The following is a 57,671-nucleotide window of genomic DNA, read 5'->3' as shown; positions in this document are numbered from 1 at the left end:
TCGCAGCACTCGGAGTAACAATCACTGAAACAGCTAAACCAACCAACAAGAAAATAAGAATAGGGGTTAATACTTTACCAACGCTATCAAGCAATTTACCTGGGTATAGCGACAACACCATCGCCAAAGCAAAAAAGCCAATAGTGTAAAACAACTGTGCTTGATTCAGCGCCAGTGCCCCGATTTGAATCACAGCTTCAGCGTTATCTAAAAATGGGCGAGCGCCGATTTCAAACGCCACTAACCCTGTACGAGGTGCGGCGAATGCTGGGCCAATAATGATATAAATAGAAACCGCTAATGCAGTGGCAGCAAATGCTGGGAGCATTGCCATAACCTTACCGTTTGCCTTAGCAACCGCGATAAGACCAGCAAGAGGTAAACCCACTGCAGTAACAAGGAAACCTAACATTGCCAGCGTCATATTCTCGCCAGCTAACATACCTGCAAAAGGCGGGAAAATAAGGTTACCTGCACCTAAGAAAAATGCGAAAGTCATAAAGCCTAAGCCTAATGTATCGCCAATACTCATATTACTGTTTTGCACACAATGCCCCATCTTGTTGTTTTGTTTTTTAACAAACTTAAGTGATTCAGTGCTAATTAGCTACTGCTAATCAAAACCCACCTGTAAGAATGTAAACTTAAAATTACACTTTATTTTATTAAAAACTACTCACAAATGGTTATTAAAAAGCCATTTTCTCGTTTTTAGAACACTCATTTGTGAGTCGTATTTCTTTTTCTACCATTTAACTGCGTTTAGCGCCTTTAAACGGGTAGGAACTAATATCAAATAGCGTATAGATAAACAAGCGCAAACCCAGCACAAAGTAAAATTAAACCTCATCTGAAAACAAGCTTAAAACCCATAAAACATTCTCGCTACAGTGCAACCACATAGCACAATCTCAGCAACATCAATGTAACGCTATTTAGGTGGGGTTATAAACTAAAAGCAGGTACCATAAACCTCTGTGTACGACACAGACTAAAGACCAAGTTGCACTTAACCCTGAAACAGAATTAGACCCAATGCCATTTACCTTTAAGCAATTTCACATTGATGATAGCCACTGCGGAATGCCCGTCAGTACTGACGGTGTCATATTAGGCGCATGGGCAAAGCTATCAACGGATAACACCAAAGGTCCATATCGAGTGTTAGATGTTGGAGCAGGAAGTGGCTTACTGTCTTTAATGCTCGCCCAGCGGTTACGTAATCCAAGTGCTGAAATAATTGCAGTAGAACTCGATGAAGGTGCGGCGCAAGATTGCCAAAGCAACTTTAATCAGAGCCCATGGGCTTCACAGTTAACCGTTCAACACACGAGTATTCAGCGATATAGTCAAGAATTGCTCAAAGCAAATCTTCCTCTTTTTGAAACCATTATTTGTAACCCGCCCTATTTTGAAAATGGCCCACAGTCCGATGCCAAACAACGCGCAACGGCAAGGCATACAGATACACTGAACTTTGAAACCTTGCTCACACAGGTTCAATTGCTGCTTGCAGAACATGGGACAGCAAGCTTTATCATTCCAGTGCAAAGTGAAACAGGTTTTTTAGCTGCACTCGCCTGTTCTCAACTTGAAATATCAGACAAAACTCATATCAGCACTGTTGAAACTAAAGCGCCGAGTCGATTGCTATTGGCAATTAAGCATCAAGCCTGCTTAATTGAATCAACAGCCTCATCAGAAACAAAAGAACTATCTCAGGATCTATCTCAATCTCAATCTCAACCTCGGGCTCAACCTCGGGCTCAACCTCAATCTCAACATCAGGCACAAACTCAGGCTCGGCCTCAATATGAGCCAATTACATCAAACTTAGTCATTGCTGACGGTAAAGGTCAATATACTCAGGCAATGATCCAACTTTGCCGTGACTTTTATTTGAAACTTTAAGGTTTAATCTGCTTTTGGTTGATTAGTCTCTCGCTGAGATTAACAACTTAGGTTATAATGTCTGGCTATCAATCAGTGAGACCCAAAGCGCATGCTATTTGAAGATTTTGACCTAGATCCACGCCTATTAGACTCTCTAAAGGCTATGGGACATTTAAGCCCGACGACCGTTCAACAACAAACATTGCCAATGGCGATGGAACAACGGGATATTTTAGCTAAAGCGCCTACAGGTACAGGTAAAACTGCAAGTTTCTTATTGCCAGCTTTACAACACTTGATTGACTTCCCGCGCCGCTTTAACGGTCAAGCCAGAATATTGATTCTGACGCCGACCCGCGAACTTGCCAGCCAAATCCACCGTTACGCTTGCCATTTAGCCACCGATCTCGAATTAGATGTTGGTATTATTACTGGTGGCGTTCCTTACGGACCGCAGGAAGAACAACTTGAAGAAAACATCGACCTTTTAATCGCCACTCCAGGGCGTTTAATGGAATACCTCGATAAAGGTCAATTTGAAGCGACTGAAGTTGAAATATTGATTATTGATGAAGCAGATCGCATGTTAGACATGGGATTCTCGTCAGTGGTAGAAACCATTGCCATCGAAGCTCAAGGTCGTAAACAAAACATGCTGTTTTCTGCCACTTTAGAAGGCAGCGGTGTTGCTCGTTTTGCTCACGTATTATTAGAAGACCCTGTCACCATTGACGTTGAGTCTCCTCGTAGCGAGAAAGCCAAAATCCACCAATGGGCGCATTTAGCCGATAACAATGTGCATAAATTTGCCTTGTTATGTAACTTGCTTCAGCAAGAAGAAGTTAAGCGCACTATTGTTTTCGTTAAAACACGTGAAGTCGTCGCCAGCCTCGAAGGCTTGCTTTTAAAAGCAGGTATTCCTTGCGCATTCTTACGTGGTGATATGGAGCAAAAGAAACGCTTCCAAGCATTAAGTAAGTTCAGTAAAGGTGAAGTCAACATTTTACTTGCCACTGACGTTGCTGCACGTGGTATTGATATTGATGGGATCACTCACGTTATCAACTACGATATGCCTCGTTCTGCTGATGCCTATGTTCACCGTATTGGCCGAACAGCTCGTGCCGGTGCCAAAGGTACTGCTATCTCATTAGTTGAAGCTCATGATATGCGTATCGTTAGCAAAATTGAACGCTATATTGAGCAGCCATTGAAGCGTCGTTACATCGATGGGTTAAGACCAACGCACAAAGAAGCAAAAGTCCCAGGTAAGAAGAAAGACAAGAATAAGATTGCAGCGAAAAAATCGAAGAAGAACAAAAAGAAAAAATAAACCTGCGATGCAAAGCTGAAATAAGCTAATTTTTATCAAAGCCCTGAATTGTTTACTCAATTCAGGGCTTTTTTGTGGTCATAAATCAATTTGGTAGCGTATTGCTCTGTTTAATCGTGAAATAAATTTTCTGAAACATTTAATTCACAACTAACGCTTTTGCTTCAATTCGTTGTCTGTTAATTTAGAGTCTATATTGCTCTAAGCCTTTAATATTTTAATAAGAAAACTAAGTTTTTAGCAGAGTAGTCCTTTAGAGCCAACAATGTCGTTTTAGTATGGATACGTTTATCAATGAAAAGAATATTAAGAATCCTCTCTCCGCTGTTTATTCTAGTGGTATTTATTGGCCTCGCAGCCGTTTTGCTGAGTACTCAACAAGCGCCAGAACAAAAAGAAGAACAAGTTAAAACACCTATCATTGATATCTTGACCGTTGAACAGCAAACAGTATCGTTAAATTTGCCATCATATGGTGTTGTCAGTCCTAAATATAAAACTCAATTAGTCACTGAAGTACAAGGACGACTGGTGAGTTTAGACCCAAGCTTTGTTGCTGGCGGAATTGTTCAGCAAGGGCAAGCTCTCGCTCAAATAGAACCTTCTGACTATCAAGCTGATTTCATTCAAGCAGAAGCGACGTTGGCGCAAGCTAACGCAGCACTAAATGAAGAGATTGCCCGCGGTGAAGTGGCAAAAATTGAATTCAAAGACTTTGATAATGGCTTACCGCCTGAGTTAGGTTTACGTATCCCGCAGTTAAAGAAAGAACAAGCCAACGTTAAATATGCCAAAGCCGCTTTAGCGAGAGCGCAGCGCAACTTAGAGCGCACCGTTATTCGCGCCCCTTTTGATGGCATCATCAAAGCTCGCAATGTTGATTTAGGTCAGTACGTTTCATTAGGTACCAATTTAGGTGAGCTTTACGATATTAGTATTGCTGAAGTGCGCCTACCGTTAACCAACAACGACCTAGCTTATTTAGAGTCTGTCGATAACCCTGATACTTCGGTGATATTAAGTGCTTCACTCGCAGGTAAATCATTTACATGGAATGGCAACATTGTCCGCAGTGAAAATGTTATAGATGAACAAAACCGCATGGTCTACTTGGTTGCTGAAGTGAAAGATCCATACCTACGTAATCAACGCAGTGAAGATGAGCTGCCACTTAAATATGGCAGTTTTGTCACTGCAATCATTAAAGGTCGCACGGTCGACGGTATTGTTAAATTACCACGCTACGTGGTTCGTCAAGACCAAGTCGCCATTGTCAAAGACGATAACACCATTGAAATCCGTAAAGTGAATATTGTTCGTACAGACATTGAGAATGTGTTTATCAAAGACAGCTTAGCAACGGGCGAGCGCGTTTCGATTACTGACATTAGTAACTTGGTTTCAGGTCAAAAAGTGAAGTTACTCGGTGAAGAGTCTGAAGAAGTGGAAATAGAGTCGGCAGATCCCGAAGCAATATCATTGGCAGGTGAGCAATAATGGATACCAATAAAGGAATTATTACTTGGTTTGCTCGCAACAATGTTGCCGCAAATCTGCTGATGTTTGCCTTGTTAATTGGTGGACTATTTAGCTCATTGCTGATTAACAAAGAAGTGTTCCCAACATTTGAACTCAACTTGCTCAATATTTCAGTCGCCTACCCTGGCGCTGCACCGCAAGAGATTGAGGAAGGGATTAACATAAAAATCGAAGAAGCCATTCAAGATATCAACGGCATTAAGAAGGTCACTTCTGTCGCCAGTGATAGTGTCGGCTCTGTGACGATTGAAGTTGAAGACGGCTATGAAGTGCAGCAAGTTTTGGATGAAGCTAAACTACGAATAGATGCTATTTCAACTTTCCCTGATAACATTGAAAAGCCCAATATTTATCAAATAAAACCTGAGAATAATGTTATTTGGGTGTCGGTGTATGGCGATATTAGCCTGCACGAAATGAAGGAAATGGCTAAAACCATTCGTGATGACATTACAGATTTACCTGCAGTAACACGCGCACAAGTTACTGGAGTGCGCGATTATGAAATCGGTATCGAGCTATCGGAAGATAAACTGCGAGAATACGATCTCACCTTCTCTCAAGTCGCTCAAGCGGTGCAAAACTCATCTATAGATTTACCTGGTGGCTCAATTCGAGCTCAAGATGGTGATATTTTACTGCGCACCAAAGGCCAAGCATATACAGGTGAAGACTTCTCTAAAATCGTAGTCACAACACGCCCTGATGGTAGCCGAATAATGCTACCTGAAGTCGCGACGATTAAAGATGACTTTGAAGAACGTTTAGAATACACCCGCTTTAATGGCAAACCCGCAGCCATTATCGAAATTACCAGTATTGACGATCAAAATGCATTAGCAATATCTGAGCAAGTTAAAAGCTATATAGCAGAAAGAAAGACAACCTTACCGGCCAATATTGAACTCGATACTTGGGGGGATTTAACCCACTACCTTGAAGGTCGTTTAAACATGATGTTGTCGAACATGTTTTACGGTGCTTTATTGGTGTTTATTATTCTGGCGCTGTTTTTAGATCTTAAGTTAGCATTTTGGGTCATGGTCGGCTTACCAGTGTGTTTTCTTGGCACCATCTTATTGATGCCATTAGAGCCGTTTAATCTATCAATTAATATGCTGACCTTATTTGCCTTTATTCTGGTGTTGGGGATCGTCGTCGATGATGCCATTGTCATCGGCGAAAGTGCCTACAGTGAAATTGAAAAACACGGTCAATCTCTCGATAACGTCGTCAAAGGCGTGCAAAAGGTTGCTATGCCCGCCACTTTCGGGGTACTCACAACCATTGCGGCATTCATTCCAATGATCATGGTATCTGGGCCGATGGGAGTGATTTGGAAATCAATTGGCATGGTGGTGATTTTAGCTTTGGCCTTTTCGCTTATCGAATCAAAGCTTATTTTACCTGCGCATTTAGCGCACATGAAAGTGAAGAAAAAGCGCCCGCCAACCAACGTATTTTCAAAGTTCAAAGTAAAACTGAACGAAAAACTACAGTACTTTATTCACAATAATTACCGCCAATTTTTAGGTAAGTGTATTACCCATCGTTACAATGTCGTCGCAGCCTTTGTTGGAGTATTGATCTTATCTTTGGCATTGGTAGGAAGCGGTAAAGTGCGTTGGGTGTTTTTCCCAGATATTCCGTCAGACTTTATTCAAGTACAACTTGAAATGGAAGAAGGTAGCTCTGAACTTAACACCCTTGATGTTGTGCAAAAAGTAGAAGAAGCCTTATATGCAATGAACGATAAATTTGCCCAAGAGTCAGGCTCAGATGTGGTTAAACACAGTTTTATTAATATGAGTTCGAGAAGCTCAGCATTTATCTTTGCTGAATTATCAAAAGGCGAAGACCGTGAGATTGATGGCGTGACAATCGCTGCTGAATGGCGTGCACAATTACCTGAGTTGCTATCGGTTAAAAAACTCAATATTGCTGCCAGTACAAATGATGCCGGAGGCGATATTTCCTTCAGATTAACTTCAAGCAATTTAGCGCAGTTGTCTGAGGCGTCAAAAGAATTAAAAGGTAAATTAGCCACCTATGAAGGTGTCTATGATATCTCTGATAACTTTTCATCTGGCAGCCAAGAAATTCGTCTAAATATTCGTCCTGAAGCTGAAGCCCAGGGGCTCACTCTGTCTGATTTAGCTCGCCAAGTTCGTTATGGGTTTTATGGCTATGAAGCCCAGCGTATTTTGCGTAACAAAGAAGAAGTGAAAGTCATGGTGCGCTATCCGCTTGAGCAGCGTCGCACCATTGGTCACCTTGAGAATATGCTTATTCGTACGCCCCAGGGCGTTGCAGTACCTTTCTCAACTGTGGCAGATATTGAACTAGGTGAGTCGTTCGCGTCTATTACCCGTGTTGATGGTCGCAGGGCGATTACGATTACCGCTAACGTCAATAAAAATGCGGTTGAGCCGTCAAAAGTTGTCAGTGAAATTCAAGAGGATTTCTTACCTGAACTCACCAGTCAATATACAGAAGTCAATGCTTCTCTTGATGGCGGTAGTCAAGATGAGCAAGACGCCATGTTAGGTTTAGTGCAAGGTTTCTTCTTTGCGATGTTCACCATTTATGCGCTAATGGCAATTCCACTAAAATCATACACTCAGCCGATGATTATCATGTCGGTTATCCCATTTGGGATGATTGGCGCATTGTTTGGCCATTATCTGCTTGGGATATCCATGAGTGTATTGAGCTTGTGTGGCATCGTGGCATTAGCTGGGGTTGTGGTTAATGACTCATTAATTTTAGTCGACTTTGTTAACCGAGCCCGCAAAGAAGGTTACTCAGTTTTAGACTCTGCCATTGACTCTGGTTGCTATCGTTTTAGGGCCATTATCTTAACCTCAATGACCACGTTTGTCGGCTTAGTGCCCATCTTGCTCGAGAAAAGTTTACAAGCAAAAATTGTCATCCCGATGGCCACATCACTGGCATTTGGTATTTTATTCTCAACCGTAGTGACGTTGATTTTAGTACCTGTGTTGTACATCATTTTAGAAGATGTCAAAAGCGTACTACGCCGATTATTCATTTGGTGGTGGCAACCTAAAAAGGACGATGATGAAGCCTACAATTAACCTAATGCTTGAAACTATTTCTAGGCTTTAAATACTAGTTTTAGGCTTTAAATACTAGTTTTAGGCTTTGAACACTAGCTCTAGGCTTAAACACAATAAAGTAATTCATTAAAAGGGAGCGAAAGCTCCCTTTTAATTCCTTAAAGCTCCCCTCTTTAATTTCTCCAACGACATGAGTTGTCTCACCTTAGCGAATTGAAAGGCTATTATAGTTAAGCTTTATTTATGCGAGCCGCAAAACAGTAATCAAGTTGAGTTAAGGCTAAAATGAGCGTTTTACAGTCAGGCTTAACATGGCAAAATTATGACAGAAACACTCAACTCCGAAATAATCAACGCCAAAAATCACAAACAAGAATTAATAGAATCTACTGAGCCCTATAATTCAAGTGAACCCCATGATTCAACCTTGGTTTACGATATTCGTCAAAGCCGCTACCTGAATATTACCGGCCGCTGTACCTTAAGGTGTCAATTCTGTCCTAAACACAATGGTTCCAAGCAGGTTCACCAATATGAACTGTCTTTAGACAAACAAGTAAAGCCAGCTGATATTATCCCGCTTTTAGGTAAGGTAACTGACTTTGATGAATATGTGTTTTGTGGATATGGCGAGCCAACGCTTAATTTAGAAACCCTGATAACGGTTGCCACATACATCAAGTCTGAAGGCGGTAAAACTCGTCTAAATTCTGATGGACTGGGCAATCTATTTCATCGAAGAAACATCCTTCCAGAACTCTCAGCTTGTATTGATAGTTTATCTATTTCACTTAATGCGGACACTGAAGCGCTTTATATCCAACACTGTAAACCTAAACTCAAAGGCGCTTATGACGCACTGCTAGCCTTCATTGAGCTTGCACCACAATATATTCCTCAAGTTCAAGTCTCAGCCATTAATGGGCTCGATCAGGTCGATATTGCGCGATGCCGAGAAATAGTCGAACAAAGAGGCTGTGAGTTTAAGCAAAGAGAACTGGATATTGTGGGTTAATCTAGCGCTTTTTTAGTAATAAAATCGTTAAAAAAGCTTTACTGAGGTCAACCTAGTAAAGCTTTCGTGATAACATCAGCCTATCGGGACAGTTAATATAAGTAAGTGAATGTTTAAAAGACAAACCAATAAAAACGTCTCAAAATTTCTGCTCATTTCAGCGCAAGATATCCATTGGAGTCGTCAACAGGTCTTGGCCTTAGCAAGTCAATTGTCTGTGATGATCATCAGCGTCATTATTTTTACCACCCTATTACTCAGCTTGGGCGAACGTCGCTTACAAGAGGATTGGGCCGATAAACGTTACAGTGAATTGCAAACTGTAGGTACACTGGCGTCAGATAAAGTTAACTTCCTTAAGTTTCGTACCCAAGCCTTTGCTAATGGCGAGTTGATGAACCAGTATTTAACAACGCCAGCTGAACTTCAAAAAGAACGCTTACTCGAAAATTGGTCTGGGTTACTGACTCATATTCCAGAACTCTTGGGACTCACCTTATTTGATCCTCAGGGTAATATCCGTATTGCCACCACCCCAGCCTTTGATAACATCTCGCTTCCTGAAGTCGTGTTAAGTAAAGATAAAATCATGGGCGGTAATGATATTTATTCTTCTCAGATTCAATTTGTGCCTATCAATGGCAAACTGGTTCCTTTTGTTTTTCAGTTAGCTTGGATTGAAAACCCCGATCAAAGTATTCGTGGATATTTAGTCACTTACAATTCCATTACCGAAGTACTGCAATCGATTAAACCCGCGTTCTTCAATCACGATACACCGCTATTGTTACTCGGCGAAGACGGTAAATTATACGCAGGTGATGAACAAAACAGTCCACTCAAGAAAATGCCCAATGCCTTAGGTGGCAGTTTGCAACAAAGTTATCCGTCTATTTGGCAACAAATGGCCAATACCAATTTTGGTCAGTATCACAATGATGTCGGTACATTTGTGTTTCTTAAAATTGAGCTTGCTGCCCATCACCCTATCATTAGGGAATATTATTTATTGTCATATATTCGCCACGAAGATATTGCAGCAAGGTTTGAGCGGTGGCGTTATATCCTAATGAGTTTCGGCGTCATTATTGCGGCATTAGCCAGTGCATTACTGTTTACTCGTCACCGTTTTCAACTTGAGAAAAACGCCAACACGAACAGCATTACCCTGTCCAGCAGTCTGTTCAATAGCCATCAAAGCTGTTTATTGGTGAATAACAGCGGAAGAGTCATTAAAGCCAATAAACAAGCCGCTGAAACCTTGTCTTTAGACATCGACGAGCTACTAGAAAGAAGATTACAGCGAATACTGCAACTAGAAGACCACACTTATCAAGCATTAGTACAAGCAATGAATGGCAATAAACCTTGGTCTGAAGTCATCAGCTTTAACGATCAAAATTGCACCATTTACGTTTATGCTCAACCAGGTACAACTCACTTAAAAAGTGAACACTATTGGGTGATTACCTTTGAGAATGTCACCGAATTAAGCACAGTAAAACAGCAAGCCTATAGCTATCAGTTATTGTCAGAAAGTGATGTCGCGACAGCATTGACCGATGCAAATGGTGAGCTTATTAAGTTTAACCATAAATTCAAAAAACTGTTAGATGTCGAAGAAGCGAGTAAAGCTAATATTGTTGATTTATTAGGCGAAGAAATAACTCAACAATGGACCGACATTACCAGCCGCTTAAGTTTACAAGGAAAGTGGAAAGGCCAAATCATAGCCAACACAGGCACACGATTTGCTAATAGTTTAAAAGCCAGTATTCAAGCAGAACATTCACTTGATGGTGATATAGAGTACTTAGTGATTACCTTACAGGTATTAAAACAGCAGACATTATCTAAGCAACTCCCATCACAGCAATCGCCATTAAGTTCGATGATATTGCCATTAGCCGAATTAGAAATACATTTTAGTACGTTAACAGAGCCTAATCGCGAGCAAACCTGTTTAATGATTATGGATATTAACCCTGAAGGATTAATTAGCCATATCAGCGATATTGATCATCTTGAAAAACGTCAAAAAGACATTGAGATTCAGTTGCTGATTGATTTGCCTACTGGTTATCAAGTTGCCCGTTGGCGTTTAGGTTCATTAGTGATTTTATTGCCGTTGAGTGATTCAATTCAAGCGCACAAATATGCAATGAGTACGATGGATAGATTAGAACAAAGCGACTTAAATGAAGGGATTAATATCGGCATTGCTGGTTACCCTGAACAGCAAAGTTTTGAAGACTATTTAGCCAACGCTGAAGTTGCATTGAAACGCGCTAAGCAAACGGGTGATCAAAACATCTGCCAAGCTTTTACTCGCAAGGCTTAAATTTATTCGCAACACATAAAGTACAGAGCGGATATTTTGCTTATCAATCTGCCAGAACCTGAACTATATATTAGGAAGGAACTGTGTATTAGGGCTGAACGAAAATTGCAGCCCTTGTGTTTCATTATGGTATTGCCTAAAGCTGTTTAATTGAAATTGCCTAAAGCTGTTTAATTGAAATAGCCTAAAGCTGCTTAATTGATATGACCTAAAGTGGTTTAAGTATATTGAAAGCTTAAGTTAATCTGATAAAAAACAGCTAACACTGCGACTTAATCACCCATCTCTAATAAGTTTGCAGGTAACTTACTACGAGTAATTTCAATAATGTTAGAACGGCTCATAACGACCTTATAACGGGCATATTCTAACGGCCCTTTGCCATCTTTTAACACCGCGACCAAATTGACTTGATAACGGCGCTCTACCGATTCATTACTGACTTTTCCGTCCAGTTCTTTGTAGATCTTGGCTTTGCCACGCTCTAGGTGCCTTGCAAATGGCACTAAGCTAAAGTTAACTTGCTCTTGAATTTGCGAGTAGCCTGCTTCAAATTCTTTATTAGTGACTTTGGTGGCAATACGGTAATGCAACACCTCAGCATCAACCTTGTTTTGGCTATGCCGCTGCTTCATTATTTCAGCGACTTCTGCAGGAATATCCTGCGGGCGAGTGAAATCGAGCCAAACTAACTGTTTAGCAACCACCGTTTTAGTCGAGGTATCTCGAAGAATACGACTCCAACGTGGACGCCCACGTTGAATAAAGCGCCATAGGGCATTGCGCACATCTTCTTTAAAAATTTCCCTGAAACCATAAATAATCGCTAGGGTAACGATTAAACTCATGGTTAAGCCGCTAAATACGCCCTGTGCTTTAATAATCAACGTTGAGACGACCAACATAACCAGGGTTGTGGCTAACCCTGTCACGAACTTCTTTAGCCCTACTCCGAGGGTTTTTAGCTCTTCTTTAAGTACTACACCTTGTTGGATCAAGCGGCGCAGTAACAACATCTTATTTGAAATGCGGTTTGCATCTTGCTTTGTACCTGCCGAATTGTACTTTTTTTCTTCTTCACGGTAATGACTTTCAGCACGACACAAGTTAACTATCTGCTCTTTGATATCACTGTAATCAGCATTTCGAGGCCGATAAGCTAGTGTTTTAAGTAATTGCTGTTCACAAAACCAAGACAGATAGTTATCAGCATTAGCAAAATAGGATTGCCACTTTTCTTCGCTGGGTTCATTACGACGAAATTTCTTTAATAATTGTGTAACCGATGTGCCAAGCTCTGCTAATGCAGGATAAAACTCTGCAGCCTCGTTAATTTGCCTTAATTCCTTAGCATCAGTTTCAATAGCAACGGCAAATTGATAAGCGAATAAATTAAGGTAGAAGCGGAACTCTTCTTTAGTACGTTTATTAATACTCACAAAACGGTTTTGCACTAAAGGTAAATGCAGGCCCTTAGAATAATAGGAACGACGCCCGACAATGGCGCTATGATAATACTCTTCTTCATCTAAGGTTTTATCGCCAATGCCCATTTCTGTTGGCAAATAAAAATATAAATCGAGTGCACGCTGATGCCCAACCTCCATCTGATGGCTGAACTTAATTGATAATGCTTCTTCTTGTTTTACTTTGATTTTTGCCACTGAGGAGAACTCAATAACGGAGAATATAGTTACTATAACGAATTTAGCGAACAATGAGAAAGGGGGATATTAACAACTCATGCTTTATTCGTGCAATTGGCAAGCCCAAAGGGTGCTAAAAGGAGTAAACTTTACCAAAATAAAGCCGTTGTCTGCGTCCATCTCTAGCACTTGAACGTTAACACTCACTTGGTTACCAACAGCAAGGTTCTCTTTTGATTCATTGAATTCATTGGCTAAGTAACTCTGAAATGATGAATTATCAGATACAAACTTAGCATCTGTTATATCTAAATCTAGCTGATACAATAACTTACCAATCTCAAGCTCTCTTAGCTGACCTTTTAAAGATAAATGTTCACGTGATGATTCAGGTTGCTCGCTAAAATAGTCTAAATAAATTTTCTCATCATTGAATGTCAATGAGAGATGTATCGAGATTTGAGGGGTGTTAATCACAATATTATCATTGGCTGTCATTGCGTGAATTTTTGTACTGCAATCAAATGCCGACACTTGACGCGAATCAGCAAAAGACTCCAGTATTAAAATACTAATACAAAACAGAACTGTACTCGACAGAATAAAAACAGCGCGCCCAAGCTTAGTCATTAGAAATTGTGCTAGACGATTAGCCACAAATATTCACCTCTTTTAACCAATCTTGGTTCACAACAGTCATTTGTGGATCTTCTTTTATCACTCTAATATTTTCAAAATGTAACCCATCCTGATCACGTTTTTTCAAAACAACGCTAATTGTTCTATTATCGCGAGCAATCGACACTAAAAGTGAATCCCAATCCATCACATCACACTTTGATAATTCGCTTAACGCATTTTCAGAACGAGATATAAAATCGCCATGATAGTCCTCACTCCCTTCAGACTCGTAAGCATAAAGCTTAGCTAAGCTACCAGCAGGAGTTATAAATTCAGCGCTAAAATCTGGCACTCTAAAGCCCGAGTCTTTTAGATTTGAGTGGACAAAATAAGACGCAATTATTGTCATAAGAATAACGAGAATGTAATGTGCTTTTGAAATAACTTTAGTGGGGGAATCTAGCAAGCTGGTACGATTTACTACCACATTGCTATATAAAATGGCCCCTTGATCTGCAATTAATTCAATTAGGCCACGATGAGCTTCACCAAAGTAATCTTGGAAGTTTTCTACAAGTTGTTCCATTTCCGTAAGAGATAAACTGTGTAAATAGCCATCATGCTCTTCTGGAAATGACAGTGATTCTATAGGTACAACATGGCCACGATGCTTTGCAAGTATGCTTAACACCTTGTACTCATTATAATTGAGTTGCCATTTAGTAGCATTAGATTGATTAATAAGCTCTTTTTGCTCATCATCAAACCAACAACACCCGATTTGCATTCCTATATTATCTCTTTAGTCAATATCACCAATTATTATACGCTAGCCAAAAAAGATAGTTTGTGATCAAAACAGAGGATAGATAGCCTAGATTTAATTTCGTGAACTAGCCCTCGTAATTTCGTAAGAGTTCTTTGTCAGAAACAGCAAAACGGATACAAGTGTTAACCATTTTAACAAAATAATAATATTTACCAGAGACTTATAAGATTAAAAAGCACTCAAACAACCTCCCCTATCTAAGCAGAGATCATAAGGCAAGCCTCCATTTATGTTTATACAAAGTAAACCTAGCCCTCAAATGTAACATTCATAACGCTAATAACATTAGAGCGGTACACGCTTGGTAAAAGTAAAACCGTTTCAAAAAATAGCGACAAAAAAGCCGAGTTATCCTCGGCTTTTATAGGTTCACACAAATGTTTACCGGTGATATCCCGAATACATTAGAATGCGTATAACAGTGTCATGTTTGTTTCAGTATCAGTGCTTTTGAAACCTTCTAAAGGCTCACTGTTGTAACGAACAATCACAGCAAACTTCATCGCTAACGCACCGATAATGTTAGCTGTTAACGCAGACTCAGAACGTCCCTCTAAATAATCACCGTAATCAGCAACGAAGAGTTGAGTAAACTTAGAGCTTTCTGTTATTTCATAAGAAAAGTTAAGTGCACCATGCGCAACTACACTATCTTCAGTGTCATAGCCCAATGCTAAAGACTGTTCATCATCTAGCTTTTTATAAATGTAACCAGGACCAATTTCAGCACTTAAAAATGTTCTACCCGTATCGATAAATTTATGACCATAACCGGCTGAACCAATTGCTTTATAATCAAAACCAGTAAAAGGATCGGCTTCGTAGTTTGCTGTGATATACATGTAGTTCTTTTCATCAAACTTATAATCACCTTGGATACCAGCATAGTAACGTTTTGCCGTGTTCTCACCAGAGTCTTCTTTATATAAGCCTTCTAGTAAGTAAGCATTTTCCCAGTTACCCAGCTCTTGTTTAAGGCCAAGACGGGCTTTAAAAGAAGAAGTATCAGTGTTACCCGTTGTTAACGTTGCACCTAACTCAGCTTCACCAGCAAACGTCGCATCACCTTCAACAAAATCAGCACCAGCATGGGCCGCAAATGGCATGGCAAGTGTTACAGCTGCAGCAAGTAGCAGTTTTTTCATGTCATCAAATCCTTTATTTACAATTAATTCAAGTTCACCCCAGTAATCGAACCGAATTCTAACACTTTGGTATCAAAAATGAAAAAACTACTGTGCATTTAATATTTAAACTCCAAATGGCGGTTTTTAAGCAGATAACAAGCTCTTACTTTGCCAGCGGCCACTCCGCCAGCGCCATAACATGGTTAATCCCCTCACCCATTCGTCTATCGCCAAGGCCATCCAAATGCCGACCAAGCCTAAGTCGAGGTAAATACCAAAGAAGTATGCACCAGGCACAGCTATACACCACATAGATATAAGACCAGCAAAAAAGGGGAAGCGTGCATCACCGCTAGCTCTCAGAGCATTAATTACCACTAAGTTGAAGGTTCTCCCTGGCTCCATCAATAAAGTCAGAAGAAATAATTGCCCAACCATAGCGAGAATATCTTGATCATCTGTGAAAAAGGCCACTAACCTTTCCCCCATTAAGGCGGCAAGAATTGCAACAATCGTCGTTAGAACCAGTCCAATTTTGAGTGCTCGATACATTTGTGTCTCAGCAGCTTGGTATTGCTTGGCACCAATCATATGGCCAATCATAATTTCATTGCCAATACCGATAGATAAACCGAACAAAAGAATGAACATACAGACTTGAAAATAAAGCGCTTGCGCTGCAAGGGCTTTATCACCCATCAAACCAACAAAGGCTGTCACCACCATAAATTGCAGCATCCAAGAGATATTTTCCCCTGCCGCAGGTAAGCCAATATGGAATACTTTGGCAAGTAAATGCTTTTTAGGCTTAATAATTTCAGTTATTTTAAGCGGAATTTGGGTGTACTTAACAAATAAATATGCCATCAAAGACATGCCGACGAGTCGACCTACTACGGTACTAATAGCAACGCCAGCGACGCCCATTTGAGGTATACCGAACCAGCCGTATAGCAATAATAAATTGCCCAAGAAGGTAATCACGTTCATTAATAAAGTGACCCACATGGCTTGCTGAGTAAATCCATGGGCACGCATCCCAGCAGCTAAGCACATTGCCATAGCTTCAGGGATCAAACAGATACCAACGATTTGCAAATATAACTTAGCATCGGGAATTAACTCTACCGGTAAGTTCATCAGGTGCAGTATTAGCCCCGCGCCAAAAAATACTCCAAGCGCTGCTGCAACCCCAACCATTAAATTAAACCCAATAGAGGAATAAACAACATCGCGGGCTGTTGATCGATTTTTAGCCCCCAAATATTGGGTAATGACCACACTCGCGCCAATACTGACAAAACTAAATAAGGTAATGGATAACTCAAAGACCATATTACCAACAGATAACGCTGCCACCCCTTGATAGGAAACACGGCTAATCATTAACGTATTTAACGCTGCGGTTAAAAAATGTAGCGCAAAATCGAAAAATAATGGCCAAGTCAACGCGAATAATGAGAGTGGTTTGTCTGATTTTACGTGCATGTTAGTACTTCAGTAATGGTTAAAGGTGAGCATATTCCATGACAAGGTTAACGACTCAAAATGACAGTTAATATGTCTCTAATTAAGCTGAGTCAGTTTTATTCCATTTTTAAGGGCGGGGATAATGCGTTATAAACGCCTTTGATACAAGTTGTTTCATCAAAATTTGGCCATAAAAAAACCAGCGTTGACCGCTGGTTTTTTGAAGCTTTATTAATCAATTAGTTAACTGATAAGTGTTGTTACTTTCACATATAACTAAAGACTCATGTAACTAAATACTCATATAACTAAAGACTCTTGTAAAAGTCAGCCATTAGTTAATTTGAGGATTAAGTTCACCTGACTGATACGCTTTATACATTGCTTGTAGTGACTTAGGCTTGATCTTAGAGCCCATGCCAGCACAACCAAATGCTTCGTAACGTGTTGTACAGATATCAGCCATTGCTTCCATAGATGCTTTTAAGAATTTACGTGGATCAAATTCTGATGGATTTTCAGCAAGGAATTTACGTACTGCACCCGTTGAGGCTAAACGTAGATCAGTATCGATATTCACTTTACGCACACCGTGCTTAATACCTTCAACGATTTCTTCTAACGGCACACCGTAAGTTTCAGGGATCGCGCCGCCGTACTGGTTAATCACTTCTAACCACTCTTGCGGTACAGAAGAAGAACCGTGCATAACTAAGTGAGTATTAGGAATGCGAGCGTGGATTTCTTTAATACGGTCAATACGCAACACATCACCAGTAGGACGTTGGCTGAACTTGTAAGCACCATGGCTGGTACCAATTGCAATAGCCAATGCATCAACATGAGTATCAGCAACAAAACGTGCAGCTTCTTCTGGCGTAGTTAGCATTTGATCCATTGTTAGGATACCCGCAGCGCCAATGCCATCTTCTTCGCCAGCTTCACCGGTTTCAAGGCTACCTAAACAACCAATTTCACCTTCAACAGACACACCACAAGCGTGTGCAAAAGCCACTGTACGACGAGTAACATCAACGTTATATTCGTATGATGCAGGTGTCTTACCATCAGCCATCAAAGAACCGTCCATCATCACTGAAGACATACCTAATTGGATAGAACGCTGACAAATATCAGGATCGGTACCATGGTCTTGGTGAATACATACTGGAATATCTGGATATTGCTCAAGAGCAGCAGCCATCAAGTACTTAAGAAACTGAGGACGAGCGTACTTACGTGCGCCAGCTGATGCCTGAACAATCACAGGGCTGTCAGTTGCTTCAGCAGCTTGCATAATTGCACGCATTTGCTCAAGGTTGTTTACGTTGAATGCTGGAACACCGTAATCGTGTTCTGCAGCATGGTCTAACATTTGACGTAGAGATATTAAGGCCATTTTTTACTCCAAAAATAGGGTGATGTCTCACCTAGGTCGCTATCGCTTTGGATTGATTTTTATACCCTATGACACTTCAAAGCCAGGTTAACTATCCGTAAATAGCCAACGTTTCAATAAAGAACACGGGCGGTTTTTTTTCTAATAATTATATTTTTCTTACTGCAATCTTTCCGTTTTAGCCCGTCAGCCATAGTGCCAACTCTTTGGTTAGCATCTAAGTGACGAAATGGCTAAAACGTTTTTTATACTTGCTGTTAAGCACCACGCTGTTCAAGCATGGTTACTGCAGGTAATTCTTTTCCTTCAAGGAACTCAAGGAAAGCACCACCACCTGTAGAGATATAAGAGACTTTATCAGCAATATCATATTTATCTACTGCTGCTAATGTATCGCCACCACCTGCAATAGAGAATGCACTCGAATCGGCAATCGCCTGCGCGATACGTTTAGTACCTTCGCCAAATTGGTCAAATTCGAATACGCCAACTGGGCCATTCCACACAACAGTGCCTGCTGCTTCAATAATTTTAGCTAATGCTTCTGCGCTATCAGGGCCGATATCAAAAATCATATCAGTATCAGATACATCACTAACAGATTTTAATGTAGCTTCAGCTGTTGCGCTAAATTCACTCGCTACAACAACATCAGTCGGTACAGGGATATCGCCGCCACGGCTTTGTGCGTTTGCAACTAAACGTTTAGCTTCATCCACTAAATCAGCTTCAAATAATGACTTACCCACTTGGTGGCCAGCTGCCGCGACGAATGTGTTCGCAATTCCGCCACCGACAACTAACTGATCAACCTTAGTTGATAAGCTTTCAAGAACGGTCAATTTTGTTGATACTTTTGAACCACCTACAATAGCAACCATTGGACGGGCTGGATTATCTAATGCTTTACCCAGAGCAGATAACTCGCCCGCTAGAAGTGGGCCAGCACAAGCTACTGATGCATGAAGTCCAACGCCATGAGTCGATGCTTGCGCACGATGCGCTGTACCAAATGCATCCATTACGTAGACATCACATAATGCCGCTAGTTTTTTAGCTAAAGCTTCATCGTTTTTCTTTTCGCCGACGTTAAAACGTACGTTTTCGAATACTACGACTTCACCAACTTTAGCTTCAACACCATCAAGGTAATCTGACGCTAAACTTACAGGGCAATCAAGTGCTTCATTTAAGTAGTTCACCACTGGCTGCATAGAAAACTCAGGGTTAAACTCGCCTTCAGTTGGACGACCTAAATGTGACATCACCATCACAGCTGCACCTTTTTCAAGCGCTAGCTTAATTGTTGGTAAAGCAGCACGTAGACGAGCATCACTAGTTACAACACCATCACTGACAGGTACGTTTAGATCTTCACGAATAAGCACACGCTTATTGGTTAAATCTAACTCACTCATATTGATAATAGCCATTAGACTTTCCTTATAATTTAAAAACAAAACTGCTTTTGCTACTGAGCGCTTTACCCACAGAGATAAAGCGCTCAATAACAATAAAATTAGTTATCTGTTTGCTTAGCTAATATCATTGCTAAGCTGGTGTCGAGCATTCGATTTGCAAAACCCCATTCGTTATCACACCAAAGTAATAACTTGACCAAGTGGCCGTCGCTCACCCGCGTTTGAGTGCCATCAACAATACTGGAGCGCGGGTCGTGGTTAAAATCACACGACACCAATGGCGCATCGGTATAGCCTAGCACCGCATTAAATAATCCGCTGGCTGCATGCTCTAAAACATGGTTTATCTTGGCAATATCTACTCGCTCATTCAATGTCACCGATAAATCAATTGCGGTGACATTAATAGTGGGCACTCGCACTGAAATCGCTTCAAACTTGTCTTTCATGTGCGGCAAAATTCTTTCAATGCCGCGAGCAAGTTTTGTATCTACTGGGATGATGGATTGACCCGCTGCACGTGTTCTGCGTAAATCGTCATGATACGCATCAATAACTTGTTGATCATTCATCGATGAATGGATAGTCGTTATTGCGCCGCTTTTCACCCCGAAGTGATTATCTAGCACATCAATGACAGGCACAATACAGTTGGTGGTACATGACGCATTTGAAACAACTGTATGGTCAGCTTTGAGTAAATCATCATTGACACCAAATACAATAGTGGCATCAACATCAGCAGAAGAAGGGTGACTAATCAGGACTTGTTTGGCACCGGCTTTTATATGCGCTTCGCATTCTGCTCGATCGCCTAAACTACCACTGCATTCATAAACGATATCAATATCGAGATCTGACCAAGGCAGTAAATTCGCGTCAGGCTGATGGAACAATTGAATCACATCATCGCCGATGACGAGCTGTTCATCTTTTAACTTAACCGTATTTTGAAAACGGCCATGAGTCGTATCATATTGAGTGAGGTGACTGATTGCGGCAGGTTTGGCAAGTTCATTAATTGCCACGATCTGGATTTCTTGACGTTTACCCGACTCGTATAGTGCACGGAGGATAGAACGACCTATACGGCCATAACCATTGATAGCGACTCGGATCATTGAGGGTTAAGCTTCCTCTTAACAGTACTCAGTAAAAAGCAGATAATAAAACGGCCTGCAAGTGATTGCAGGCCGCATTATACAGACTTAAAGGGTAAAAGTTTACCCTTATTATTTAACTGTATATTGGTTAAACCAGAGCATTCACTGTGTTAACCACGTTTTCAACGGTAAAGCCGAAGTGCTTCAATAAATCGCCGCCAGGTGCAGACTCACCAAACGTAGACATACCGACTACAGCGCCGTTAAAACCAACATATTTGTGCCAGTAATCAACATGCGCAGCTTCAATAGCAACACGTTTCAGTACGCCAGCAGGTAATACTGATTCTTTATAAGCTGCATCTTGCTTATCAAATACGTTAGTAGATGGCATAGAAACAACGCGAACTTTTTGACCTTTTTCAGTCAATGCTGCAGCAGAATCAAGTGCTAGCTGCACTTCACTACCTGTAGCAATTAGAATCACTTCAGCAGTACCTTCACAATCAGACAGTACATAACCACCTTTAGCAACATTAGCTAATTGCTCAGCTGTACGTGCTTGTGCCTTAAGGCCTTGGCGACTAAAGATAAGTGAAGTAGGCGCTTTACGGTTTTCAATAGCAGACTTCCAAGATACAGCAGTTTCCGCCGCATCACATGGGCGCCATACAGTCATGTTTGGCGTCATACGTAAGTTAGCAAGTTGTTCTACTGGTTGGTGAGTTGGTCCATCTTCACCTTGACCAATTGAATCATGGGTATAAACGAACACGTTTTGAATGCCCATTAATGCTGACATACGTACTGCATTGCGAGCGTATTCCATAAACATCATGAACGTCGCGCCGTAGTTAATGAAACCACCATGCAAAGAAGCACCATTCATAATGCCACTCATACCGAACTCACGCACACCGTAGTAGATGTAGTTGCCCGCAGGATCGTCTTGAATACCTTTTGAACCAGACCAAAGAGTCAGGTTTGAACCCGCTAAGTCAGCAGAGCCACCTAACAGTTCAGGTAACATTTCGCCGAAGAAACCGATGGCGTTTTGTGAAGCTTTGCGACTTGCAATGCCTTCTGCTTTATCTTGGCATTCTTGAATAAATGCGTTGGCTTTTTCTTCAAATTCTGCAGGAAGCTCGCCTGTGATAACACGACGTTTGTATTCAGCTGCTAGCTCAGGGAAAGCGGCAGTATAAGCTGCAAATTTCTCGTTCCAGCTTGCTTCGTTTGAAGCGCCAGAATCTTTTGCATCCCAACCTTCATAAACAGTTTCAGGGATTTCAAATGCACCGTGATCCCAACCAAGGAATTCACGTGCTGCAGCGATTTCAGCATCACCCAGTGGTGCGCCGTGACAATCATGACTACCTGACTTATTTGGCGAACCAAAACCAATGGTCGTTTTACAACAAATCATTGTTGGCTTATCAGTAACAGACTTCGCTTCTTCAATAGCTGCGCGGATTGCATCACTATCGTGTCCATCAACGTCTGCGATAACGTGCCAGCCGTATGATTCAAAACGTTTAGGCGTGTCATCGGTGAACCAGCCTTCAACATGACCATCAATAGAAATACCATTGTCATCCCAGAAAGCCACAAGCTTACCAAGACCTAAAGTACCTGCTAATGAACATGCTTCATGAGAAATACCTTCCATCAAACAGCCATCACCTAAGAAACAGTAAGTGAAGTGGTCAACGATATCGTGACCAGGTTGATTAAACTGAGCAGCCAAGGTTTTTTCAGCAATCGCCATACCGACAGCGTTACTGATACCAGCGCCTAATGGGCCCGTTGTAGTTTCAACACCTGGCGTATAACCATATTCAGGATGACCAGGGGTTTTAGAATGAAGCTGACGGAAGTTCTTCAATTCTTCAATAGGTAATGCATAACCTGTTAAATGCAGTAAAGAGTAGATAAGCATTGAACCATGGCCATTTGATAATACAAAACGGTCACGATCAACCCATTCTGGGTTGTTTGGGTTGTGCTTAAGGAAGTCATTCCATAGCACTTCAGCGATGTCAGCCATCCCCATTGGTGCACCTGGGTGGCCAGAATTGGCTTTTTGAACAGCATCCATGGTTAATGCACGGATTGCGTTAGCGAGTTCTTTACGAGATGACATGCTCTCTCCTGCTTGTTGATGATGAGGTCTAGCGGGCAATTGTGGGGACATATTTTCCCCTACTCAGCGATGGGACGCAAATTATTATTAGATATAAGTCGCAATTTTTTGCATCTGACTACCAAGCCCCAGCTAAATAAGATATTAAACGGCTTAAATTTATATCATGTTAACGCTAACATTTATATAGCTTTTTACACCCATCCTCAACATTCCATTAAAGAATGCCTGATCCAAAATCACCGTTCTGCGTACTAAACGATGTGAATATTTATTGCCAATAAACGTATTAAAACAGTCAAAATTAATAATACTCAACTAAAATAATTGTTCTATTACCGCCCATTTAAACCTTAAGGTTGGAGCTAAAAAGTTAAATAACTGCATAAATTTCATAAGATTAATTTATTGATATCTAAAACAGTCAAAAATGGATTTTTATAAATATTTGAATGATTGCACAATTATTAACTTATATTAGTTCTAAGGGGTGTTATCCAATCCGATTTGAATTATTATAGACGTCTAGATGTAGATGCTTCTACACGTTCAAATTCCAAAAGACGAGATTTACCAACTATGGCAAACCACTTGTTCACCTCTGAGTCAGTCTCAGAAGGTCATCCAGATAAAATCGCCGATCAGATTTCTGATGCGGTATTAGACGCAATTTTAGAGCAAGACCCTAAAGCACGCGTTGCTTGTGAAACTTACGTTAAAACCGGTATGGTTTTAGTCGGCGGTGAAGTCACAACTTCTGCTTGGGTTGATATCGAAGAAATCACACGTAAAACAGTACGTGAAATTGGTTACACCCATTCAGATATGGGTTTTGATGCTGATTCTTGTGCGATTTTAAATGCCATTGGTAAACAGTCTCCAGACATTAACCAAGGTGTTGACCGTAGCGATCCAGCTGAACAAGGCGCGGGTGACCAAGGTCTTATGTTTGGTTACGCGAGTAACGAAACCGACGTATTAATGCCTGCACCGATTACTTACGCACACAAATTAGTGAAGCGTCAGTCTGAAGTGCGTAAAGATGGTACTTTACCTTGGTTACGTCCTGATGCGAAAAGCCAAGTCACTTTTGCTTATGAAAATGGCAAAATCAAAGGCATCGATGCTATCGTGCTTTCGACTCAACATCGTGAAGATGTGACCCAAGAAGACTTGATTGAAGGCGTGATGGAAACCATCATTAAGCCTGTTTTACCATCTCAGTGGTTAAACAAAGACACTAAATACTTCATCAACCCAACTGGTCGTTTCGTTATTGGCGGACCGGTAGGTGATTGTGGTTTAACAGGCCGTAAAATCATCGTAGATACCTACGGCGGTATGGCTCGTCACGGTGGTGGTGCTTTCTCTGGTAAAGACCCATCAAAAGTTGACCGTAGTGCTGCATATGCTGCGCGTTACGTTGCTAAAAATATCGTTGCTGCAGGTCTTGCCGACCGCTGTGAAATCCAAGTGTCTTATGCAATTGGTGTTGCAGAGCCAACATCTATCAGCATTGAAACATTTGGTACTGGTAAAGTATCTGAAGATGTATTGATTAAGCTTGTACGTCAGCACTTTGAGCTACGTCCATACGGCTTAACAGCAATGCTAGACCTTGCACGTCCTATCTACCAAGGAACAGCTGCATACGGTCACTTCGGTCGTGAAGAGTTCCCTTGGGAAGCAACTGATAAAGCTGAAATCTTACGCGCTGATGCAGGTCTATAAGTTTTAAACTTATTGACTGCTGATGCCAAGTAAATTGTTTACGCTAAGTTAAGCAATAAAAAAACCGTCAATTGACGGTTTTTTTGTGCCTTTAATTTATCTCACTTGATATCTAGAGTTCAAAATAACTATGTACAGTGCAATATAGATAACTATTGGCAGTGCAAGATAGATATGTACACTACAGGCTAGGTGAAAGTACGATAGAAAAGATAAATGATAATCGCGCCCACAGTTAACACCGACGGATAAAAGGTCAAGCTAAAGCCGATAGATCTTGCCCCCGCCCCTTTATCATAACCGCGCATAAACAATATTCGGCCGATAAAAAATAATACCGAAATTAATCCAATTAACGACATATAGTCAGCGGGCATAATGAAAGCCCATAAGAAATACACACTCATCACAATACAAAATTGTTCTAAGGTATTTTGCAGAACACTTTGCAAGCGCCTAACTCGCTCTGATTGCTCATAATAACTGCTACCATCAATATCTTTCGCACTGAAAAATCGATGCTTAGCAACACGCCCCACAGCAATGATTAAGCTTAACGTTGGTAAAATCATCCCATAGGCATAAATAACCAACCTTTCAATTAATGATTGTGGCTCACTATATTCAAAAGGGTTTGCTAGTGCGCCATAAATCACCACAGCAAAAGACACAAGCATCCCTATCACAATACCTTGAGTGACATCACGTTGCTTACTGGTAAGTTTATTGGTAATTGAAATTGGCATTATCTCTCCCTGTCATTAATGCTCAACTGCTAAAAAAATGACCTCGATGATCCCTCATTAATATGGTCATATACCGATATTCGCACTCCTACTGGAGCATCACTAATTCAAAATTTATCGATTTAGCTGCACTTTGTCTCTTGTTAAACTATAGTCATTACCCGCCATTCTGCCGATGGCATCCAACATTTCACTGTCGATTTTAAAGTCAGTAACAGCATCATCGCGCACGTGAATGGCAACCACATCACCTAGCACTAAATGGCCTGACATAGGAGCCTGCCCTAAATCTACAATTTGATTTAGTCTACATTCAAAACTGACAATCGCTTGCTTCACTCTATGCGGAGCGACTATCGATGAAGCCAGTTTCTCAACACTTGCATATTCAAACTCATCTTCAGTTGCGGGGATTTGATGGCAGGTTTGATTCATCACCGCTAAATCTGAATAGCTGACACTATTAATCACAAATTCTTGCAGTTCACGAATATTGACTAAAGTGTCTTTCTCAGCCCCTTTATCTGTGCTCATAGGGTTAAAACACAAGACTGGTGGATTAGCACTTGCTACAGTAAAAAATGAAAAAGGTGCTAAATTATTGACCCCTGATTTTGATACTGTTGAAACCCAAGCAATGGGTCTTGGGCTGACACCACCAATAAGCAATTTATAAACTTGTTGCGGTGTTAATGATTCTGGCAAAAATTCCATTTATGTCTCAAGTTGTTCTAAACATCAACTTAGCTAATTGAGCTCGGGTAAACTGATGAAAATCATATGCTAAATAAGTTACTTACTAAGCTATCACCCTATAATTGTTCAAACAAGCCCAAATCTTCCCACTCAAAATAAAACAAGTCATTAACATAATTTATCAGTAAAACTGAGCATATTATGCTCAACATTTAACGCGCAGAAGGTAGTGATGTTATTGAACGAGGGCTAGATCATTGAAATTTAGCTATTCATATCAGCTAAACTGATGATTTGTTATGATGGCGAAACACAAAACTCAGATTACTTATAAAAATTGACAGGATCATTGTGCCCATGCCTGAGTGGTTTTCCCCTCCAGCGTTTCTGCTCACTCATAAGCAGAAGCCTAAACACAACCTTGAAAAAAGCCATGAACAAAATCATGAACAAACTCCCAAACAAGACAATAACCAGATTTTACTCGCCCAAATGCAGTGGTCTGAGATAAAACTTTTTTATCGCCAACATTTAAGTTACTCAAAACCCAGTATTAACGATCGCATAGCACTCATAAGAAATCGCAGTACAAAAGGTGCTTATCGCAAACTGCAAAATAATAGCGTAATAGATGCTGGCTTGAGTGGAGCTCTAAGTGATGTTCTAAGTGATGTTCTAAGTGATGCTCTAAGTGATGATTTGAGTGATGATTTGAGTGATGATTTAAGTGATGATTTGAGTGATGATTTGAGTGATGATTTATCTGAATTGAATCAAGGCATAAACATAGAGGTTGAAGCCAATGATTCATTGGGTTCACTGGGTGAAATTGAAGCCAGCATTCGAATTAAACCTATCGGCAAGTGTCAATTGGTCACTGGTTTAGTCGTCGCACAAATTGCACGAGGACAAGGGTTTGCTCATCAATTACTGGAATATATAAAACCTGAATTATTACTCGAACAAGCTTATGTTTTTGCAATTCCCGAACTTGAATCATTTTATCAAGCTTATGGTTTTATCGTTTGCCACAAACCTGATAATGATATCCAACAATTATTTCTTAAGTACCAACAGCCAGATAGACCCTTAATTCTGATGAAGCTTGTTTCAAAATAAGGCGTTCAATTAGCATTTAAACTTAACGACCTGATTAACAATGATCGAAGTGTGAAGTTTCAACGCACATAAATGAAATCTGCTGCAGACTAAGAATAGGCACATTAACCGACTTGCCTGAAGATAAATCAATAGGTTCAGCATCTGTTGCTATCAGTTTTATGGCCTCTTCATAACCATTTGTGCGGCCACACACAATATTACCAAACTCAGTTTCAACAATATAATATGGCTTCAAGTTGAGTGGTGACTTGCCCTCAGCGCTTGAACTGCTTTTGTCCTCCACTTGTGAAATGAAGAGTTGAGGGTTAAGTTCAATTTCAAAGGCTGAATAATGCTTTTCCAAAGCAGCCAAAACACCAACCACAATTTTTAGGTTTTCAAACGCTGCCAATCTTAAATGCAGATAAGGTTGAAATACTTGTTCAAAGGTTATCGATTCAGAATGTGCCATAACGGGATTACTCAATTTAATAGATTAATAAAAAGATTAGAGTGATTAGGGCTAGTTTTTCATCACTAACAAATAGTAATCACGTTGTTGAAAGCTGAAGTAATCCACGACTTCCATTGGCGATTTCTTAGTGTGCGCGGCAAAGGAGAGCGCATTTTCTTCAGCAATAAATGTCACCATAAAGCTGTATTTGGCTGAAACTTTACGTTTAAGTTGTTGCACTAATTGCTCAAAGATACCCTGACCACGATAATTGGGATGTATCCATATTGGTCCATACTGGCAGCTATTGTTTGAGCTTAGTCGACTAAAGCCCACTTCAATATCATTCATTTTGCGTAGTACGTGGGCATAAATCCCCCAAGCTTGAAACCATGACCATGGACCCGCAATGACGTAACCAATAATAGCTGTGACAACATTTTCATTTTCTGTTGTTTCAGCCAACATAATCCAGCCTTTTTTAATCAACTCACTTATTTGTATTTTAGAAAAACACTGACCAGACATCACGTCTGCAGAAGAAGATAATTCATCATTCATATACTGCTTTTCAAGCTGAGCAATAGCATTAGCATCAGCTTCATTTGCTAATCGGTATTTGATATTCATTTAGAAGCGTTATCACCATTTTGTTTTTGCGCCCAATCAAATACTAACGCAACAGGGTAAGGTGCCATGATTAATAAGCCAACGCCAATTAAACTGGCAACAAGCAACATGCCGCTGACTTCGTTGGCGAAGTCAGTAAAAAGGTACAAGCTCGCACCTATGCCAACAGACAATAACCCAAGCATATGCATCATCTTAAAAATCTTACTCATTAGCGCAACTCTTATTAAGAAATAAACCGAAAGATAAATTGATTTGAATACCTAAAACAGCAACTTTTATACGTTAAAAGATTAAATCTTGTTGAAAGTGAAAAATAACCGCAAAACACAGTATATACTATGGATATTAATACGTATTAGCATCCTTATTGGAATCAATCCATCATGATAAAACCCATTTTCACTGCTTGTTTGGTTATTTTCGGCCTTAGTGCTTGTCAAAGCAACAGTCATCAAGCTGAAGAAATCAATATAGTAGGTAACTGGCATGTGGAGTCAGCATTATCTGAAGCCGTAATCAATCACAGTCCTGCTGAAATCATTTTCGCCGCTGACGGCAAACTATCAGGTAATAATAGCTGCAATCAGTTTTTTGGTGAGTATGAACAAGAAGAAAACCAATTAACACTTTTACCAGCAGGTTCAAGCATGATGGCATGCGTTGATGTACTGATGAAGCAAGAACAGCGCGTGATGAAAGCGATGCCACTAGTCACTAACATCACAATATCGAAATCAGGCAAATTATTATTAAAGTCTGATGCGGGTGCTAACTTATTAGTGTTAAGCAAGAAAGAAGATTAAATCTCATGAAAAAAAAGAGTCGTTTCGTCAATTAATCAATGATGAAACGACTCTTTTTTGTTTCTCGAAACGAATAAAACCAGTCAATAGAGCGCTAACTCGTTCGAATATTATCTTCTACTTTCTGCTTCATATCGACCTCAGCGTGTTGAGCAATAATCGCTGATTGCTCCATATCTGCATTGTAATGCTCTACATCAATCTCATCTTCAGAGCGGGCAATAATCGTTGTTGCCACTAAATCACCAGATACGTTAACCACTGTTCGCGCCATATCTAACACGCGATCGATACCGGCAATAATCGCTACACCTTCTAGCGGTAAACCAACTGTGGTTAATACTAATGTTAACATCACAAGACCCGCACCAGGTACGCCAGCGGTACCTATCGACGCAAGCGTTGCGGTTAATATAATGGTGATGTAATCAACCCAAGTTAAATCAATACCAAATGCTTGAGCGACGAACAATGCCGTTACACCTTGATAAAGTGCGGTGCCATCCATGTTAATTGTCGTACCAAGCGGTAATACGAAACTTGAAATCTTCTTGTTAATCCCTAAGTTTTCGCTAGCACATTTCATACTTACAGGTAATGTGCCCGCAGAGCTTGAAGTGGTAAATGCCACCGCCATTGCATTGCCGATGCCTTTGAAAAATTGAATCGGATTCAGTTTACCGAATGCACTTAACACTAGGCTGTAGAAACCTAAGATATGCAAAGCACAACCAACATAAACGGCAATAATCACTTTAATTAATGGCAGTAACATATCAAGGCCATACTCACCAGCAACCCATGCCATCAAGCCAAAGACGCCATAAGGAGCAAGCTTCATGACAAGATCAGTTAGCTTGAACATGGCCTCAGCTAAACTTTCAAATACTCGAATAGCGGGCTTACCGTGATCGCCTATCAATACCAGTGAAATACCCAAAGCAACTGCAAATACAATCACCTGTAAAATCTGACCACTTGCCAGCGCAGCTACAGGGTTAGTGGGTACGATATTAATCAAGGTGTCCATTAAGGTGGGCACTTCTTTCACTTCATTAATGATCTCACTAGTTTGTAAACCAAGTCCGGCTCCCGGCTGCATGATATTGCCAACCAATAAGCCAATGCTGATAGCAATAGAGGTTGTACCTAAATAAAATGCAAAGGATTTAAAACCAATTCGCCCCATCTTGGCGGTATCTTGCATCGAGGTAACCCCGACAATTAACGAACAAAATACTAGCGGCACAATGAGCATTTTAATGGTGTTAACAAATAAAGTACCAATCGGCTTAAGATAGCTTGCATCTTCGCCTAAGCTGACCCCAGCAATAATACCTAACACCATCCCGATAAGAATTTGTAACCATAACGGAACTGACATCCAGCGAGACCAAACTCGACTTGGCAGTGACGGAGCATGTTTTGACATGATGTAAACCTTGCAGATTGAGTAAGTGAGTTGTAATAATTTCGCGCCGAACGGCATATTGAGTTGATTTATGGCAATAATCAGCAGAATCGGCGCGGCATACTAGCACGACAATTACAATCAGATGGGTGATCTATATCATCTTACGCATCGCTAAAGTTTAATAAATAGCATTAAGCCTCGAAAATACACTCAACTCGCTCTTTTCCTACTTTTATAGGATAAAGCGCCGCAGGTGGGCGCTCTCTTTCAATCAAGTAACTCCAATAGTCATCATCAAAGCCAGCAAAAAGATTATCTTGCTCCCCACGCGCTTTTAATATTAGCCACCACCACACAATGGCCCATAATCCAAAAGTCATTAAGGTCAATGTAAAGTGCAGCACATGGTTAATTACCGGCTGTGAATTAGGAGTAGCTGCAAGATATGAAGCCTGCAATTGCTCGTTAATGGCGTAACTAATACGATTAGGATGCGCAAAGTAGCGGTATACTCTGAATTGATATTTTGATTTATTCATAGCATTCTCTCAAACCATACAAGATGAGTATTAAGCATAGCAGCTTAGACTTTAGTCGAATAAAAATGTCGTAAAAATATGCAACTCTTTCGCATCAAGGAGCCACAATGAAAATAAGAAAAGGCCAACTATCAGATTTAGCAGCATTAGTTGAATTTAACCAAGCCATGGCAATGGAGACAGAAAACTTGTCATTAGACAATGCACTGCTTACCAAGGGCGTTGACACTATGCTTAACAGCCCTGAAAAGGGTTTCTATTTAGTGGCCGAAATAGAGGGAGAAATTGCAGGTTCTTTAATGGTGACACTTGAGTGGAGTGACTGGCGCGCAACTAATTACTGTTGGATTCAGAGTGTTTATATTCGTCCACAAAATCGTCGCCAAGGGATCTATGCCAAGCTTTATCAAACTGTAAAAACCAAGGCTGCTGAAATGGGTGGCGCAGCAAGTTTCAGATTATATGTGGAGCACGATAATCTAGCTGCGCAGAAAACCTATGAATCATTAGGTATGGAGCAAAGCCACTACCTGATGTACGAAGAGCTTGCTGAAGGCTCAAAGGCATAACGTACAGCGAATAGAAATAACGCAATGAAGTGGACAATCTCGTAAACAAAAAAGGCTTTCATTTGAAAGCCTTTTTATTATTTAGAACACTAAACGAAGCAGATAAAACGGCACACATTTACGCACACAAATTAACCACTTTAATCGCTAAGCCGCCTTGGCTGGTTTCACGATATTTAACATGCATATCTTTACCGGTTTCATACATGGTAGCAATCACCTTGTCTAAGCTCACTCTCGGTTCTGAATTACGACGAAGCGCCATACGCGATGAGTTTATCGCTTTAACAGATGCAATAGCATTACGTTCAATACAAGGTACTTGAACTTGGCCTGCAACCGGATCGCAAGTTAGCCCCAAGTTATGCTCCATACCAATTTCGGCAGCCATACACACTTGTGCAGGTGAGCCGCCCATCAGTTCAGCTAAACCAGCTGCAGCCATTGAACATGCAACGCCCACTTCGCCTTGACAACCAACTTCAGCGCCAGAAATCGATGCATTGCGTTTATAAAGCGAGCCTACTGCAGCAGCGGCTAAAAAGTAACGGCTGCATTCTTTGGGTCCAACTTTTTGGATAAACTTGTTGTAGTAAGCCAGTACCGCAGGAATGATCCCAGCTGCACCATTGGTCGGTGAGGTCACAACCCTGCCACCAGCCGCATTTTCTTCACTGACCGCTAATGCAAATAAATTAACCCAGTCGATGATTTCCATCGGGTCATTGCTCACTTTTTCACTGCGAAGTAACTCTCGATGTAATGCAGGAGCGCGACGTGATACTTTCAAAGGTCCAGCTAAAACGCCTTCAGTATTACAGCCCTTTTCAATGGCATCTTGCATGGTTTTCCACACTAAACTAAAACCTGAATACATGTTTTCTTCGCTGCGAAAACATAATTCATTTTGCTTCATCAAGCCGCTGATGCTTAATCCAGACTGCTGACAATGAGCAACAAGCTCATCGGCAAAGTTGAAGTGAAACGGCACTTCAACACCATTAGAATGACTTTGGTTAAAGTCTTTTTCTTCAACAATAAAGCCGCCACCAATAGAATAGTAGGTGTTGCTATAAACACACTTATCACCACTCCATGCATGTAGCTTCATGCCATTCTCATGCAATGGCAAAGTATCAGGGTGGAATATTAATGCATCATGTGGAAAATCAACGTGGTGAATGGCATCACCAATAATGATTTCTTGGGTTTTCTCTACCTGTGCAATAAAAGGTTCAATGCTTTCAATTTCTACCGTTTCAGGTTCATTACCAGCAAGTCCCATAATAATAGCAATATCAGTATGATGACCTTTACCAGTTAAAGACAATGAGCCGTAAACATCAACGGTAAACTTAGTGATTTGTGTTAGTTGACCTTGCTCGATTAAATCATTAATAAAACAATTCGCCGCTTTCATCGGCCCAACGGTATGAGAACTAGAAGGACCAATACCAATCTTAAAGATTTCAAATGCACTAAACATAAATAAACCTCAATGCTCTACTGGCAAAGCAGCACAGCTTAAAACAAGAAAAAGAGGAGCACAGATTGCACTCCTCGAATAACCACTCACAACTAAAATGAACGGCTTAATACTGTTGATTAAAAGCGATTAGCTCATTAAACCAAATAGAATTGCCGTCATTGCTAACAGACCTGCAATCACAACAAATACGTTGCTGATACGACCACGATACGCTTTCAAAGCAGGCACTTTATGCACAGCATACATTGGCATTAGGTAAAGAATTGCCGCAATAATTGGACCACCTAACGCTTCAATCATGCCTAGAATGCTAGGGTTAATTACCGCAACAATCCAAATGCTGAAGAACATGAAGCCTAAGATGAATTTATTCAATTTTGCATCAGACACTTCTTTATTACTGCTACGTAATTGTTTAGTGATCATGCCTTTTAAGCCTTCAGTCGCACCTAAGTAATGACCAAAGAAAGAAGAGATAATCGCAATGAATGCAATGATAGGACCGAAGTAGCTAACAAAGCCGCTTGAATGAACATTGGCTAAGTAAGACAAAATAGCTAAGTTTTCACTTTTTGCTTCAGCAAGTTGTGCAGGGCTTAAAGACAATACACAAGAGAATACGAAGAGCATGACGAAACCAACAAGCATCATTGACGTGTTACGTAAAATCACGTCGGCTTTTTTGGCTGCATTGTCACCATGTTCACGTTTAAGTGACACTGAGAACTGTGAAATAGCAGGTGAATGGTTAAATGCAAACACCAGTACTGGAATAGTTAACCACACAGTACCAAGGAATTCACCAGCAGAAGGCACAACTTGTAATGCATCTAATTTCCAATCAGGGATCAGGTAGAAAGACATAAATGCAAGAATAGCCACAAGCGGATAAACTAAGAACTGGGTCACTTTCAACATGAATTTTTCACCCGCAACCATTACTGACATCATGCCAATAATCAGTACTGCAGATAAAATAATGCGTGGAGGTGAAGCAAAACCAAGCTGGTTTACGATGAAGCTATCTACCGTGTTAGTGATACCAACACCATAAATAAGCACAATAGGGAAAATAGCAAAGAAATACAGGACAGTAATGGCTTTACCTGCACTGACACCAAAATGCTCTTCAACCACTTGAGTGATATCACTACCAGGGTTTTTAGAAGAACAAACGAAGCGAGATAAACCACGATGAGCGAGGTAAGTCATAGGGCCGATGATGATTGCCATTAACACTAATGGCCAAAACCCACCCATACCAGCATTTATCGGTAAAAATAAAATACCTGCACCAACAGCGGTACCAAACAAACTAAGCATCCAAGTAGTGTCTTGGCGTGACCAGCCTTTTACTGGGGTTTGCTCTTCTTGAGCTGCAACTGCAACATCCTGCGCATTGATTGAATCTCTTTGCATAAAAATGACCTTAAATGAGGTAACTAATTTCACGGCGAAGAATATAGAATTCTAAATAGCGAAATATGATCTAGGTCATTTTTTGGCTCGACTTCCAAAAAATAATAAGCATTTTGCGAGCAAGATAGTCAACTGGTACGATCAGATAACAAAGTCATTAACAATGCTTAATATAAACATTAACAAAAGCACTAATAAAGCAACACCTAAAATAGCTGTAACTCTTATTTTATGTACGCTACAGCCACATTAAGTGATTTTTTATAAGTACGATAATACAGTTAAAATAAATATTATTGAGAATGTATATCCTTAAAAGGTTAACCCGTTCTAAGCGCTAAAATGGCACTTAAGTCAATCGGCTTATCATAGAGGGTAAAATCCGGATTCTTCTTATCGATGGCGTAAATTGACATGCGATCGGCAAGCTCATTACCTTCAATACCGATATGCGCTGCCACGTGAGCAATAGCCATGTTTTCTTTTATGCGATCATATAATTCATGGGCTTGTTGGATCACCTCCAAATTAGCAATATCTCCAGCAACTTTGCGTTTCCAACCTTTTGACTTCCAGCCGTACGCCCAGTTGGTAATACAGTTAATTGAATACTGTGAGTCACTCATTACCTTAACGCTTTGTTGTGCATTAATGCTTTTCTCAGCGACTAACAACGCTTGATATAAAGCATTTAGCTCTGCGCTGTTGTTGGTGCCGTTAGCATTATATAGCCCATACCATAACTCGCTGATTTGGCCTTGACGATAAACCGCCATACCAGAACCTGCTTTACCTGGGTTTGGCTCACAGCCGCCATCGGTAAATACGATGGTATCGTGAGTACTTAGATCGACCAGTTTAGTTTTGATCGATTCCACAGCATTACTTTTTACAGGCTTGTTATTACTGGCCGAGCCCGCTTTTGCTGTTGCTTTACCCATACTGCTAGCCGGTGATGCCGCAAATGCCGCTTTCGCTTGTGCCTCTGTAGGAAAAGACTTGTATTTCGCTTGGGGAAATTTATCTACCTGCTTTTTAGTGTAATCCCAACTGGTAAACACGCCCGTTTCTCGGCCTGCCCATACCACATAAAACTTCTTTGCCATGATGACTCTCTATATAAATCAGGTAATATGCTTAATGTGTCCAGTGTATCTTATGGCGCTATTAAAAATAACTCACCAAACAAAAAACTATGTCTGAACCTACTCATCTAGAAATTGAAACCACTATGAAGCAACTCATTATTTCCGTCGGCTCGAAAAACCCAGTTAAAGTTAACGCGGCTAAAGTGGCTTTTAGTCAATATTTTCCAGATCACAACATCATATGTCAGGGTATTCATGCGCCATCTTTAGTCGCAGATCAACCCATGACTGAAGCAGATACAAAACTAGGCGCAATAAACCGAGCCCAATATTGTCAGGCGCAACAGCAAGATGCAGATTTTTATATTGCCATGGAAGGTGGTGTAGATAATTTTGATCACGGACCTGCCACATTTGCCTATATGGCCATTTTGCATAAGCAGCAGTTGTCTGTTGGCCGAAGTGCTTTGTTGCCACTACCACTTAAAGTGTACCAGGCACTCGAACAAGGTGAAGAATTGGGACACGTCATGGATAGGTTATTTAATACCAACAACATTAAACAAAAAGGCGGCGCTATTGGCCTACTCACACAAGGACTGGCTACCCGTGAGAGTATCTATACTCAAGCCATTATTCTGGCTATGGCACCTTTTATCAATGCTGATATATTCAGCAATTAACGCTTTGCCCTCATTCGTCACTTTTTTTTATTGGCAAACATTGCTAACGTCAAACTAACTGCATTCCATAGGAGATATAAATGGAATATCAACGCATTCCGCATTCTAGCCTTGATGTTAGCAAGATATGTTTAGGCACCATGACGTGGGGAGAACAAAACTCCCAAAGTGACGCTTTTGAACAAATGGATTACGCCATTAATCGCGGCGTTAACTTTATTGATACTGCCGAAATGTATCCCGTGCCACCTAATGCTGAAAAACAGGGGGAAACTGAACGCATTATTGGTCATTACCTTTCACAGCGTGATAACCGTGACAATTTAGTCATCGCCACTAAAGTGTCAGCGGCAGGGCCTAAAAGTGACTTTATTCGCCCTAACATGGCACTAGATTGGGTTAATATTCATCAGGCTGTCGATGCCTCACTCGCACGCCTGCAAGTCGACACTATCGATTTATATCAATTGCACTGGCCTAACAGACACTGTAATTTTTTCGGTGAGTTTTTGTATGACCACTTAGATGATGAGCAGCAAACCCCTATTTTAGAAACTCTTGAAGCATTAGCTGAAGTTATTCGTCAAGGAAAAGTGCGCTACATAGGTGTATCCAATGAAACCCCGTGGGGATTAATGCAATACCTACGTTTAGCTGAAAAACATGGCTTACCGCGTATTGTCAGTGTGCAAAATCCTTACAACTTGCTTAATCGTAGCTTTGAATTAGGTATGTCTGAAATCAGTCATCGTGAAGAACTGCCATTACTGGCCTACTCTCCACTCGCATTTGGTGCCTTAACAGGTAAATATGAAAATAACCAATGGCCAGAACAAGCAAGGTTAACCGTCTTTAAACGCTTTGCGAGATATAACGCGACGCCAATGGCACTCGAGGCAACCCAAGCTTACGTCGACTTAGCTCGTGAATTTCATTTAAGCCCAGCTCAAATGTCATTGGCTTTCGTCAATTCGAGACGGTTTGTGGCTTCAAATATTATTGGCGCAACCAACCTTGAGCAACTTAAAGAAAACATAGATAGCCTTGATGTCAGTCTGACACCTGAATTGCTAGCAAGAATAAACCAGCTATCGAACCTTTATCGTATGCCCTGTCCATAAGCTAAAAGCCAGTTAAAGCTATTGTATACTTGCATTAAGCGTCACTTTCTATGAAGATCGTGACGCTTTTCTTTTTTTGGGTTAATGCCCAGTGTGATACTTCATTAATAATGAGCCTGCAATGACCATAGCGTTTGAACATGATGCGATAAGAGCCCAATTTCCTACATTAGCCCAGCAATTGGACGAAAGCCCTCTGTGCTATTTAGATACCGCAGCTACCAGTCAAAAGCCACAATCAGTCATCGATGCTATCAATCACTACTATCAATTCGATAATGCCAATGTTCACCGCGCTGCTCATCAGTTATCCGCCCGTGCGACGAAGCATTATGAAACCGTACGCGAACAAGTAAAAAGTTTTATCAATAGCGCTAAAGCTGAAGAGATCATTTTTACTCACGGCACCACTGAGTCAATCAACATGGTTGCTTATGGTATAAGTCAGCAAATTAGCGCAAATGATATTATTTTGGTGGATAGCGCTGCGCATCACGCCAATATTGTGCCTTGGCAAGAACTCGCTAAACGCACAGGCGCGACAATAAAGCCCATTCCACTGAATGACAATTTATCAATAGATCATTGCGCTTTTGAGCAACTATTAACTCTCTCGCCTAAGCTTGTCGCATTAAGTCATGTCACTAATGCCTTAGGCACAGTCAACGATGTAGCAACCTTAGTACAAAAAGCAAAATCAGCAGGTGCCATAACATTGGTTGACGGCGCACAAGCCATTGCTCATTTTGATATAGATGTTCAACAAATTGATTGCGATTTCTATGTATTCTCAGGTCATAAAATGTATGGCCCAACGGGCGTAGGCATCCTCTATGGCCGTTTCGCGCAACTTGATCAATTAGTGCCTATGCTGACCGGCGGTGAGATGATCAAAACAGTTAGCTTTACGGGTACAACATTTGGCAGTTTGCCTAATAAACTTGAAGCTGGAACACCTGCAATATCAGCAGTCATCGGTTTAGGTGCTGCAATCAGTTTTATCAATAGCCTACCTAAAGCGCAAGTCAGACAACATGAGCAATCTCTGCTGGAGTATTTACAACAGCAACTAACACAATTAGGTGACATCACCCTATATGGCGCAAACGCTAATAATACTGGTGCTGTTGCATTTAATCTTGCTAATGAACACCATCAAGATGTGGGTATCTTGCTAGACCAGCAAGGTATTGCAGTTCGATGCGGGCATCACTGTGCGATGCCATTAATGGAGCTTTTGGCCATAAAAGGTTGCTGTCGAGCATCCATAGGGGTTTACAACAGTAAACAGGATATTGACCAATTCATTGCTGCACTCGTCAATGTCAAAGCATTACTCTTATAATCAAGTAATAGATAGCATTTATGTCATCAAGTAATTGAGAGTATTTATATCATCAAGTAATTAATTGTGTTTGCAGCAATAAGACACCAATAATACCCATGAGTAAACGATCCATTTAAGAGGCTTTCCTTGAATACAAATAGCACATCTGACACCGCAATCTTACAACCTGCAGCAAGCGCTTTTTTACCATTAGATGAGAAAGTCTCACTGGCGGTTATTGCGATTGAAAATGCTAAGAATTGGCAAGATAAATATCGCCAGATCATGTTGGTAGGTAAAGTACTTGCACCATTAGCTGAAGCCTATAAAGTAGAAGCGGCTCAGGTGAAAGGTTGTGAAAGCCAAGCCTGGTTGTATCACCATCAACTTGAGTCAGCACACTTTTTTTGTGCCGACAGCGATTCACGTATAGTTAAGGGTCTTATTGCTATACTGCTAAGTGCAACCCATGGGAAGACCACCAGCGAAATTGCTAATTTCGACTTAGAACAGTATTTCACGCAATTAGGATTAAGTGGTCAACTCAGTCCATCTCGTACCAATGGGTTAACCGCACTAGCCAATGCTATTAAGCAATTTGCCGCAACATAATCAAGTTAACCATGATTACAAGCGTCTAAAAAGGAAACCACATGACAATAAGCGCTTGTAACCAAAGCCGCCGAACACTATTAAAGGGCATAGCAGCAGCCTCTTTACTATGCCCGCTTTACAGCTCATCTGTACTTGCGCAATCCAAAAAACGACTTTATATCGATGGGCTCAGTTTCTTACCCGAAAACCTTGATGATGTCCGCGCCTCAAAACTCGATGCCTACATTTGCGATATTTCAGATATTGAAGCCATTACCCAAGCAGACGGTACCACCAATTATAAGCGCAGTTATAAAGCTTGTATCGCCAGTATTAAAAAGGCAGAAAAAATCGTTAATGATAACCCAACGATTTTAATGCAGGGCTTAAGTGGTCGCGATATCGCCATTGCCCGAGAAGAGCAGCGCACTGCAGTTTACTTTCAAATTCAAGGCGCTGACTGTGTTGAAGACGATAGTTTTGACGATAATGAAGGCGAAAACAGCGAGCATTGGCAGCATTTAAATGAATTCCATCAGCACGGGTTACGTGTTCTACAACTCACCCACCATTATGGCAACCGCTTTGCTGGCGGCGCGCTCGATAATGATGGTACTCAAGGATTAAATAAACCGCTGACAACAGATGGCCAGCAATTAATTAGTGCGCTAAACCAACGTAATATTTTGATTGATGTGAGTCATTCAAGCCCTCAAACAGCACTTGATACCGCAAAAGCCAGCACCATGCCTATTGTGCAAAGCCATGGCGCTGTACGCTCTATTGTGAATAACGCTCGCTGTTCGCCCGATGAAGTCATTCGAGCGATTGCCGATACAGGTGGTGTGTTTGGGGTATTCATGATGAGTTTTTGGCTCACAAATGAGCCTGTACCCACTCTTGATGATTACATTCGTCAACTTGATAGAGTCGCCAGAATTGGTGGCGTAAACGCAGTAGCCATCGCCAATGATTACCCTCTACGAGGTCAAGAGAACTTATTAGCATTAGATAATAACAATGCAGAAGGCGTTAAACAGTATCACGCTTGGTGGCAAAGTTTAGCTGAAAAGAATGTCTTGGGCTTTGAAAGTCTACCGCAACATGTGGTTATTCCTGAACTCAACAATATCGATAGAATGAGCCGTATTGATGATGCGTTAGCAAAAGCGCGCTACAAATCGAGCGATCGAGACCGCTTCTTAGGTGGCAACTGGCAAAGAGTGTTAAATAAAGTACTGGTTTAACCCTAACAAACTCATCGTTATTTTTATAAATAAGGAAACTCGCTAGTCAATCCTAGTAATAGGTAATAAATACATGATTAGCTAGTTTTCATTTTAAATACTTTGTAAGCAGTAAACAAAGTTATTTAACTTTTACCCTTTCGCATTACTCTTTCATCTATTTTTAAACTACACTTATTATATTCTGTACTTAAATTTATTATATACTTAGGGCTTAGATTTTCAGTTTTACTTTAATTAATTTATTTAAACACTTTTACTTAAACCAATTTAATCAAATATAACTAGCGAAAACCAGCATTCATCTTAAACGCTTTTAATGACCCCGATGATTTCTATATTGTGAACATCTTCACCCAATAACAATGGATATATATCAATTGTTAACCGATTCTTAACGAGCCATTCCCACCGCATTGAATTCCACATTGCAGAAGAGGTCTTTCACTTTCCGCAATCGGTATATTTCAATAAAATTTTTTCGACTCCAAATAAAATAAATAAATCTACTACAGAAACCACAAGTGCAATATGTCAAATATAAAAGCATGACATCACTCACACTAAAAACAATCACAACTAGCCCGCTGCATAATTTAAATACAAATTAACTACCGCTAATAAATAAACAATGAAACTAGATCTAGATCAAAAACTATTTAATAACCTGACTTCTCACCCAAATTAATTTACAAAACTGCAGAATTATGAATTTTAATTTTACAAAAAAAAATCAGAATATAATCTAGTTGTACAAAGTAAATATACGTAGAGATTTGTCAGCGATATGAATGATCTATTTTTAAAATTTCTAGTGTCAATTTTCACATTGGGTTTATTAGTGACTAATGCTAATGCACAAGATATGAGAACTGTTCATGGTCAAACCATGGGTAATAAATATAAAGTCACCTGGAAAGAAGACAAAATCACTGCCGCAAAGATGGCGAATATTCGCTCACAAATTGAAGTTCGTTTAGAGACCGTCAAGCAATCCATGTCCACTTGGCGTCAAAACTCTGAAATAAGCCTCATAAATCAAGCCCCAAAAAACACTCCAATTAAAATCAGTGCTGATTTTGAACGCGTCATCATTGAAGCGATTCGTATCGCTGAATTAACTAACAATACTCTGGATGTCACCGTTGGACCTTTGGTGAATCTATGGGGGTTTGGTCCCGATGGGCGCATCCAAGACTTACCATCAGATCAAGCAATCATTGATGCAAAAAAGAGCATTGGCATTCAGCATATCCAGCTAACTAATCACTCATTAACCAAATCAATAGATGGACTTTATATCGACCTCTCATCCATTGCTAAAGGCTATGGCGTTGATGTGATAGCAGAGGTCATGGAGCAAAACAATATTCATAACTATCTTGTCGATATAGGTGGAGAACTGCGCATTAAGGGATTGAGCCTTGATAACCAAGAGTGGACAGTAGGTATCGACAAACCGTTTGCTTATTCAAGCGGGCAAATGGAAATCATTACTCCTGGTAACTCAGCTGTCGCAACATCAGGCGATTACCGCAAGTATTTTGAAAATAATGGCCAGCATTTCTCACATTTAATTGACCCACGATCAGGAAGGCCCGTTTCTCATACCGTCGTCTCAGCGACGGTTATTGAACAATATTCTATGACTGCTGATGCACTGGCTACCGCCTTTATGGTGCTCTCAGTACAAGAATCATTGGCCATTGCCAATGAACACCAAATCCCAATCATGATAATTGAGGATAAGTTTGGAAAGTTGATTACTCACCATTCTGAAAGTTTTAAAAAATACATAAAAAATTAGTTAAAAAAACGATAAATAGGGGAATTTTTAGATGAACAATAAATTTAAATTAAGCGTTCTTTGTATCGCTGTATTAGGCCTAACAGCTTGTAGTGATGATGATACAGATACTTCTGGTCTTGAAAGCCAAATCAAACAACTTGAAAGCCAAAATGCCGAGTTAAATACGCAAAATACTGAGTTAACTTCTACAAATGCATCTTTAGTTGAGGACAATGCCAGTCTAACCACAAAAACAGAAGAACTGCAGACTAAAGCTGTTGGCTATATTTCAACATTCAGCCACCAATGTGCTGAAGAAAATGTCATGTTCGACTATATCGATCCTAATGCGCCAATTGATGAAGAGCCATTAGTCTCTGCTTTTGCTTCTGCAATGGCATCGGATGACTGTATGAGCTGTCATAACTACGAAGGCAGCGATCCAGCTAATGTGCCACATGGTGACTACGGTACATGTAGCAACTGTCATGAAAATCCACATGATGAAACACCACCTGTCGATCCTGGTAATCCACAAGATCCAACATTCCCTCAACCAGAAGGTGATGGCAGTAAAGTTGATGGTAAGACTGGTGCCTCAGGTTCTTTCTATTACAACGATGGCTCATTCTTAAATGCAGATTACTTAGCGCAGCGTTTAAATGGCAGCATTTACAATTATGAGTGGAAAGAAGTTTCTGATGGAACGGGTGCAAAAACGTTAAAAACAGCTTGTGGCTTACAAAACCGCGAGTACATGGCAGACATGTTCCCGAATGATGGCAAAGAATACCAGTTAAGTGCAATCAAAAACCAAATGGGCGCTAAGCTAGTTTCGACAGTAAACAAATTTACAGATGATGAGACAGCTGAAGAAGTTGAAACGCCAAACATTGCTATCTTTGGCTATGGCATGAAACAAGAAGAAGACGGTCATTACTATGTTTCCATGAGCATTGGTAAAAACAATACTTGTTATAACGTCATCAATGAAGGTGAAGCTAGCTTATCATATTACGAGTACTCTCCAATGCTTTCAGCTAAGTTTGAGCGCAACATGGGAGCCCGTATTTTAGGTACCGTTGACTTCAAACGCACAGCATTGAAAGCACCAGACTGGGTGACAGAAGTACCAGGTCTTGGAGCTGGAGAAGACTTCACGCCTGCTGATGTTGATTGGACTACTGTTGGTGCATGTTCATTAGTCATCAAAGTAGATGGCATTATTCCATTAGGATAACGCCTACCCTTTTGTCAAACTAAGATAATGCCAAAGCGCTTCTAGACTCCCATAGAAGCGCTTTTTTATCTCTACAGTAAGAATAGTGCAGATAATTCAACGTTAATACAGCTTTAAGCCTTCACTAACAAACATAAAAAAAAGGAAGGTATATACCTTCCTTTTACTCGTTAAAATCACTTTATAGCAATAAAAACAACTTACACTTTAAAGATTAACCCTTTAAAAGTGCGTTAACTCGTTGACCATAATCTGCGTCTGCTTGAGTAAAGTGCGCAACCATTTTCTGTTGTACATCTGCAGTCACTTGACTCAACGTTCCAGCAATAGTTTCAACTAAACGTTGCTTCTCTTCTTCACTGAAAATACGGTACAGGTTACCCGCTTGCGTATAATCATCTTGGTCGTAACGGCTATATCTGTCAGCTTCGCCATCAAGTCTTAACGGTGGCTCTGCAAATTGACTCGTATCTTTAAGGCCACCATCTACCGTATTAGGGCCATAGTTTGCGCTTGAATCAGCACCGGTTTGCGAGCCATTGTAAGGACATTGAGTCCCAGCCATTGCACCAGCACGTTGATGATGATTGGCTTTAGCTGCGTGCGGACAGTTCACAGGTAACTGATTGTAGTTAGTCCCGATACGGTAACGCTGAGCATCTGCATACGAGAACAAACGTGCTTGAAGCATTTTATCTGGCGATGCGCCCACACCTGGTACAAAGTTACTTGGTGCTAAGGCAACTTGCTCAACTTCAGCAAAATAGTTTTCAGGCATGCGGTTTAACTCAAGTTCACCAATTTCAATCAGTGGGTAATCAGAATGCGGCCAAACTTTAGTTAAATCAAATGGGTTGATAGCATACGTATTCGCTTCTGCTTCAGGCATAATTTGCACATTCACAGTCCATTTAGGAAAATTACTATCCGCAATGGCTGCAACCATGTCGCGTTGTGATGAATCAGGATCAATGCCTTTTAGCACGTCGGCTTGTTCACCAGTTAAGTTCACTACACCTTGCTGTGATTTAAAATGGAACTTAACCCAGAAACGTTCACCTTTTGCATTCCAGAAAGAGAATGTATGCGAACCGTAACCATGCATTTGACGATAGTTAGCTGGGATACCACGGTCTGACATTAAAATTGTCACTTGATGCATGGCTTCAGGGTTTAATGACCAGAAATCCCACATCGCTTGAGGATCTTTTAAATTGGTTTGCGGGTTGCGCTTTTGAGTATGAATGAAATCAGGGAACTTGATCCCGTCTCTTAAAAAGAAAGTCGGTGTATTATTACCAACAATGTCATGGTTACCCTGCTTGGTATAAAAACGCAGACCAAAACCACGAGGATCACGCTCAGCATCTGCGCTACCCATTTCTCCACCTACTGTAGAGAAACGAATAAACGTCTCAGTCTCTTTACCTACGCCGTTAAAATGTTCTGCAATGGTGTAATCACTAAGATCTTTGGTTAAGGTAAATTTACCGTAAACACCTGTACCTTTTGCATGTACGATACGCTCAGGGATCCTTTCGCGGTTAAAATGAGCAAGCTTTTCAATTAAATGCCAATCTTGCAGTAATAGCGGCCCGCGTTCACCAGCAGACAGAGAGTTTTGATCGTCGGCAATTGGAGCGCCATTCTGGCTTGTTATGTAGTTATTGTTCATTTTATTTACCTTTAAATTATTCAGCTAGTAACCATTGTTCAATTAAATCAAATACTGTTGCCACGATATCTCTCCTGGCTGTGTTTCATTGAATTCATAATACCAATCGAAGATTAAATGTAAAAACGATTAAATTTGATTGCCTTGATTGATAAATACGATTAAACAAATAAAAAAAGAGCGATGCATTGCATCACTCTTTTTATAATATTGTACGACTTAATAGCTGAGTTTGATCTAAAACAACAATAAATGTAAGTTATGTATCAATACTTTACAGACTGGTAACTTAATAAGTTATCTCTTAAAATGCAGCCGCATAATAATTTAACCAGCGTAACCCAATAGCCTTTCTAATTGTCTACAGGCTTGGACGGCTCACGATATAGTTTAACTAAATAGTATGCATCTATAAGTACAATAAAAAAGTTAACTAAGGCAACAGGGATTGCGTCAATAGCCAATCCATAGGCTACAAATAGTGCAGCACCAATTAAATTCCACCAGCGAAGTTTTTTGATGTTCGACATCATCAACGAAATCGCGACCACGACAGAAGCGAGGTAGCCTACCCATTCCCAAATTGTTGCAGCTTCCATTCATCACCCTTCTTTAAAAGCATCATATTGTCAGTGTAGTTAATTTTAATCATTCACACAGGTTCAAGTTTCGACAGTTATGTTTATTTAGTTGATTTACGTGCTACAACGGCTGCTGTCATTCTCGAAATACAACACAACTCACCAGCGCTGTTAGTTATGAGCACTTCCCAGACAGAGCTTCTTTTGCCTATGTGTACCGGCTTAGTTGTGGCAATTAATTCGCCTTTACGCGATGCTTTTAAGTGATTAGCATTGATTTCTTGACCAACACAGTAAAAGTTTTCGAAGTCGACAACAAAGTTAGCTGCGTAACTGGCAACAGTTTCAGCAAGTGCGACATTGGCACCACCATGAACAATACCAAGAGGGTTATGCACTGAAGGATCGGCTGGCATTGTTGCCACCATATAATCATCACCAATTTCAGTCACTTTAATCCCTAGTGTTTTCATCAAGGTGCCCTTTCCATGCATCCCGATATCCATTTTGGCACAATCTTCTAATGTAACTTCTCTAAACCAAATACTCATGACATCCATCCAAAGTAATAAATTATCATTAGTCTACTGATTAGCCTTTTAATATCAAAGCATTTACAAAAAATGCTTATATATAAAAAGGGATGGCAAGCCATCCCTTTCTTTCATTTTCACTCTATTTACATAGAATTATTGAAACATTAAAAAACTGCAACAATAGGATCTGAGCATAAGCTAGACTCTGTTTCACATATTTTATAAGTCACTTCTGCTGGCGCGTCAGTGAAACGATCGCGGAAGCGACCATCATTAGACGTTGTAGACACCATGACATCATCACGATAGATAGCGACATCATCACCCACTGCACCACTCCAAGTTAAATCGACTAGCGCACTACCTCGGCGAGACTTCATTGTGCGTGTAACTGCTGCATCAATTGAATATTCAAATACTTCAACATCCATAGAAACAGTATCAGTCTGCGATTCGCTATCAGTCACAACAAGAGAAACAGTGTACGTTCCACCAGCTGCATACATATAAGCAGGAGAGACATCTGAAGACATATTGCCATCACCAAAATCCCACTCGTAACTGACAATATCATCGTTAATATCTGAACTAGTATTGGTGAAAGTCACCATTAATCCATCAACATCATAATCAAAACTTGCCAGAGGCGCTGCTGGTGCTGCTTCACCTAGCGCAGAAATATCGAGTCCCCAGCTATTAAGTGCACCTGTATCGCCACCAGCATTATCTGAAATTGACAGGGTCCACGTACCAGCAGCAACTTCACCATCAAACTCAGATAAACTCCAAGTCTGAACTAAGTCATCAGTATTACCGCCAGCACGATCGTGTAACACTGCCTCTGTACCATTTGGTGAGGTTAAGGTTACGATTAGATCACCGATCCAAGTATGTGAAATATCGACATTAACTGCTAAATCAAAGATTTGAACAGGGTCAGCGATTTCAATCGTACTTGTGATAGTGGTATTGTCTGAAATATCAACTGGCGTATCATTACCGTAAGTAAAGTCATTTAATCCAGCCGGATATACTGTCAACGCAACGGCTTTATCTTTGACTGTCATACCGTCATCGGCAGATACGGTCAATACATAATTGCCCCAAGCAGCATCGTCTAATGTCGCCACATCGAGGGTAAAATTATCACCAGCCATTGCGGTGGCGGTTGATAAACTGACACCATCTAACGCTGGAGAAGCCGATACAGTTAAACTCACTTGATCATCCCAACCAGCAATACTGCCAACAGAGAAGTCATAGCTAACAGCACTACCCGCTTCTACCGACTGCGAACTTGGCGAAGCTGATAAATTAAATGAAGGATCAGGATCTGCTGCATCTAAAGCATTTGCGACATTCAATCGGGTACCTGCAACAGTTAAACCCGTTAAACCAGCATTAACTTCACCTGAATCCATTAATAGCTGCTTCATTTCAACAGCGCCAATATCAGGTGCAACAGACCAAACTAATGCTGCAGCCCCGGCGACATGTGGCGTGGCCATAGAAGTGCCTGAAATAGTGCCATAACTATCATTAGGGAAAGTTGATAAAATCGATGTGCCTGGCGCCCCCATATCAACACTTGTAAGGCCCCATTGTGAAAAGTCCGACATTGCATCATTTCTATCAGTACTCGCAATAGAAAGTACAACATCTGAGTCATAACTTGATGGATAATGTGGATTAACATCATTATCTATGGCGTCATTACCCGCTGCAGCAACAAATAAGATGCCTTGATCACCTGCCGATTCAATGGAATCTTTAAGTGCTTGGCTAAATCCACCGCCACCCCATGAGTTGTTTGTCGCTTTAACATCAACACCATGATTAACTTTTAAGTTAGTAAAATAATCAATACACGCTATGGCGTCTTCAGTACTCCCCGTTCCACCATCTGATAGGAACTTACAACCAATCATAGTGACGTCCCAGTTAACGCCCACTACACCAACACCATTATTACCAGTCGCACCTATAGTGCCCGCAACGTGAGTACCATGGCCATTGCCGTCCATAGGATCACCAGTACCTGTTGTAGGGTTATAGCCATGAATGTCATCGATTACGCCATTGCCATCGTCATCAATGCCGTTTCCTGCAATTTCACCTGGGTTTACCCACATATTGGCAACGAGATCAGGATGGTTATAGTCAACACCAGTATCAATCACACCAATCACCACGTTACTACTGCCCGTGGTGATGTCCCAAGCAGCCACTGCATCAATGTCAGCTCCAGAGGTTCCTCCTGATTGGCCTGTATTATGTAAGCCCCACATATCAACAAAACTAGGATCATCTGGCATTCCTAGTGCTCTATATGTGTAGTTAGGCTCAGCATATTTAACCGCAGGGTGTTTACTGATCATTTTAATCGCGGCATCTAAATCACTGCCACTTTTTAACTCAAGTTTTGCAAGACGACCTGATAATAAATGTTGAAATTTATCATCAATACCATCTAAATTCTTATCGGTTAACGTACCGTTCACTAAACGCTGTGCTGAAAGTCTTTCAAATTTAGTGACATTATCTTTATAAACCACAAGAATTTGATCTTTCTTGTATTCAACTTTGTTTTTAGCGATTGCAGGGGCAACATTTAGTGCCATAGTAGAAGCAATTGCAATTGCAATTGGAGTCATTGTTTTTATCATTTCTGGCTTTCCTATATTCCATTATTAATTCCCAGAACCGGTACCTCAACACTGGTAGCTTTTCCATTAGCCTATTAAGCGAGTTGGTTTTCCACGAAGTGAAACCCGGAATTGTTGTAGCCTTTTGATTGTTGTCATAATGAAAGCAGAATAAAAGTAGCTAAACCTTAAATAGTAATAAACTACTAATCCTATTAGTGTAAGCAATTCGCCTACAAACGAAAAGCAACAACACAAAACCAAATATAACAACAACTTAAAATTTTGTAGTACGAAAGTTCTCTTGTTAAAAACCCTCAAAAATATAGCCATTCTTCCGATTGAGATAACTCTCTTCAATCCGTAAGTTAACTCTGTAACTTGTCAAATCAGCTAAAGGATGCGGTTTAGTAATCAAATACGTCAGCAAAGAATTAAACCGATAAAGAGATATCGAATAAGCAATTTCTTAGGTTTATATTTTGATTATTAATGCCCTAGCTAATTCATATTGATGAACGTCAATAACAAGTTTACTTACTTGCTCACCTTCAAATATCAGATAATCAACATTGGCTTTTTTAAGCCTGATTTGCTTGTATTTAGAAGGCGAATTTCAATATTGAAAGATAGCAAAACAGCTATCAACTCACTCAATATCCTTACAGGGAGCGTCAAATGAAGTCGCAAACAAAGTTATCGTTAATCTCACTCGCCATCGCTACTAGCCTCGCTTTACCCGTTTCAGCTACAGGATTATCACTGCCTGGTGTTGCATCCGTTGAAAAATCAGCAGAAGTTGCAGCTGCTGTTAATAACCAATCAACCGTAGAGCAAAATGGCCTAGGTCAGGATACGTCAGTATCACAATCAGGTTCACGCCATGTGGCTGAAGTCACCCAAAACGGAAATGATCAAATAGCTGAGGTTGTTCAATCTGGTGATTGGCAAGAGTCATATATAACTTCTGCAGGTGATGGGAATCTTGTTACGACTAACCAAGTAGATGATTGGCATATTTCTAATGTCGCTATTACCGGTAATGATAACCAAGCGACCGTGAATCAATCAGGTTTTTGGAATACCAGTGAAACTACTGCACTCGGTAACGAAAACATCGCTGACACTATGCAAGATGGATTTCAGAACAACAGCATCATTCAACATGTAGGTGATAGTAACCTTACGCAATCCACACAATATGGTTCAGCTAACTTAGCAGTATTCCGTGTTGATGGTAATGGTAACGAAGGTGTCATCACTCAAGATGGTAATAATAACCAAGCAGGACTTGTCGCACCGGGTGGTACAGCCAATGTAGGTAATGACAATGTCTTATTCGTTGACCAATCAGGTGACGAAAACTTTGGTGCAGCCATTGGCGTATACGGCGACAGCAATAACATTGAAATCAATCAATCTGGTTATGCTAATACAGGGGTTGTGGCTAGTCTTACAGGTAATAGTAACGACATCGTTATCGACCAATCAGGTGATGTAAACAGCGCTGTGATTGAATTTGCAACTGGCGATGGCAATGAAGTCTATATCTACCAAGATGGTACAGATAACCAAGTAGGTGATGCTAACATCGCTGTCATTTCTGGTAATGACAATGTCATCGATATCGATCAAGCTGGTATGTCTAATTTAACAGAATTTGAAACCAGCGGAGATGAAAATACCGTCACAGTATTACAGGATGGTGAATCAAACTATGTCGCATCAGGGACTTATGGCTTTGGCAATGAGGTCAGCGTTAGCTCTGAAGGCATGAACAATGAAGTCGCAGTGTTTGTTAATTTAGATGACAATATGGTGACAGTTGATCAGACAGGCGATACTAACTTTGCTTATGTAGATACTATTGGATTTGAAAATGAAGTGACTACTGAGCAAGTAGGTTCAGATAACGAAGCGAGCTTGACTAATATCGGTATTGCTCAAGTTATCGATATTGCTCAAGACGGTGAGTTTAACCTCACTGACGTAGTTGCTTTTGGCGATGAACACGTCGTTGATATTACTCAACAAGGTGACGGAAACTGGATTGGCGGTGATGAAGGTTACTTCTCAGTCGATGGTTACAGCAATAACTTAACTATCTCGCAAATGGGTAATGATAACCTAGTAATTGGCTCACAAATCGGCGAAAACGGCATGATTAATGTTTCTCAAACCGGTGATTTCAATACTGCGACTGTATATCAAAATTAATATTCGAGTATTGACAACATAAAACAAAAAAGGGAGCTATATGCTCCCTTTTGTTTTGATTTAATCTATAAATTACGCAAATTCAAAGTGGGCTTGATAAGTTTGTGCCCAACGTAATAACTCAACTCTATTTCGCGACTGAGTTTTACGAAAAATAGAAGAAATATGTGCTTTAACTGTGTGCTCGCTAATACATAAGCGATGGGCTATCTCTTTATTTCTCGCACCACTAGACACAAGTTGGATAATCGTTCTTTCGCGGCTAGTTAGCATCTGAAGCATGGCAACTGTATCTGGTGGAATCTCCGTATTAGCATCTAACTTTTGTACTAATCTACGGAAAATTTTACTGATTAACGGCCTGTCATACCAAAGTTCATCAGCTACCATTTTACGCAGCCCTGTCAACATCAAGTCCATACGTTGATCGGAGTAGAGTAGCCCTCTTACGCCCAGTAATAACGCTGACTCTTGATCTAAGGAGCCTCGCTCAACTTGATATAAAGCAACTGGCACATGGTTAACCAAACGAGACACAAGTAAAGGTATCCCTTTACTGTCTAAAGCAGCGCCCTTTTGCGCCACCAAATAAAAACTGTTGGAATTTTTTTCTACTTCCAAATCACTAGCATGTTTAACTATCCTGGTTTTAAGACCTATTGATTCCGCAAGAATGGCCAAATTACATGGCGCTGCAACTTGGTGTAAGAAAACTAATTCATCAATATTTGAGCTCATCACTTTTCTCCCTGAAAAGCATCCCTAACATCCCGATCTAACGGGTTTCTTCCTGAATTTCGATAACAAAATAGTAACAATACTCAATCATAGTATATTTTAACTAGTTAATATGGTTTTTTTGTCATACTAACGCATTAAATAAAACGATAAGTCCTTCTAATACCCTCTATTAATAGCATAAAAAAACTTAACTTCATGCTACAAAAAGCATAAAACACTAATTTTTATTTTTTATCAGTGATGCTAACTGTTTATTATGCAATCGAGTAAGCACTACTAAAGCACTAATACCTCCTAATAAGGCCATCAACATGTCAGATTGAGTATCCCAGACGTAACCTTGAGTACCTAAAAATGCTTCTGCATCTTCACCTGTTCCAATAGCAACCCACCACTCGATTAATTCGTAAAAAGCTGAAAATGCCAGAACGAAACATACAGACAAAAACTGACACCAATACCCGGGTTGTAGTACTTGGTTTCTTAGCATGACCTCACGAGCTAAAATGACAGGAATAAACCCTTGAGCTAAATGGCCTATTTTGTCGTAATTATTTCTATCGCTCCCCATCCACTGCGCTATCCAATCAAATAAAGGCACTTCTGCATAGGTGTACTTAGCTCCAACGAGTAACACACAGCAATGAATGAGTATTAAAACATAGGAAAGTGGTGTTAACGGAAACCGATCACGTGTGAAAAATAAGATAGGAATTGCCAATAAAGCAGGTAATGCTTCTAACCACCATGTAAACATATCTTTAGGCGAAATGACTGACCAAACTAAAACTGCGCAATATATAACTATCCATATAACTTTCTTATTCAAACTAAATCCCTCTTAGATGATATTGTTCTAGAATTAGAATATTAACTTTAGCCATCTAGCCCTCTACAAGCGTTAAAAAAAGTGCTACTTTGGTCGGGCGTTTATATCAGCATAACATAAGCATAACTATTGATAAGAGGGTACCCATATCATGGCGAAACACTCGCTTGACAAGGATAAGATAAAAATCCTGCTGTTGGAGGGCGTCCACCAAACTGCGGTCGATGTACTTGAGCGTGCAGGTTACACAAACATTGAATACCATAAAGCATCTTTACCTGAAGATGAGTTGCTGCAATCCATTAAGGATGCGCACTTTGTTGGTTTGCGTTCCCGTACTCAATTAACTGCAGACGTGTTAAATCATGCTGAAAAACTCGTCGCCATTGGTTGTTTCTGTATTGGCACAAACCAAGTTGATATCGCCACTGCTGAAAAACTCGGTGTACCGGTATTTAATGCGCCTTTTTCTAATACCCGCAGTGTTGCAGAGTTAGTCTTAGGTGAAATCATCATGCTAATGCGCGGTATTCCTCAGCGAAATGCTCATGCCCATCGTGGTGGCTGGCTTAAAAGTGCCAGTGGCAGCTATGAGGTCCGTGGGAAAACCCTTGGTGTTATTGGTTACGGCCATATTGGTACTCAACTTGGTATTTTAGCTGAGACCTTAGGTATGCGAGTGGTTTTCTACGATATTGAAGATAAGCTACCCCTAGGCAACGCAAGCCAAATTCATTCGTTAGAAACGTTATTAGGTGAAGCTGATGTGATCAGTTTGCATGTCCCTGAAACGCCTCAAACAAAAGATATGTTTGGTGAAAAAGAGTTTGCTCAAATGCGCGAGAAAAGTATTTTCATTAATGCATCTCGTGGCACTGTGGTTGATATCGACGCACTATCAAATGCATTGAAATCAGGTCACCTTGCTGGCGCAGCTATCGATGTGTTTCCAGTCGAGCCAAAATCAAATGATGACGAATTTATCAGCCCATTACGCGGCCAAGATAATGTCATCATTACCCCGCATATTGGTGGCAGTACAGCTGAAGCACAAGAGAATATCGGCATTGAAGTTGCTGGCAAGCTAGCCAAATATTCAGATAACGGCTCAACGGTTTCTGCAGTTAATTTCCCAGAAGTTTCTTTACCGCAACACAAAGGCACTTCGCGTTTACTGCACATTCACCATAACCGCCCTGGTGTATTGATTAAAATTAACCAAGCCTTCTCTGAAAAAGGCATTAACATTGCTGCACAATACCTGCAAACAACTGCAGAGATTGGTTATGTAGTAATGGAAGTTGATTCGAATCAAGCAGAACAAGCCTTAGGCGAGTTAAAAGCAATTGAAGGTACGATTCGTACTCGCGTTTTATTTTAACCACCAGTGTTAATTTGACGTACTTTTAGTTGTACAGGTGAACTGTGAAATAAAGCTATCTTCATTCAATTGGAGATAGCTTTTTCTTTTGAGCGTTAATGATTTCCGTTACACTCAATCCATATATCTGTTGGTCATCTTAGGAATTAGTTTATGACACTTGCAACGACTCTGCCTGATTGGGATTTTTTACATACCTCTCCTGACTTATTAGTCGCCAATCTTACTCATTTAGGCTTAATTGAAATAACCGGTGAACAGGGCAAAACCTTTATTCACGGTCAAGTGACGACTGACATCATGTCATTACAGGATGATCAATGGCGTTGGGGGGCACATTGCGATGCGAAAGGTAAAATGCTTTCAAGCTTTAGAACCTTTTCAATTGCTGAGCAGCTATTTGCCCTATTACCTGCTTCAGTCCTGCCTCTGAGCTTAGCGCAATGGCAAAAATATGCCGTTTTCAGTAAAGCTGAATTAATTGATGTTACCGCTGATAAAATCATTCTGGGTTTGGCAGGGAAAAATGCGGCAGCATTTATTGCCCAGCAATTTGGTGACATCACAGCTGAATTAACCACAGTTGCAGATACTATTATCCTTAAAGATGGTGAACGTTTCATTGTTATCACAGAAGCCGTAAAAGCCCATGAGTTGGTTGCAGCTTCAGAACAAGCTTTACAAGAGGCTGCCACTTGGCAAGCTCTTGAAATCAAGTCAGGTTACGCCAATATTGATGCGAACCATAGTGGCGAATTTGTTCCTCAAATGTGTAATGTACAAGCAGTCAACGGTATCAGCTTTGAAAAAGGCTGTTACATGGGGCAAGAAACAATCGCAAGAATGAAGTATCGCGGCGGTAATAAGCGTGCTTTATATATCCTTACCGGAACCACATCAGAAACAGTTAGCAGCGAAAATCAAATTGAAATTGCTGATGAAGACGGATTTCGTCGTGCAGGTAAAGTCATTGAGTCAGTACAGCATGAAGGTAAAGTCTTACTCACTGCGGTTCTTGCTAACGACACAGAAAATGATGCAAAACTGCGTATTAAAGAAGATGAAACAAGTGAGCTCAGTGTTATTGCACTGCCTTACTCGTTGGAAGATTAATCATTTATCTTGGTACAGTAGTAAAGCAAAAAAGGATAAATACATTAAGTATTTATCCTTTTTTATATAATAAGATATTAAGAAACAATATTTTATAACACGCTAGAATGACTCTTCATGCTCTGCTTTGATCAATTTCACATCATCCATGACAGATTTAAATTTCTCAACCAGTTCTGGATCAAAGTGCTTACCTGATTCTTTCTCAATCAAACTCAACGTATCTTCCACTGTCCAAGCTTTCTTATAAGGTCTTGCCGATGTCAGTGCATCAAACACATCAGCGATAGCAATAATACGCCCTTCAATCGGAATATCTTCACCAACAAGCCCGTAAGGATAGCCACTGCCATCCCACTTTTCATGATGACTAATAGCAATTCTTTTGGCCATTTGTAATAAAGGGTCATCATGTTCACCAATGATTTCAGCACCGATTGCTGCATGAGCTTGCATTTCTTTCCACTCATCCGCATCTAGCTTTCCTGGTTTCTTGAGAATGGCATCTGGTGTACCGATTTTACCAATGTCATGCATAGGCGCTGCATTATATAGCAGTTCACAAAACCGAGAGGAATGCCCTGCAGCCATAGCAAGTAATCTTGCGTAATGACTCATACGAACAACATGCAATCCTGTTTCATTATCTTTGTATTCTGCAGCTCGCCCTAATCTGCGAATGATTTCAAAACGCGTTTCTTTTAGCTCTTTAGTACGATGTTCCACTTCCGACTCTAATAACCTTTTTTGGTCGTACAAGCTTAAATGTGTTTTAACCCGCGCTTTAACGACAGCTGGGCTGACAGGTTTAGTAATATAATCAACTGCGCCGAGCGCAAAGCCTTTAGTTTCATCTTCAGTATCAGAAAGTGCAGTCACAAATATCACTGGAATATGGCAGGTTAAAGGTTCATTTTTCAGTTTTTGACATACTTCATACCCATTCATTCCAGGCATCATTACATCAAGCAATATTAAATCAGGAGATGATTTTTGTGCGAGAGCTAGCGCTTTAGGTCCATCTATGGCAACTTTGATTTTGTAATCACTACCCAAAATTCCGACTAAGATATCGATATTCTCAGGCGTATCATCAACTATCAGCACAGTCGCTTTTTCCATGTTAATTACCTATATCTTTGCTTAATATTAATCTGTTGCTTGCGAGGAGTGTTGACGAATTTGCTTAATCAACTCAACCGCATCTTCAAACTGATAACCTTTAATCATTAACCCTACTGGTTTTAATTGATCCCAGGTTTGATGATTCACCTGCATCTCTAGGCTATCAATCATATCGATTGCACTCGCATCACCGTCATCTAGCAACACCAACAGTTCATCTAATAAACTGAGAAAAGCATCGTTACTAATGAGCTCAGCTGACTCAGTCTTTACTTTTGACTCATTATTATTCAACCACAGATCTATGGCTTCACATAATGACCTCACCAGCATATCAATAGCATTAAGTTCAACTGAAAACTCAACTTCGTCAATCAAGTTCTTTTCAAGTTCCGCAGCAAGCTCAGACAGTTTATTACTGGCTAAATTACCCGATAAACCTTTAAGAGTATGAGCAAATCTAACAGCATCTTCTCGATTATCAGCTTCTATTGCGACTGCTATTTGCGTTGCAATATTGCGTTTACCTTCAACAAAACGAGTTAAAATCTTTCGATATAATCTGGCTGAGTTCTGCACCAGTTGCAAACCACGATCGACATCAATATCTGGGTGTTGTGGCCAGGTTTCCACTTTAATATTGGCAGTTTTTTCAGGTGTGGCTAACTCGATATCGCTGACTTTATCGCCTAAATATTTAAGTAAGGTTTGATAAAGTAAAGCAACCTCTATCGGCTTAGCCACATGGTCATTCATCCCTACACTGAGGCACTTTTCTTTATCTCCCGCCATCGCATTAGCCGTCATTGCAATAACAGGTAAAGTTTCGTACGCAGAATTCTTTCGCAACTGTTCTGTGGCGGTATAACCATCCATGACTGGCATTTGGCAATCCATTAATACTAAGTCAAATTCTTGCTGAGCTAATTTATCTAAGCCAATCTGACCATTATCAGCAATCGTTAAATCAATTCCCACTTGCTCTAAAAACTCTGTGGCGACCTCTTGATTCATATCGTTATCTTCAACTAACAATATTTTTTTACCATTCAATTGCTGTAATAAGGCCTCATTAAGCTCTGTGGCTTTTGCCCTAACTGGCATATGCCCTTGCTTACCTAGCGCCGACATAATGGCATCAAGCAAACGAGACGCGCTAACAGGTTTGGTTATATAGCCATTAAT

48 protein-coding genes (2 of these 48 running past the window's edge) are annotated in these 57,671 nt (G+C 40.5%); 20 read left to right on the top strand and 28 right to left on the bottom strand.

From position 1 onward, the window contains the following. Positions 1 to 559 carry the 5' portion of a branched-chain amino acid transport system II carrier protein gene (gene brnQ / locus Q4600_RS07500; protein ID WP_248956214.1) on the bottom strand. 785 nt of this gene lie to the left of the window's left edge, so only the first 559 of its 1,344 coding nucleotides appear in the window; it begins with the start codon at positions 557 to 559; its stop codon lies beyond the left edge, outside the window. A gap of 476 nt (positions 560 to 1,035) precedes the next feature. Here brnQ and Q4600_RS07495 point away from each other — a divergent pair, with 476 nt between their 5' ends. The 6 genes from Q4600_RS07495 (at position 1,036) to Q4600_RS07470 (ending at position 11,201) form a co-directional block, all read left to right on the top strand. Continuing rightward, positions 1,036 to 1,911: a tRNA1(Val) (adenine(37)-N6)-methyltransferase gene (locus tag Q4600_RS07495; protein WP_303514543.1), complete on the top strand. Its 876-nt coding sequence runs from the start codon at positions 1,036 to 1,038 to the stop codon at positions 1,909 to 1,911. Positions 1,912 to 2,002: 91 nt separating this feature from the next. After that, the gene (gene srmB, locus Q4600_RS07490) at positions 2,003 to 3,226 is read left to right on the top strand and encodes an ATP-dependent RNA helicase SrmB (RefSeq protein WP_102527802.1); all 1,224 of its coding nucleotides are present in this window, start codon (positions 2,003 to 2,005) and stop codon (positions 3,224 to 3,226) included. Positions 3,227 to 3,520: 294 nt separating this feature from the next. Continuing rightward, positions 3,521 to 4,723 carry an efflux RND transporter periplasmic adaptor subunit gene (locus tag Q4600_RS07485; RefSeq protein ID WP_102527803.1) on the top strand — a complete coding sequence of 401 codons (1,203 nt, stop codon included), beginning with the start codon at positions 3,521 to 3,523 and terminating at the stop codon, positions 4,721 to 4,723. After that, positions 4,723 to 7,863, top strand: a complete 3,141-nt coding sequence (locus Q4600_RS07480; protein WP_303514548.1) for an efflux RND transporter permease subunit — start codon at positions 4,723 to 4,725, stop codon at positions 7,861 to 7,863. The genes Q4600_RS07485 and Q4600_RS07480 overlap by 1 nt, the downstream gene beginning before the upstream one ends. A gap of 304 nt (positions 7,864 to 8,167) precedes the next feature. After that, positions 8,168 to 8,860, top strand: a complete 693-nt coding sequence (locus Q4600_RS07475; protein ID WP_303514551.1) for a TatD family nuclease-associated radical SAM protein — start codon at positions 8,168 to 8,170, stop codon at positions 8,858 to 8,860. 109 nt (positions 8,861 to 8,969) lie between these two features. After that, positions 8,970 to 11,201: a PAS domain-containing protein gene (locus Q4600_RS07470; protein WP_248956219.1), complete on the top strand. Its 2,232-nt coding sequence runs from the start codon at positions 8,970 to 8,972 to the stop codon at positions 11,199 to 11,201. A 272-nt stretch (positions 11,202 to 11,473) separates the two neighbouring features. Here the strand turns inward: Q4600_RS07470 and Q4600_RS07465 are convergent, their stop codons facing one another. The 9 genes from Q4600_RS07465 to tkt all read right to left on the bottom strand — a co-directional run bounded on the left by Q4600_RS07465 (position 11,474) and on the right by tkt (position 22,960). Beyond that, positions 11,474 to 12,865: a hypothetical protein gene (locus tag Q4600_RS07465; protein ID WP_303514556.1), complete on the bottom strand. Its 1,392-nt coding sequence runs from the start codon at positions 12,863 to 12,865 to the stop codon at positions 11,474 to 11,476. 84 nt (positions 12,866 to 12,949) lie between these two features. Continuing rightward, complete coding sequence (locus tag Q4600_RS07460) at positions 12,950 to 13,504, bottom strand: hypothetical protein (protein WP_303514559.1); 555 nt, start codon at positions 13,502 to 13,504, stop codon at positions 12,950 to 12,952. Beyond that, complete coding sequence (locus tag Q4600_RS07455; RefSeq protein ID WP_303514562.1) at positions 13,497 to 14,255, bottom strand: hypothetical protein; 759 nt, start codon at positions 14,253 to 14,255, stop codon at positions 13,497 to 13,499. Before Q4600_RS07455 ends, Q4600_RS07460 begins: the two co-directional genes overlap by 8 nt. Before the next feature lie 446 nt (positions 14,256 to 14,701). Next, complete coding sequence (locus Q4600_RS07450; RefSeq protein ID WP_102527810.1) at positions 14,702 to 15,442, bottom strand: YdiY family protein; 741 nt, start codon at positions 15,440 to 15,442, stop codon at positions 14,702 to 14,704. Between the two features lie 126 nt (positions 15,443 to 15,568). Next, a complete protein-coding gene (locus tag Q4600_RS07445) occupies positions 15,569 to 16,912 on the bottom strand; it encodes an MATE family efflux transporter (RefSeq protein ID WP_102527811.1) in 1,344 nt (447 codons plus the stop codon). Between the two features lie 316 nt (positions 16,913 to 17,228). Beyond that, positions 17,229 to 18,293 (bottom strand): class II fructose-bisphosphate aldolase, encoded by a 1,065-nt coding sequence (gene fba / locus Q4600_RS07440; RefSeq protein ID WP_303514569.1) that lies wholly within the window; start codon positions 18,291 to 18,293, stop codon positions 17,229 to 17,231. Positions 18,294 to 18,550: 257 nt separating this feature from the next. Further along, complete coding sequence (locus Q4600_RS07435; RefSeq protein ID WP_303514572.1) at positions 18,551 to 19,726, bottom strand: phosphoglycerate kinase; 1,176 nt, start codon at positions 19,724 to 19,726, stop codon at positions 18,551 to 18,553. A gap of 86 nt (positions 19,727 to 19,812) precedes the next feature. After that, entirely contained in the window at positions 19,813 to 20,835 is a 1,023-nt protein-coding gene (epd, locus tag Q4600_RS07430) for an erythrose-4-phosphate dehydrogenase (RefSeq protein WP_102527814.1), read from the bottom strand. A gap of 130 nt (positions 20,836 to 20,965) precedes the next feature. After that, the gene (gene tkt, locus Q4600_RS07425; RefSeq protein ID WP_248956309.1) at positions 20,966 to 22,960 is read right to left on the bottom strand and encodes a transketolase; all 1,995 of its coding nucleotides are present in this window, start codon (positions 22,958 to 22,960) and stop codon (positions 20,966 to 20,968) included. 579 nt (positions 22,961 to 23,539) lie between these two features. On the opposite strand from tkt, the gene metK reads away from it, so the two are divergent. Next, on the top strand, positions 23,540 to 24,691 hold the full coding sequence (gene metK / locus Q4600_RS07420; protein WP_102527816.1) for a methionine adenosyltransferase: 1,152 nt from the start codon (positions 23,540 to 23,542) through the stop codon (positions 24,689 to 24,691). A 188-nt stretch (positions 24,692 to 24,879) separates the two neighbouring features. On the opposite strand, the gene Q4600_RS07415 is transcribed toward metK, so the two are convergent. Together Q4600_RS07415 and Q4600_RS07410 are read right to left on the bottom strand one after the other, a co-directional pair. After that, entirely contained in the window at positions 24,880 to 25,437 is a 558-nt protein-coding gene (locus Q4600_RS07415; protein WP_303514577.1) for an MAPEG family protein, read from the bottom strand. Between the two features lie 114 nt (positions 25,438 to 25,551). Beyond that, the gene (locus Q4600_RS07410; RefSeq protein ID WP_303514580.1) at positions 25,552 to 26,151 is read right to left on the bottom strand and encodes a flavin reductase family protein; all 600 of its coding nucleotides are present in this window, start codon (positions 26,149 to 26,151) and stop codon (positions 25,552 to 25,554) included. Between the two features lie 339 nt (positions 26,152 to 26,490). Between Q4600_RS07410 and Q4600_RS07405 the strand changes: the two genes are divergently transcribed. Beyond that, positions 26,491 to 27,252: a GNAT family N-acetyltransferase gene (locus tag Q4600_RS07405; RefSeq protein ID WP_303514583.1), complete on the top strand. Its 762-nt coding sequence runs from the start codon at positions 26,491 to 26,493 to the stop codon at positions 27,250 to 27,252. 34 nt (positions 27,253 to 27,286) lie between these two features. On the opposite strand, the gene Q4600_RS07400 is transcribed toward Q4600_RS07405, so the two are convergent. From Q4600_RS07400 to Q4600_RS07390, 3 genes are read right to left on the bottom strand one after another with little or no spacing between them, the layout of a single operon-like run. Continuing rightward, positions 27,287 to 27,706 (bottom strand): hypothetical protein, encoded by a 420-nt coding sequence (locus Q4600_RS07400; protein WP_229368552.1) that lies wholly within the window; start codon positions 27,704 to 27,706, stop codon positions 27,287 to 27,289. A 51-nt stretch (positions 27,707 to 27,757) separates the two neighbouring features. Beyond that, positions 27,758 to 28,318 (bottom strand): GNAT family N-acetyltransferase, encoded by a 561-nt coding sequence (locus Q4600_RS07395; RefSeq protein WP_229368551.1) that lies wholly within the window; start codon positions 28,316 to 28,318, stop codon positions 27,758 to 27,760. After that, entirely contained in the window at positions 28,315 to 28,530 is a 216-nt protein-coding gene (locus Q4600_RS07390; protein WP_102527822.1) for a hypothetical protein, read from the bottom strand. Before Q4600_RS07390 ends, Q4600_RS07395 begins: the two co-directional genes overlap by 4 nt. A 174-nt stretch (positions 28,531 to 28,704) precedes the next feature. Here Q4600_RS07390 and Q4600_RS07385 point away from each other — a divergent pair, with 174 nt between their 5' ends. Then, on the top strand, positions 28,705 to 29,124 hold the full coding sequence (locus Q4600_RS07385; protein WP_229368550.1) for an META domain-containing protein: 420 nt from the start codon (positions 28,705 to 28,707) through the stop codon (positions 29,122 to 29,124). Positions 29,125 to 29,218: 94 nt separating this feature from the next. Here Q4600_RS07385 and Q4600_RS07380 read toward each other — a convergent pair whose 3' ends face one another. Beyond that, entirely contained in the window at positions 29,219 to 30,556 is a 1,338-nt protein-coding gene (locus Q4600_RS07380; RefSeq protein ID WP_303514588.1) for a dicarboxylate/amino acid:cation symporter, read from the bottom strand. A gap of 173 nt (positions 30,557 to 30,729) precedes the next feature. Then, on the bottom strand, positions 30,730 to 31,077 hold the full coding sequence (locus tag Q4600_RS07375; RefSeq protein ID WP_229368548.1) for a hypothetical protein: 348 nt from the start codon (positions 31,075 to 31,077) through the stop codon (positions 30,730 to 30,732). Positions 31,078 to 31,184: 107 nt separating this feature from the next. Here Q4600_RS07375 and Q4600_RS07370 point away from each other — a divergent pair, with 107 nt between their 5' ends. Continuing rightward, positions 31,185 to 31,646, top strand: coding sequence for a GNAT family N-acetyltransferase (locus Q4600_RS07370; protein ID WP_248956229.1), 462 nt, complete (start codon positions 31,185 to 31,187; stop codon positions 31,644 to 31,646). 118 nt (positions 31,647 to 31,764) lie between these two features. On the opposite strand, the gene Q4600_RS07365 is transcribed toward Q4600_RS07370, so the two are convergent. The 3 genes from Q4600_RS07365 to Q4600_RS07355 all read right to left on the bottom strand — a co-directional run bounded on the left by Q4600_RS07365 (position 31,765) and on the right by Q4600_RS07355 (position 35,660). Next, positions 31,765 to 33,132 (bottom strand): L-serine ammonia-lyase, encoded by a 1,368-nt coding sequence (locus tag Q4600_RS07365; protein WP_102527826.1) that lies wholly within the window; start codon positions 33,130 to 33,132, stop codon positions 31,765 to 31,767. 129 nt (positions 33,133 to 33,261) lie between these two features. Next, positions 33,262 to 34,554 (bottom strand): serine/threonine transporter, encoded by a 1,293-nt coding sequence (locus Q4600_RS07360; protein ID WP_102527827.1) that lies wholly within the window; start codon positions 34,552 to 34,554, stop codon positions 33,262 to 33,264. Positions 34,555 to 34,874: 320 nt separating this feature from the next. Further along, positions 34,875 to 35,660, bottom strand: a complete 786-nt coding sequence (locus Q4600_RS07355; RefSeq protein ID WP_102527828.1) for a ribonuclease H family protein — start codon at positions 35,658 to 35,660, stop codon at positions 34,875 to 34,877. Between the two features lie 125 nt (positions 35,661 to 35,785). On the opposite strand from Q4600_RS07355, the gene yjjX reads away from it, so the two are divergent. From yjjX to Q4600_RS07320, 7 genes are all read left to right on the top strand, one after another. Then, a complete protein-coding gene (gene yjjX, locus Q4600_RS07350) occupies positions 35,786 to 36,325 on the top strand; it encodes an inosine/xanthosine triphosphatase (RefSeq protein WP_102527842.1) in 540 nt (179 codons plus the stop codon). A gap of 80 nt (positions 36,326 to 36,405) precedes the next feature. Beyond that, complete coding sequence (locus tag Q4600_RS07345; RefSeq protein WP_303514595.1) at positions 36,406 to 37,446, top strand: NADP(H)-dependent aldo-keto reductase; 1,041 nt, start codon at positions 36,406 to 36,408, stop codon at positions 37,444 to 37,446. A 121-nt stretch (positions 37,447 to 37,567) separates the two neighbouring features. Then, complete coding sequence (locus tag Q4600_RS07340; RefSeq protein WP_248956233.1) at positions 37,568 to 38,791, top strand: cysteine desulfurase; 1,224 nt, start codon at positions 37,568 to 37,570, stop codon at positions 38,789 to 38,791. A gap of 210 nt (positions 38,792 to 39,001) precedes the next feature. Further along, positions 39,002 to 39,385, top strand: coding sequence for a SufE family protein (locus Q4600_RS07335; protein WP_229368577.1), 384 nt, complete (start codon positions 39,002 to 39,004; stop codon positions 39,383 to 39,385). Between the two features lie 41 nt (positions 39,386 to 39,426). Then, positions 39,427 to 40,614: a membrane dipeptidase gene (locus Q4600_RS07330; RefSeq protein WP_303514598.1), complete on the top strand. Its 1,188-nt coding sequence runs from the start codon at positions 39,427 to 39,429 to the stop codon at positions 40,612 to 40,614. 841 nt (positions 40,615 to 41,455) lie between these two features. Further along, entirely contained in the window at positions 41,456 to 42,421 is a 966-nt protein-coding gene (locus Q4600_RS07325; protein WP_303514601.1) for an FAD:protein FMN transferase, read from the top strand. Between the two features lie 31 nt (positions 42,422 to 42,452). After that, positions 42,453 to 43,643, top strand: a complete 1,191-nt coding sequence (locus Q4600_RS07320; protein ID WP_303514603.1) for a hypothetical protein — start codon at positions 42,453 to 42,455, stop codon at positions 43,641 to 43,643. Positions 43,644 to 43,857: 214 nt separating this feature from the next. Here Q4600_RS07320 and katB read toward each other — a convergent pair whose 3' ends face one another. From katB to Q4600_RS07300, 4 genes are all read right to left on the bottom strand, one after another. Further along, complete coding sequence (gene katB, locus Q4600_RS07315) at positions 43,858 to 45,318, bottom strand: catalase KatB (protein WP_303514605.1); 1,461 nt, start codon at positions 45,316 to 45,318, stop codon at positions 43,858 to 43,860. A 353-nt stretch (positions 45,319 to 45,671) separates the two neighbouring features. Beyond that, positions 45,672 to 45,917 (bottom strand): YgjV family protein, encoded by a 246-nt coding sequence (locus Q4600_RS07310; RefSeq protein ID WP_102527833.1) that lies wholly within the window; start codon positions 45,915 to 45,917, stop codon positions 45,672 to 45,674. Positions 45,918 to 46,000: 83 nt separating this feature from the next. Next, positions 46,001 to 46,450 (bottom strand): PaaI family thioesterase, encoded by a 450-nt coding sequence (locus Q4600_RS07305; protein ID WP_102527834.1) that lies wholly within the window; start codon positions 46,448 to 46,450, stop codon positions 46,001 to 46,003. Positions 46,451 to 46,599: 149 nt separating this feature from the next. Continuing rightward, positions 46,600 to 49,101 (bottom strand): S8 family serine peptidase, encoded by a 2,502-nt coding sequence (locus Q4600_RS07300; protein WP_229368540.1) that lies wholly within the window; start codon positions 49,099 to 49,101, stop codon positions 46,600 to 46,602. Positions 49,102 to 49,758: 657 nt separating this feature from the next. Here Q4600_RS07300 and Q4600_RS07295 point away from each other — a divergent pair. Further along, positions 49,759 to 51,297, top strand: a complete 1,539-nt coding sequence (locus tag Q4600_RS07295; RefSeq protein ID WP_248956236.1) for a curlin — start codon at positions 49,759 to 49,761, stop codon at positions 51,295 to 51,297. Between the two features lie 72 nt (positions 51,298 to 51,369). Here Q4600_RS07295 and Q4600_RS07290 read toward each other — a convergent pair whose 3' ends face one another. Further along, complete coding sequence (locus Q4600_RS07290) at positions 51,370 to 52,035, bottom strand: response regulator transcription factor (RefSeq protein WP_102527837.1); 666 nt, start codon at positions 52,033 to 52,035, stop codon at positions 51,370 to 51,372. 220 nt (positions 52,036 to 52,255) lie between these two features. Next, positions 52,256 to 52,867 carry a DUF2238 domain-containing protein gene (locus Q4600_RS07285; RefSeq protein ID WP_102527838.1) on the bottom strand — a complete coding sequence of 204 codons (612 nt, stop codon included), beginning with the start codon at positions 52,865 to 52,867 and terminating at the stop codon, positions 52,256 to 52,258. 151 nt (positions 52,868 to 53,018) lie between these two features. Between Q4600_RS07285 and serA the strand changes: the two genes are divergently transcribed. Then, on the top strand, positions 53,019 to 54,248 hold the full coding sequence (serA, locus tag Q4600_RS07280) for a phosphoglycerate dehydrogenase (protein ID WP_102527839.1): 1,230 nt from the start codon (positions 53,019 to 53,021) through the stop codon (positions 54,246 to 54,248). A gap of 153 nt (positions 54,249 to 54,401) precedes the next feature. After that, positions 54,402 to 55,361, top strand: a complete 960-nt coding sequence (gene ygfZ / locus Q4600_RS07275; RefSeq protein ID WP_303514616.1) for a tRNA-modifying protein YgfZ — start codon at positions 54,402 to 54,404, stop codon at positions 55,359 to 55,361. Positions 55,362 to 55,463: 102 nt separating this feature from the next. Here the strand turns inward: ygfZ and Q4600_RS07270 are convergent, their stop codons facing one another. Both Q4600_RS07270 and Q4600_RS07265 read right to left on the bottom strand, forming a co-directional pair. Beyond that, positions 55,464 to 56,483: a two-component system response regulator gene (locus Q4600_RS07270; protein ID WP_102526556.1), complete on the bottom strand. Its 1,020-nt coding sequence runs from the start codon at positions 56,481 to 56,483 to the stop codon at positions 55,464 to 55,466. 27 nt (positions 56,484 to 56,510) lie between these two features. Further along, positions 56,511 to 57,671: the 3' end of a PAS domain S-box protein gene (locus Q4600_RS07265; protein ID WP_303514620.1), read on the bottom strand. Its footprint extends 4,131 nt past the window's final position; the window shows 1,161 of its 5,292 coding nt (coding positions 4,132–5,292); its start codon lies beyond the right edge, outside the window; its stop codon occupies positions 56,511 to 56,513.

Origin of the sequence: Shewanella sp. 2_MG-2023 (assembly GCF_030548905.1) — a bacterium.
GTDB classification, from domain to species: domain Bacteria; phylum Pseudomonadota; class Gammaproteobacteria; order Enterobacterales; family Shewanellaceae; genus Shewanella; species Shewanella electrodiphila.
The sequence above is the reverse complement of the archived record's forward strand: the minus strand, read 5'-3'. Positions and strand labels throughout refer to the sequence as shown.

Bases quoted from the DNA above. Each gene is read 5' to 3' on its own strand.
- Q4600_RS07435 (WP_303514572.1), bottom strand. From the start codon at position 19,726: ATGGCTATTATCAATATGAGTGAGTTAGATTTAACCAATAAGCGTGTG.
- Q4600_RS07375 (WP_229368548.1), bottom strand. From the start codon at position 31,077: ATGAATAAATCAAAATATCAATTCAGAGTATACCGCTACTTTGCGCAT.
- Q4600_RS07395 (WP_229368551.1), bottom strand. From the start codon at position 28,318: ATGAATATCAAATACCGATTAGCAAATGAAGCTGATGCTAATGCTATT.
- Q4600_RS07290 (WP_102527837.1), bottom strand. From the start codon at position 52,035: ATGAGCTCAAATATTGATGAATTAGTTTTCTTACACCAAGTTGCAGCG.
- Q4600_RS07355 (WP_102527828.1), bottom strand. From the start codon at position 35,660: ATGGCAAAGAAGTTTTATGTGGTATGGGCAGGCCGAGAAACGGGCGTG.
- katB (WP_303514605.1), bottom strand. From the start codon at position 45,318: ATGAACAATAACTACATAACAAGCCAGAATGGCGCTCCAATTGCCGAC.
- Q4600_RS07310 (WP_102527833.1), bottom strand. From the start codon at position 45,917: ATGGAAGCTGCAACAATTTGGGAATGGGTAGGCTACCTCGCTTCTGTC.
- Q4600_RS07345 (WP_303514595.1), top strand. From the start codon at position 36,406: ATGGAATATCAACGCATTCCGCATTCTAGCCTTGATGTTAGCAAGATA.
- Q4600_RS07370 (WP_248956229.1), top strand. From the start codon at position 31,185: ATGAAAATAAGAAAAGGCCAACTATCAGATTTAGCAGCATTAGTTGAA.
- Q4600_RS07405 (WP_303514583.1), top strand. From the start codon at position 26,491: ATGCCTGAGTGGTTTTCCCCTCCAGCGTTTCTGCTCACTCATAAGCAG.
- Q4600_RS07365 (WP_102527826.1), bottom strand. From the start codon at position 33,132: ATGTTTAGTGCATTTGAAATCTTTAAGATTGGTATTGGTCCTTCTAGT.
- Q4600_RS07400 (WP_229368552.1), bottom strand. From the start codon at position 27,706: ATGGCACATTCTGAATCGATAACCTTTGAACAAGTATTTCAACCTTAT.
- Q4600_RS07360 (WP_102527827.1), bottom strand. From the start codon at position 34,554: ATGCAAAGAGATTCAATCAATGCGCAGGATGTTGCAGTTGCAGCTCAA.
- yjjX (WP_102527842.1), top strand. From the start codon at position 35,786: ATGAAGCAACTCATTATTTCCGTCGGCTCGAAAAACCCAGTTAAAGTT.
- Q4600_RS07380 (WP_303514588.1), bottom strand. From the start codon at position 30,556: ATGTCAAAACATGCTCCGTCACTGCCAAGTCGAGTTTGGTCTCGCTGG.
- Q4600_RS07410 (WP_303514580.1), bottom strand. From the start codon at position 26,151: ATGGAATTTTTGCCAGAATCATTAACACCGCAACAAGTTTATAAATTG.
- Q4600_RS07450 (WP_102527810.1), bottom strand. From the start codon at position 15,442: ATGAAAAAACTGCTACTTGCTGCAGCTGTAACACTTGCCATGCCATTT.
- fba (WP_303514569.1), bottom strand. From the start codon at position 18,293: ATGGCCTTAATATCTCTACGTCAAATGTTAGACCATGCTGCAGAACAC.
- metK (WP_102527816.1), top strand. From the start codon at position 23,540: ATGGCAAACCACTTGTTCACCTCTGAGTCAGTCTCAGAAGGTCATCCA.
- Q4600_RS07415 (WP_303514577.1), bottom strand. From the start codon at position 25,437: ATGCCAATTTCAATTACCAATAAACTTACCAGTAAGCAACGTGATGTC.
- Q4600_RS07455 (WP_303514562.1), bottom strand. From the start codon at position 14,255: ATGCAAATCGGGTGTTGTTGGTTTGATGATGAGCAAAAAGAGCTTATT.
- Q4600_RS07485 (WP_102527803.1), top strand. From the start codon at position 3,521: ATGAAAAGAATATTAAGAATCCTCTCTCCGCTGTTTATTCTAGTGGTA.
- Q4600_RS07495 (WP_303514543.1), top strand. From the start codon at position 1,036: ATGCCATTTACCTTTAAGCAATTTCACATTGATGATAGCCACTGCGGA.
- Q4600_RS07445 (WP_102527811.1), bottom strand. From the start codon at position 16,912: ATGCACGTAAAATCAGACAAACCACTCTCATTATTCGCGTTGACTTGG.
- Q4600_RS07390 (WP_102527822.1), bottom strand. From the start codon at position 28,530: ATGAGTAAGATTTTTAAGATGATGCATATGCTTGGGTTATTGTCTGTT.
- Q4600_RS07480 (WP_303514548.1), top strand. From the start codon at position 4,723: ATGGATACCAATAAAGGAATTATTACTTGGTTTGCTCGCAACAATGTT.
- Q4600_RS07300 (WP_229368540.1), bottom strand. From the start codon at position 49,101: ATGATAAAAACAATGACTCCAATTGCAATTGCAATTGCTTCTACTATG.
- serA (WP_102527839.1), top strand. From the start codon at position 53,019: ATGGCGAAACACTCGCTTGACAAGGATAAGATAAAAATCCTGCTGTTG.
- Q4600_RS07475 (WP_303514551.1), top strand. From the start codon at position 8,168: ATGACAGAAACACTCAACTCCGAAATAATCAACGCCAAAAATCACAAA.
- Q4600_RS07470 (WP_248956219.1), top strand. From the start codon at position 8,970: ATGTTTAAAAGACAAACCAATAAAAACGTCTCAAAATTTCTGCTCATT.
- srmB (WP_102527802.1), top strand. From the start codon at position 2,003: ATGCTATTTGAAGATTTTGACCTAGATCCACGCCTATTAGACTCTCTA.
- Q4600_RS07305 (WP_102527834.1), bottom strand. From the start codon at position 46,450: ATGAGTATTTGGTTTAGAGAAGTTACATTAGAAGATTGTGCCAAAATG.
- ygfZ (WP_303514616.1), top strand. From the start codon at position 54,402: ATGACACTTGCAACGACTCTGCCTGATTGGGATTTTTTACATACCTCT.
- Q4600_RS07385 (WP_229368550.1), top strand. From the start codon at position 28,705: ATGATAAAACCCATTTTCACTGCTTGTTTGGTTATTTTCGGCCTTAGT.
- Q4600_RS07340 (WP_248956233.1), top strand. From the start codon at position 37,568: ATGACCATAGCGTTTGAACATGATGCGATAAGAGCCCAATTTCCTACA.
- Q4600_RS07330 (WP_303514598.1), top strand. From the start codon at position 39,427: ATGACAATAAGCGCTTGTAACCAAAGCCGCCGAACACTATTAAAGGGC.
- Q4600_RS07270 (WP_102526556.1), bottom strand. From the start codon at position 56,483: ATGGAAAAAGCGACTGTGCTGATAGTTGATGATACGCCTGAGAATATC.
- Q4600_RS07320 (WP_303514603.1), top strand. From the start codon at position 42,453: ATGAACAATAAATTTAAATTAAGCGTTCTTTGTATCGCTGTATTAGGC.
- Q4600_RS07295 (WP_248956236.1), top strand. From the start codon at position 49,759: ATGAAGTCGCAAACAAAGTTATCGTTAATCTCACTCGCCATCGCTACT.
- epd (WP_102527814.1), bottom strand. From the start codon at position 20,835: ATGATCCGAGTCGCTATCAATGGTTATGGCCGTATAGGTCGTTCTATC.
- tkt (WP_248956309.1), bottom strand. From the start codon at position 22,960: ATGTCATCTCGTAAAGAACTCGCTAACGCAATCCGTGCATTAACCATG.